The organism is Pseudomonas sp. fls2-241-R2A-110 (assembly GCF_030209165.1).
In the GTDB taxonomy this organism is placed as follows: Bacteria; Pseudomonadota; Gammaproteobacteria; order Pseudomonadales; family Pseudomonadaceae; genus Aquipseudomonas.
Genome location: NZ_JARVSN010000007.1, coordinates 1 through 57671, shown reverse-complemented (window position 1 = coordinate 57671; position 57671 = coordinate 1). Strand labels below are relative to the sequence as shown.

Here is a 57671-nt window from a genome sequence, read left to right as displayed (position 1 = left end):
CGGCATTGACGTCGAGAATGTCGATCGAATCAATGCTGTCGAAATATTCTTGCTTCGCCAAAGCTGCATAGGCATTGACCACGCCGGGGTCGAAGCCCACGCCAAGAATGGCGGTGATGTTTTTCTGCTGGCATTCCTCGAGGTGATTCCACTCGTAGTTGCCGTACCACGGTGGTGTCTCGCAGACCTTGCCCGGCTCTTCGTGAATAGCGGTGTCCAGGTAGGCTGCGCCGGTATCGATGCAGGCGCGCAGCACCGACATGTTGAGGAAGGCGGAACCGACGTTGATGACAATCTGCGATCCGGTTTCGAGGATCAGTGCCTTGGTCGCCTCGACATCCAGAGCGTTCAGCGCGAAGGCCTTGATGTCGGCGGGTACTTTGAGGCTACCCTTGGCCTTGACGCTGTCGATGATGGCCTGGCACTTGGAGATGTTGCGCGACGCGATAGCAATACGACCGAGTTCGTCGTTGTGCTGCGCGCACTTGTGGGCCACCACCTTAGCGACACCTCCTGCGCCAATGATAAGAACGTTCTTTTTCAATTGCGGTATCTCTCCTTTATATGTCCGCTTTACGAAAGGCTGGACAGGTAGTCTTCAAAACCAAATTCGCGAACCACTTCGACTGTACCGTCGAGTTGTTTCACCACGATGGATGGCATTTTCAGGCCGTTAAACCAGTTCTTCTTGACCATGGTGTAGCCCGCTGTATCGATGAATGAAAGCCGATCACCGATGGCCAGCGGACGATCAAATTGATACTCACCGAAGATGTCTCCGGCCAGGCACGACTTGCCGCACACCATGTAGGCGTGATCACCCTCGCTTGGTGCGAGCTTGGCGTTGAGGCGATAAATCAGCAGGTCAAGCAGATGCGCTTCGATGGAGCTGTCCACCACCGCCAGGTGCTTGCCGTTGTACAGAGTGTCGAGCACGGTCACTTCCAGCGAGGCGCTGTTGGTGATCGCCGCTTCGCCCGGCTCCAGGTAGACCTGCACGCCGTATTTTTGCGAGAACGCCTTGAGCCGCGCGCAGAACGCGTCCAGCGCATAGCCTTCACCGGTGAAGTGAATGCCGCCGCCCAGGCTGACCCAGTTGACCTTGTGCAGCAGCTCACCGAAGCGTTCTTCGATCGTGCAGAGCATTTTATCGAACAGGTCGAAGTCGCTGTTCTCGCAGTTGTTGTGGAACATGAAGCCGGAGATCTGGTCGATGACGCCTTCGATCTTCACCGGGTCCCACTCGCCCAGACGGCTGAACGGACGCGCCGGGTCGGCCAGCAGATAATCAGAGCTGCTTACTTGCGGGTTGACGCGCAGGCCGCGGACTTTGCCTTCGGAACGCTCGGCAAAGCGTTGCAGTTGGCTGATGGAGTTGAAGATGATCTTGTCGCTGTTGTCGAGCATCTCCTCGATCTCGTCGTCAGCCCAGGCCACGCTGTAGGCGTGGGTCTCGCCTTCGAACTTCTGCCGACCAAGCTTGAGTTCATAGAGCGACGACGACGTGGTGCCGTCCATGTATTGCTGCATCAAGTCGAACACCGACCAGGTGGCGAAGCACTTGAGCGCCAACAGGGCCTTGGCCCCAGACTGTTCGCGGACATACGCAATCGTCTGCATGTTCTTCAGCAGCTTTTGTTTGTCGATGAGGTAGTACGGCGTTTTGATCATTTCGAGGCCTCCGGCAAGGCCAGTCAAAAAAGGATGCGCATTGTGCCTTCACTGACTGCATATCGAAAGAGCAGAAGTAACGCCCGCAGAGTCAATACACTCACCTGAGGCTAGCGTTAAGGGCGTCACTTACTCGCTACGCCGCGTAATACACGGATAGGGTTCTGAACAGTCTGTACCAGATCCGTCGTTTTTACAGTAGCGTCCATCTGATAATTATCGCCAATGTTGCAGCGATCATCCCGCATAGTCGGTTAATCAACCTGTAAACCGGATGAAACACTAACGCTCGTCACCGCCTCGTCACAAATTCTGAATAGCATTTACGCGGCCACCCACGACGTGAGTTCTCACCATGCCTTCAACCCAGGACACCTTGATACAGCGCATCCACCGCGAGCTGCTCGATCACAGTGACGAAGAGCTGGAACTGGAATTATCCGAAGACGGACATGACCTGAATGCGCTGTTTGATGAACACGCCGAGGACGGAAGCGAGAAGGAAGCCCGACGACTCTACTTCAGCGAACTGTTCCGCCTGCAAGGCGAACTGGTGAAGTTGCAAAGCTGGGTGGTCAAGACCGGCCATAAAGTGGTGATCCTGTTCGAAGGGCGCGATGCAGCCGGCAAAGGTGGTGTCATCAAGCGCATCACCCAACGACTGAATCCTCGGGTATGCCGTGTCGCGGCCCTGCCTGCGCCCAATGATCGCGAACGCACTCAATGGTACTTCCAGCGCTACGTCTCGCACCTGCCGGCAGCGGGTGAAATCGTGCTATTCGACCGCAGCTGGTACAACCGCGCCGGGGTCGAAAAGGTCATGGGGTTTTGCAATGACGATCAGTACGAAGAGTTTTTCCGCACGGTGCCAGAGTTTGAGCGGATGCTCGCCCGTTCCGGTATTCAGCTGATCAAATACTGGTTCTCCATTTCCGACCAGGAACAGAACCTGCGCTTTCTCAGCCGCATCCACGACCCGCTCAAACAGTGGAAACTCAGCCCCATGGATCTGGAGTCCCGTCGACGCTGGGAGGCTTATACCAAGGCCAAGGAAATCATGCTCGAACGCACCCACATCGCCGAAGCGCCATGGTGGGTGGTGCAAGCCGACGATAAGAAAAAAGCCCGACTCAACTGCATCCATCATCTGCTCGGGCAAATGCCCTACGAAGAGGTGGAGCTACCGGTAATCGAACTGCCAAAACGCGTGCGACAGGAGGACTACTCCCGCAATCCGACGCCACCGGAACTCATCGTGCCTCAGCTCTATTAAGACGAATAAAATTCGACCTACCCGGCCCACCCGATACCCAGCAACAAAACCCGCCTAGTGTGGGTTTTGTTGTATCTGGGCTACCCGATATTACTGAAACCCGAAGTTGTCAGTCGCTAATAATACGCACTCTTAAAAGCATGATTTTTTTCAGAAGCCGAAGCGTTTTCGATGCTCCCTTGCGCGCCTGATATTCAAACTTGGCTATACCTGAGCAGAGGCACCGATTTTACTGTCGGGAGACGGAATTCAATGCGTTTGCCAATCCCGCAACACATCACCGTAATCTCCCCACATTTAGATGATGCCGTCTTCAGTTGCGGCTGTCTTTTGGCTGAAAGTCGAGACGCTCTTGTCATTACAGTATTCGCTGGCGTGCCTGATCCTGAAATAGCGACCCCGGCATGGGACAGAGCAACAGGCTTTAGTAGTGGATATCAGGCAGTGCTTGCGCGACGTGATGAAGATGCGGAGTCGATGCGCAGACTGGGTGCGAAAGGCACATGGCTCAGCTTCTGGGATGGCCAGTACGGTCGCGGCTATCAAACGACTGACCTCATCCCAGTGCTAAAAACAATCCTTGAGCAAAGGGGCGGAACCGTTCTCATGCCCATGGGCCTTTCCCACCCCGACCATCTGCTGACGAGCAATGCTTGCCTGGCGGTTCGCGAAGCCTTTCTGCTTGCGCAACAGCACGAAGAGGATGGAGCCACTGACCGCCCAATGAACTGGTTCGTCTATGAGGAGGCGATCTATCGGCAACTTCCGGGCCTGGTCCTGACTCGGCTCGCGGCCTGGAGGCAGGCTGGACTAAAAATGAGTGCCGTTCAATTTCCGACCTCAAGCGCAAAAAAGAAGGCCCACGCTGTAGGCGCCTATCGGAGTCAACTGCCGCTGTTCGGAGTCGCCAAACGCGCCGACATAGGCTCTCCTGAACGCTATTGGCGGCTTGATGCCGAGTAGCTGTTGCAGGGTATTTGAAGCATCTTTTAAACAACATATCTCGCACTGATCCTACAGACGCTCCGGTTTTCGGAGATGTTTCCGACAAGTCGCGGCGGTTGTTGGGTAGGAAGCGGAGTGGATAGGCTTTGTCGGTCGCTGCGCATCAGCGACCGGGCCTGGAAACCCGAGGTATTGAAGGCGTAATAGCTCGACAAATGGGATACTGCCGCGATTTTTTTGATCGCCGCTCCCCATATGGCGGCTGTACGTGGGAGACCTTCGGGTCTGCCGGGTTCCTTCTGCCTCGGTTTCCAGCCCGCGTATAGCTGCCACCCTTTCGCTTGGAACGAAAGATTGGTAGCTCCATCACGCAGAAGGAGTTACATCATGATAAAAGAAACACCAAACCCGCCTGCCGCGGACGACGTATCCCCCTACGAATCCGCCGACTCCAAAAAATTCAGCGACGCCGCCGAACGCGCGCTGGATCACTACCTCAACCCCGCCGCTCTCAAATTACCGGCTAACCGCAAACCCAGCACCATGTTCCTGGTTGCGCCAGATATCAAAGACGAAGACCTGCTGGCCCACACCTGCGAGTCGCTGGCCCAAGCCAGTGTTATGGCCAGTGACTTCGCCGGCTATCTGGACGGCCCACACCGACACACGGCAATGGCGATTCAGCAAATCGTCATGCTGGCCGAGCTGGCGGTGAACCGGATGCTGGATAACGTCGAATTGCCAAAACCCGCGCCACACTGCTAATCCCTGTGGGAGCGGGCTTGCTCGCGAAGGCGGCCTGACAGTCACCTTATTTATTGACTGAACTACCGCTATCGCGAGCAAGCTCACTCCCACACTGGATCGTCGCCGGACACAGCTTTGGTATTCACCGCCGATCACCTGTGGGAGCCAGCCTGCTGGCGATGGCGGCCTGACAGTCACCTTATTTATTGACTGAACTACAGCTATCGCGAGCAGGCTCACTCCCACACTGGATCATCGCTGGAAACAGCTTTGGTATTCACCGCCGATCACCTGTGGGAGCCAGCCTGCTGGCGATGGCGGCCTGACAGTCACCTTATTTATTGACTGAACTACAGCTATCGCGAGCAAGCCCGCTCCCACACTGGATCGTTGTCGGACACAGATTTTGTATTCACCGGCGATCACCTGTGGGAGCCAGCCTGCTGGCGATGGCGGCCTGACAGTCACCTTATTTATTGACTGAACTACAGCTATCGCGAGCAAGCCCGCTCCCACACTGGATCGTTGTCGGACACAGATTTTGTATTCACCGGCGATCACCGGTGGGAGCGGGCTTGCTCGCGAAGGCGGTGCATCAGGCAACATTTACATCGACTGACCCACCGCTATCGCGAGCAAGCTTGCTCCCACACTGGATCGTTGTCGGACACAGCTTTTGTATTCACCGGCGATCACCTGTGGGAGCGGGCTTGCTCGCGATGGCGGCCTGACAGTCACCTTATTTATTGACTGAACTACCGCTATCGCGAGCAAGCTCACTCCCACACTGGATCGTCGCCGGACACAGCTTTGGTATTCACCGCCGATCACCTGTGGGAGCCAGCCTGCTGGCGATGGCGGCCTGACAGTCACCTTATTTATTGACTGAACTACAGCTATCGCGAGCAGGCTCACTCCCACACTGGATCGTTGTCGGACACAGATTTTGTATTCACCGGCGATCACCTGTGGGAGCAGGCTCACTCCTACACTGGATCGTTGTCGGACACAGCATTTGTATTCACCGCCGATCACCTGTGGGAGCCAGCTTGCTCGCGATAGCGGTCTGCCAGTCACCTTATTTATTGACTGAACTGCAGCTATCGCGAGCAGGCTCACTCCCACACTGGATCGTTGTCGGACACAGCTTTTGTATTCACCGGCGATCACCTGTGGGAGCGGGCTTGCTCGCGATGGCGGTCTGACAGTCACCTTATCTATTGAATGAACTACAGCTTTCGCGAGCAAGCCCGCTCCCACACTGAATCGCTGTCGGACCCAGATTTTGTATTCACCGGCGATCACCGGTGGGAGCGGGCTTGCTCGCGAAGGCGGCCTGACAGTCACCTTATTTATTGACTGAACTACCGCTATCGCGAGCAGGCCACAGTCAAACAAAAAAAAAGGCACTGGACGATTTATCGCCAGTGCCTTTTTTCATGCCCGAAAATCCGTCAGCGCGACAGCATAAACGTGTCGTACTCCAGATCCTCCAGCGCCGTTGAAAGCCGGTGTAAACCCAGCAATACACAAATCAGCAACGACAGCGTAAACCCGTACCCGAAGAAGCTTGGGCCCAGGTACATGCTGAACAGCGTCAACATCGCGTTCAACACCGCGAACAGCACGCACAGTTCCAGCACCACGGTGCGCTTATCGAGGTAGAAGAACACGTTGAGCAAGGCCATGAACACCACCTGGATGCTCACACCGATCAGGTCGATGTAGAACAGCGGCAGGTAGTAACTGGAGATGCCCAGCCAGTCCAGAAGGCGAGGTGCGAACAGGAACAACAGCACCGCCGTCAGCCCTTGCACCTTGCAGATTTCCAGCAAGCCCTGACGGATCGACAAGGTCATTTCGGTTTTCAGCTGGCCGATGTGCTGCAGGGTTTCGCCTTCGCGGATGGCCCGGAACAGACGGTCATACCATTCGGCAAAATCGGTCTCGATGCGCACCAGGAACACCGCCATGCCGGGGATGATTGCCAGGTACGCGAGGAAGATCGGCAGGTCGTAAAGGATCGAAGCGCGCAGCGGGCCGACAATTTCATTGGAGGTGCCTGGGTTGAACCAGAACATGAATTTGTCGATCCAGATACCCAGGTTGTAGAAGAAACCGGTGGCCAGCAGGCTGAGGAAAACGTTGCGCCGGTCGAGGAAATCGAAGGCGATCAGTTTTTCGGCGCGGTACTCGCGCAGGATGTCGTAGAGGAACAGGAACAGAAGCGTGCTGTGCCCGATCAACAACGCCAGCAGCAAGCCCGGCATCTGCAGGAAGCTCAGCACGTAGGCACTCGCAACCATCAGCGTGTAGCCCACCAGCATCACCAGCAGGATGCGGTTATAGGCCTTCATCCCCGAGAGGAAGATGATCACCAGCCACAAGTTGCACAGCACCACGAAGTTGGCCAGCACCAGCACGCGGTAGATCAGCGGCTGATCGAACAACAGGCCCAGCACGATGATTCCCAGCACGCCGGCACCCAGGGTAACCATCAACAACACGCCCAACAGGTTGGGCAGGATCTGGTCATACTTGTGCTCGAACAAGCGGTCGGACACGAAGCGGGTGAAGAACAACTGCAAGCCGCCCGTCAGGATCAACGAGGTGGCCATCAGGTACGTCACCGTCACCAGGAATTGCCCGACCAACGCATTGGGCAGCAGCAAGCCGATGCTGATGATGCCCACCAGCATCACGCTGATGATCGACAACACCCACGGGCCGGAGCTGATCAGCCCGGCGTAGACGTAGGCGTGCAACGTTGCGGTGTAGGAATCGCGCGAAAGGATTTTTCGCAGTTCAAAGCCAATACCGGCCATTTAGCTGTTCTCCATGGCGGCTTGATACAGATCGCGGTAACGCTGCAGCATCAAGGCTTCGGTGTAATAACGGGTAACCCGCAACAAGCCGCTGGCCTGGGCGGCCTGCCAGCGTGACGGGCTGCGCAACAGTTCAAGGATGGCGGCGCTGGTGGCTTGTGGATCGGCAATCGCCACCACTTTGCCGGCGTGCCCCAGGTCACGGTCTTCGGCGCTGCCGCCTTCGATCAACTCACGGCACGAACCGACGTCGCTGCTGACCACCGGCGTACCGGCGGCCCAGGCTTCGAGGATCACCAGCGGCTGCGCTTCACTGATCGAGGTCAGGACCATCAACCCGAGCTTAGGCAGGATCTCCTGGATGCGCTGGAAGCCGAGGAAATGCACCTTGCCCTCCAGGCCCAGACTGGCCATCAGGCTGCGGCATTCGCTGACGTATTCCGGGTCTTCTTCTTCCGGGCCGACGATCCAGCCTTCGGCGTTCGGCATGGCGCTGATCACGCCGCGCATCGCTCGCAGAAAGGTTTTGACGTCCTTGATCGGCACCACACGGCCAATCAGGCCGACCACTGGCGCAATACCCTCGGCGCGCGATTCCAGGGCCGCGGTCCACACCGGCAGATCGATGCCGTTGGGAATGACTTGGGTACGGGCGGGGATGGCGCCGTCCTTGATTTGCCGCTGACGGTTGCCGTCGTAGAGCGCGATGATGTTGTCGGCGCTGTTGTACGTCAGCTGGCCAATGCGTTCGAAAAAACGCACCCACAAGGTTCGGATGTAACCCGAGCCGGCATCGAGGCTGCGGTTCAGCGCCTGGCCGGAACTCTCGGCGATCCAGCTGGCCTGGGCCAGGTCGATCTTGCGTTCCTTGGTGTAGATCCCGTGCTCGCTGAGCAAGTAAGTGCAGTTCCAGCGTTGCTTGAGGATGCAGCCGAGGAAGCCCGCATACCCGGTGGAAATCGAGTGCAGCACCCGCGCTTTCGGCATCCGTTGCGCGGCTTCGGCGAGCATCAGCAACGGCGACTGCATCGCGCGCAGGGTCCAGAAATAATTGACGAACGAAGGGTCGGCACAATGCTGGCGATAGCCTTCGCTCAAAGACTCCCAACTGGCGCGGCTGCGCAGCACGTCGTCGAGGGTCATGCGGCCCTGGGCGATGCAATCGAGCAAGCGTTCGCCCAGCGCCGGGTCTGGCGCGTCCGGGTGATGCAGGAAGCGATACAAATCCTGCAATTGCTGCGAGTCAGCCTCACGCGGATCGCCCAGTGTGTTGGTCGGATGCGTCGCATCTTCGAGGAACACTTCTTCGATGTGCAGCACGTTGGCCGGCACGTCGTAGCGACGGGACGGATACGCCTGGCGCTGGCCGCCGATGAACATCACCGAAAAGGTCAGTTCCGGCAGGCCGAGAATCATCTGGTGAATCCAGCTGGAAACACCGCCGCGCACGTAAGGCCAGGTGCCTTCGAGCAGCAGACAGATGTCGGCAACCGGTGCCTGTTCCTTGTGCATCATGTCCAGCTCCTGACCAATGCGGCGAACGGTGGCCGCTGACGGGTTTCCTCGGGAAGGCGTGCGAGCAAGCCGGGAATTTCGTGGTAACGACCGGACTCGAACGCCAGCTCCGCACGAAACGGCAGCACTTGTGCCGCGCCCATACCGTTTTCCTGGGCCAGGCTCAACAGCACTTCGGCGCGCTCGACGTCACCGCGCTCCAGCGCGATGCGCCCGGCCAGCAAGAACAACTCACCGCCCTCGCCCGCTGCCAGGCCAAGCTCGGCATGTTCGCTGGCCTGGGCAAGTACGTGGTCAAGCACGCTGCCTTGCGCCAGTCCCAGATACGCCAACTCCCAGTACCAGCGCGCCAGCCTGCCGTGCAGCGCGCCCGCTGCTTTGGCAGTGGCGTCGACCAGTTCGCCGAGGGCGATCTGGATGTGCAGGTTGATGTCGCTTTCCTGTTTGTCGAGCATTGAATAAGCCAGCAGGCGCACATCGTCGCTCGGGTCGGCCAGGGCCAGTTTGAGAATCGGCACGGCTTCTTTGCCAGGCATGCGACGAGTCGCCAACAGAGCGGACAGGCGCTGATCCGGATCGGGCGCATGACGCAGCACGTCCTGCAAACCGCCGTCGGCAAAAATCGGCGAGTGCAGTTGCAACTGAGCCCGGTACGGCAGTTTCGGGATGCCCACCGCTTGCCACGCTTGCTTGTCGCGTTTGCGCGGCAGGTACAACGCCGGGAAGATCGCCGCCACCACGCCGACCGCGCCGAGCACCGGCACGAAGAACGCCAGGCTGAAGATAAACAGCGGGCTCCACGGCAGCGGCGAACGATAACGCGCCGGCAGCAACAGCCACACGGCGGCGCACAACATGACGCACGCCAGGCCGTGACTGAGGGTGAACACCAGCAATTGTTGTAACTCGGGCGCCGCGAGCCACAAACTGGCCCAACTGCCCGCCTCTAACAACAAGGCTCCGCTAAACAGCCACTTGCTGATCATTCAGGCCACACTCGTTGAACAGGAAATTACGCAGCCCGTTGCGTTCACAGCCAGGCTCCAGGTTGAACGGCAGCACGCGTACGCCAAGGTTTTCCAGGCTGCTTTCGATACCAAAGTGTTCGTGCAGCATCAGGTTCATGCGCGCCAGATAGCCTTCGGTGCCTTGCGGACTGGTCAACGGCAGCAGCACCAGCAACAGCTGATGATCGCGGTTGTTGCGCAGTGGCAATTGCAGATCGAGGCCACGCTGGCTGCGTTCGAACAGACGCGACAGCTCTTCATTGGGACGGGTCATTTCAAAGGCAAACAGACCGGCCGCCAGTTTGTGCTGCTCGACATCGACCAGCGAACGCTTGAGCTGCAACGTGAACTGCTGCGCATCGGCGTCGGCCAGTTGCAGCACTTGCGGATCGCGGCGCAGCAGGTCGGCGATGTGCCCGGCGAGCAACGCCAACAGGCTCAACGTGCGATCCTGGAAGGCGAAGAACGGCATCTGCCGAACCGCCAGAATCGCCAGCAAACGACCTTCGGCATCGATCAGAGGAATACAGGCCTGCAACGACGAGAACTGTGCCGAGCTGCCGGCATCGATCAGTTCCTGACGCACGCTGACCAGTTCGCCACGTTCCAGGCACAGCTTGACCAGACCGTCTTCGGTGCCCAAAGGCCCCATGACGCCAATGGTCGCCAGTGCTTCGGGCAAGACGTTTTCTTCGCGCTCGTCCACGCGATACAACCCGGCCACGCGTAGCGCGCCGTATTGGCCCAGCATGGCGACGATCGGATCGGCCAGCGCGGCCAGTGCATCACCTTCGTCCGGCATCACCCGCAACTTCTCGCGCAAACCCAGCAAGGAGCTGCGCAAGCTTTGATCACTGCCCGCCACGCGCTGCTCCAGCAGGTCGTGAGAGACGCGCAAAATCTGGTGCGCGCGGGTGAACTCGTCGAGACGATACTGGCGGTAATCGTTGGCCATCTGTAGGCGTTGCAAGCGCCGTTCCCACAGATCGCGAACCTCGCCCACCAGCATGCCGCTGACCAGTACGCCGACAATGAAGGACGGATCAAGCTGCGCGTAGGCTTCGTGCCCGATGTAGCGCAGTGCGAACAACGCCATCACCAGCAGGCTGGCGCTGAGCAAGCCGCGCACAAATCCATAACGCACGCCCAACAGCAGCGGCGCCAGCACCGGCCAAGGGAAACCGCTGTGCATCTGCAGCGGGTCTTGCGGGGTCAGCCACAAGCCCAGGCCGATGGCGCCGCCCGTTACCAAAAGCGTTTCCAGCCAAGACACCGGGCCGCTGGCACGCGGCGCGAGGCTGTAATCCATGTGGGGAGAATTCATTGCATTCACTCGAACCGAAGGGCGCCAACAAGTTTGTCGAGCACCGTTTGCGCGGTGCCGGCGAGGCTTTCACGGGACCAGCCCGCACGGGCGCCGCTTTTGCTCCAGAGCACACGACCGCTGCTGGCTTCGAGCACGCGCAGGCTGATGCCCACCGCCGGTTCGCCGTCCAGGCCGTTCTTGTATTGCCACTCTTCGACGCTGCCCGCGACGACATAATCAAGCTTTTGGTCGCGCGCCCAATCGAGAGCGCCGGCCAGACGTTCGTTGTCGTCCATCAGCGCTTGTTCGCCTTGGGTGCTGACCGGGTAAACCCGTGGTTGCAGACCGTGGCTGCTGAGTACGCTGAGCAGGATTTGCTCGGCGCGTTCGCCAGCTTGCGGGGTTTGCGAATAGTTGATCATCGGCACGGTGCCCCACTTCGCATTACGCGGAAGATTCGGGCTGGTGTCGCCGGTGAAGCTGGCGCAACCGGCGACAAACAGGACTGCCAGAGCCAGGCTCAGATTACGAATCGCTTGCATCAGTTTTTCTCCTGTAAACATTTCATGATCAGCGTCCGAATCGCACGCCGTAGCTCACACCCAGTGTTCCGCCCGCCTGACCGTTCCCGCCTTGAGGCGCGGATTGGTAGCCGACGGTAAGGGCCAATTCGTCACCGCCCAACACTTCGACGCCGAGCCCGGTGTTGATGCCGTAGTTGAAGGTTTGATCCAGCCATTGCCAGCCTGCCGTCACGTCCACCAGCCAGGTGTATTGCGGGCGAGTGCGCACCAGTGCGCCCGGCAAACCGCGACGCCATGAACTACCGACGTACAGTTGGCCATAACGGCTTTGCAGCAGATCGTCAGCCGTCACGACGGTAGGATCGTCCGAGTTATCAACGCTTTTCACCGGGCCGCCGTTGGCGCTGGACAGGTAATCCAGGGTGCGGTCCTTGACGTTGTTGTGCTGATAATCGATACCGCTGCGCACGGTCCAGTTGGGCCCGGCGAATTCCAGCGTGTGGTTGTATTCCATCTTCAGTTCCTGGCCGTTGCCCAGGGAATCGCCCGCACGGGTGGAGAACGATTTCTGTGCCACTTCCCAACTGATCTGATCCCGCGCCGAGAGCCCGTGACGGCCGCCGACCCACACGCTGTCGTGCTGGCCGAAAGCGCGCATCAGGCCGCTGTCTTCGCTTTTGCGATGCCAGTCCAGACCGGTTTCGACCTGGTCGCTGGCGCTCAACTGCCAGGTCCGGGACAGGCCCAGGCCATTGCGGTCGTCGTCCTTGCGCTGACTGGTGTCGGCGAACAGTTTGTAGCTGCCATCCTCGACCGAACGTTGCAGGGTCAGCGCAGCGTTGTGCTCATCGCCCATGCGCGTTTCGATCAACTGGTTGCTGTTGTAAGTGCCGTTCTCCAGCTCAAGATCGGCGTACCACTGAGCACCCAGGTTGTGCGCAATCTGCAGACCCGGCGCGCTGTAATCCAGGCCACCGAAATCCTGTTGATGCCAGGACAGTTGCGCGCCTTGTGGCGTCAGTTCCTGAAGTTCAACAGCCTGACGGCGCAGTTGGTCACGCACGGCTGCCGGCTGATCGTCACCCAGCGCGGACTGGCTGAGGTCGAGGGCTTCGTCGAACCGACCGAGGCGACTCAGTGCCTGAGCGCGTTGCGCCGGATTCAGGTCGCTGCTGGCCAGCAGCGTTTCGACCTGTGCCTTGTTGCGGCTGCGCAGGGCTTGCTGAATCTCTTCGTAACGCTGGACTTTCAAGCCCTGGCTACGCGCCCACTCCAGCCATTGGTCTTTCTGCGATTCCTGGTTGGTCGCATCGAGACGCGCCAACAATCGCTCGAACCACAATTGCAGCATTGCCGGCGAGCCGTCTTTCCACTTCGCCACTTCCTGCTGTGCCTTGCCCGGCGAATAACTGCTGGCCATCAAGCGCAACCAGATTGCATAGCGTTGGGACGAAGGTTGAATGTTTTCGCCCTCGGGACTGCGCAGCAACTTGAGGCGCAACCGTTGTGCGGCATCCTGATAGCCGGCGTTTTCCAGCGCATCGGCATAGGCCGCGCGGACCAGCCAATCCTGCGGGGCGGTCTTGAGGTACATGCGATACCAGGCCAGGGCTTCGGTATCGCGACCCAGCATTTGACTGGCACTGGCGAACGGCAGCCAGAGGATTCGATCCTGACGCGCCTGCGGCTTCCATTCAGTCAGCAATGGCTTGAGCGCGGTGGTGTTGCCCTGATCGATGTAAAGCCACATCAGACGTTCGCGGAACAGGTTTTCATCCGGGAAACGTGACAAGCCCGAGAGGTACAAACGCTGCGCCTCGTCGACATTGCCCTGCTGCACCGCCAACGCACCGCGTACCGCCAGCACTTGCGCTTGCTCGTTGGCCTCCGGGTATTGCTCGGCGTCTTTGAGCAGCGCGACCACTTGCGGCCAGTCCTGCATTTCTTGCGCCTGCTGCAAGGCTTCGACCAGACGCAGCGGATCATGCGCACGGTTCCAGCTGCCGACCATCATGGTCAGGGCGCGCTTCGGATCGCTGGTGCGATACCGCGTGATCAGCTGACTCTCGTCGCCACTGTTGAGCGAACCCTTGATCGCGAGCAGTCTTTCCAGGGAGTCCTGCAGCTCGTTGTCGAGTTCCAGGTCCCAGGCCAGGGCTGCGCGCAAACGCCAGTAACTTTCATCGGCGATCTTGCTGTTATCGACCTGCAACACTTCCCACGCCGCCTGGTTATCAAACAGCTTCAGGTCGGTGTTGGCCCAATCGACGCGCTCGGTCGTGGTCAGTGCAAAACGTTTCGAGTAGTTCTTGTAGACCTCGACCTTTGCGGCGAACTGCCCGGTGCTTTCGAGGTTTTGCAGCAACCGCGTCCAGGCCAGGCGATGGGCCGGGTACTTGCGCAGGTAAGCGTGCAACCAGGTTTCAGCCTGGGCCGGTGTACCGCGCGATTCGTGGCCGTAGATCAGCGCATCGAGCTCGACGTCGGTCAGCGCTCGCTGGTCCATGATCTGGGCAAGCAAAGGGATCGATTGATCGAAGTCGTATTGTTGGCTCGCCAGTCGCCAGGCGTGCTCACGGGTTTGCGGGTCTTCGTGCAGCTTCAGCAAACGAATCCAGTAGGCCAGGGCGGCCGGGGTGTCACCGCGCCATTCGCCCAGGTGCGCCATTTGCTCAAGCAACGCCAGGTCATCCGGATGCTCAGCTACCAGCTTCTGACCGCTTTCCCAGGCGCCGGGCAGATCGCCGAGGGCCAGGCGCATGCTGAATTCCTTGCGCAGGATTTGCGGGTTATCCGGTTGCAAAACGCGCCACTGATCGAGAAAACGCTGGGCCAGATCGAAGCGTTTGCTGCCGACGGCAACGTCGACGCCCTGCTCCAGCCAAGCCGAATCAGTTTGCGGATCCTTGAGCTGATCGAGCTCCTCAGCCAGCACGCGCGCGGCCTGGTCGCCACGACCGGCGGCCAACAGACTGTTGAACGCCAGTTGCGCGTATTCACGACGCTCGGATGGCGCCTGGCTGTCTTGCTTGAGCAGCAGGTAAATGTCGGCGGCGCGCCCCGGTTGCTCACCGGCCAGATACCACTGCGCAGCAGACTTGAGCGAATCAGTACGCTGGGCCGGATCGCGATCGGCAATTTCTTCATAGACGCTGGCTGCGAACGCCGGGGCCTGCAGTGTCAGGGCCAACTTGGCCAGACTCTGCAGTTGTGGCAGTGCCAACATCCGGTGATCAAAGCTTTGCAGGCGTTCGACCAAGGCTTTCTGCGCGACCGGATCATTGGCTTTCGCCGCCTCCAGCGCATCCAGCTCCAGACGGTAATAGGCCTGCAACTCAGGTGCAGGTTTCGGCCAACTCTCAAGGTGCTGGCGTGCCTTGGCGTAGTCGCCAAGACGAATCAACAGATCGACCAGTTGCAAGCGCAGACGTTCGTCGTCCGGGTGCGCCGCCAGCAGCAGTTCGGCGTAGTTGGCCGAGACCGCATCCGGCTCGCGGCCGTCCGGCTGAAACACTTCTTCGCGCTGGAACGTCAGCCACAAAAGGCCGCCCACGGCCACCGCCACCACCGCCAATGCCCAAGGATTGAGCAGGCGGCTGCTTTTGGTTACTGAGGAGTTAGATGCAGAAGAGTTGACCATGACTCACCTGCTTCATTGGTAATTGAAAAGTCCACAGACCGGCGGATGCCTTGCCTGCAAAATGTTGCCCATCCACTTCAACCCGGCAGGTGCTCGACGAACGCACGGAGAAGGCCAGATCGACCTGCCCGGCGAACGAGAAGTTCACTTGCTTTGCATCCACATACGTCCAATCCAGCAACGGCAGATTGGCGTCCTCCAGCGCCGGTCTGTCATCCCGGTCGGGACGCAATACCAGCAATGCGTGATCGCTGCTTAGCGCCACATAGCGGCCTTGCGGCAAGTCACGAACACCCGCGACGCCTTGCGAACGCAGCAGGTCCGGCCAGCCCATTTGCGGGTCGAGGCGCAGGGTACGCAGCGCATCCATGCCGCGAACCTGCCAGTCGCCATCGGCGGTACGGGCCAGACTGGATTGATACAAACCGTGCAGACGATCGAGGTAGTCGCTCATCCACAGCGACATCGGTTGCTGGGTTTTCATGTAGCCGTAGATATCGCCCATGGCCTTGATCGAGGCCTGCTTGGTGCTCGAATAAAAGTGGTAATACAGGTGCAAGCCGCGCAAGCGCCGTGGGCTGTCGGTCAGTTCGAAGGTGTCGATCACATCGCGAAAGCCGTAGTACGGACCTTTCCACAAGTTGGTGTAGAGGTTCTCGTTGATGATCGGCGCGTAGTACTGCAAGCCACCTTCAGTGGGGCGCAGCAGCGGGTTCAAACCGGTCAGCGACGGGTTGGCCTTGGTCAACATGGTTTCGGCGCCGTTGACGTTTTTCAGTCCCGCGTCGTAAGCCAGCTTGATGGTGGCCGCCGACGGCAATGCATCACCCGGCCAGAACACCATCTTCACCGGTTTTTCCGGGGTGGTGAGCTGCTGGTTGATGTAGTCGCGCGAGCCAAAAATCTCGCGGCGAAAATCGATTTTGTCGTAGCCCGGAATCGCCATTTTCAAACCGTATTCCGGGTTGAAGTTTTCGCGTTTCTTGGCCTGTTCCGGCTGCATGAAAAATGGATGGCTGAAGGTGTGCGTCGCGACCTCGACTTTCGGGTCAGCGAACAGTTCGCGGGCAATCGGTTCCAGCTCGCGGGCGAGGAACGGGAACATCCCGCGCGGCGAAATCTCGCCTTCGATCACCGACACCGACGTCAGAAACGGGTTTGGCCGGATGAAATCGTCCAACACCTGCTTGCCGGCATAGGGCGTGCCGCGCACTTCGGCGCGCGACGGGAAGCCATCGCCATCGATGTGCACAGTGGCGATGCGGCGACCGTTTTCGGTGGTGGTGTCCGGACGCGGCTGCACCGGCAAACGCAAGCTGGCCTGGAGGAAAGCGAACGGGTCGAGAATCCAGCGGCTGCGTTCGTTGTTGGTTTCCAGAATGTACGGCGCAAGGGCGACACCGCCCCAATCGGCGACCGCCACCGGGGCGAATGTCTGGCCGTCTGCCGCGGTCAGTAACAACGCGGCTTTCGGACCTTTGGGCAGCAGGGAGATCGCGGTCAGGTCACGGGATCTGGGCTGCACCGGTGCTTCGAAGGCGCCGATCAGCGCCTTGTCTTGATAAGTAATGCTCAACGCTTGGGTGCCAATCGGCGCCGCGCGATTCAGGCCAAGTCGCTTGAGCAGCAACGAGTCTTGAATCGGCAAGCCGGAAAAGAACACCACAGGCACCTGTTCGTCCAGACGCTTGCCGATCCAGCTGTTAAAGGCCGATGCGTCCTGCGGCGGGCCGCTGGTCATCCAGGTGATGACACCGGCGTACAAACCACTGAAGCGATACGCTGGCAGCGTGTTGTCCACCGGCAGGTAATCGACCCGGTAGCCGAGGTATTCGAGCAGACCGCCGAGCAACGTGTGCCCGGCGTTGCGGATCAGGTCGCCTTCGCGCGGATCGTAAAGCAGCGCGATCCGGCGCGGCTGCACTTCGATGCTGCTGATGCCCATCGAGTCCAGCTCAGGCGTGCCGATGTAGGGAATGAAGCCCTCTTCGCGCAGACGCTTGGCCAGCTTGCGTGCTTCGTCACGACGCTCTGGTGGCAAGTAGTCGATGGCGACCAGCGGAATGCCTTTGGCGCGCAACGGTTGGATCTGGGTTTCCAGCCATTGGCGATCAGCTTCTGGCACTGGGCGATAGCGCTTGGCGCCAGCGTCCCAACCGGCATGAATGGACTCGATTGCCACCGCAGACGCCACACCGTCCAGGTCCGGCAACACTTCAAATCCACGGTTGAAAAACAGCTTCAGGCTCGGCTGACGCTGGTGCAGTTCGCGCAGGAAACTGGCGAGTGCCAGACGCTGTTTTTCTCGCGACGACTCGGGCATCAACTGGAAGCTGTCGAGGGTGTCGAGGAACAACCCGGCATAGCCCTCAGCCTGCAAAGACTTGGCGCGAGCGAACAAATGCTCCCGCCAGGCCGCCGCTGACAGGTCCATGACCTGACTGTCCCACGCGCCGTTGCGCACAGGACCGACTGCGCCGCCCAGGTGTGCTTTTTCGATGTCAGCCTTGCTGCCATTGAACTCGCCCACCGACAGATAGGCGAATGGCTGGCTGCCCAGTTTTCGCAGGGTTTTGACGTCGCCCACGGTCATATGACCAGGCTCAACCACGGACCAGTCGAACTGAGCCAGCTCGGAAATCGGCGGTTGATCGGCGTACCAAAAAGCCACGCTGGCGGGTGGCGGTAATGCGGCGGCCTGCACGGCGGGGCCGCTCACGAACAATGCTAATGCGGCTAGCAGCCGTTTAGCGGCCGCGCGGACACGCGTCCTGCGAAAAACGATTTCCATAACTCACTCTTGAATGGACTGAACCGATACTGCTTGGATGTCGGACAGCGAAACCGACCGGCTTACAGACTGCGGATAAGCTGAACCAGCCCTTTGCCGATGGTGGTCGGTTCCGGGAGCTTGAAACGCTCGAGCAGGCGGCTGTTGTTGGCGCGCGAATGGCGAATGTCGCCTTGACGTGGCGCGTGATGAATCACCTTCAACGGGTTGCCGGTGGCGGCACCCAATTCAGTGATCAGGTCGTTGAGGCTGGTGGAACGGCTGAGGCCGACATTGACTGGGCCCGGGCTTGGCTCGCTGACTTCCAGCGATTGCACGAGAATGCTCACCAGGTCCTGGACATAGACGAAATCGCGGGTTTGGCCGCCGTCGCCGAAAATCGCCACCGACTGCTCTGCCAAGGCCAGCTTGGTAAAAATGCTGATGACCCCGGAGTACGGCGATGACGGATCCTGGCGTGGGCCGAAGATGTTGAAGAACCGAAAAATCATCGGTTCCAGGCCATGCTCGCGGCGATAGAAATCCAGGTAGTACTCACTCGCCAGTTTGTCGCTGGCATACGGCGTGAGTGGGGATTTTGGCGTGTCTTCGTGAATTGCCGTGCCTTCGCCATTGTTGCCGTAGATGGCAGCGCTGGACGCGAATACCACGCGCTTGATCCCGGCCTTCACCATGCTTTCGCACACGTTGAGGGTGCCGACGAAGTTGCTTTGATGGGTGCTGACTGGATCATCCACCGACGCTTGCACCGAGGCGACCGCCGCCAGGTGAACCACAGCGCCGCAATCGCGCATGGCTTGTGCCACTACGGCACCGTCCGCGACATCACCGATAACCAGGTTCAGATTGGCATTGTCCATCGGCAGATTGCTGACCTTGCCGGTCGACAAGTTATCCAGCACGCGAACCTTGTAACCCTTGCCCAGCAACGCTTCTACGAGGTGCGATCCAATAAATCCAGCACCGCCAGTCACCAGTATTCGCTCAACAAACATGAAATCTCTCCCTGAACATTAGAGCGGATACGAGTGCTTGAATTCCGCTGACTTTATGGCGCAAGGCCATCAAAACGCCGCCGATAATGGGAGATCAGAAACAGGGTGTCAATACTTTGTCTGACTTGTCGCCGAACGGTAAGTACTGTCAATTTTCAGTCATTTATTTGGCGGCATTTATTAGCTACATCGTGTCATACAATTGCCACGCGAGTTCAACAGACTTGTCTGGCACGGAGCCTACGCCGTGCATCTCTCCCTTTTTATTATCTATGGCCAACTGCGCTTCGACCCGCCGCAATGGCTCGTCGATGGCATTGAGAGAATTATCAGTTGCAGGATGAACGTCATCTCCGACGAACGGCACGACAAATCCATGACGCTTTTTGAAAAACCACTCGAATACCCCCCCTTTCGGACGATCACGGCCTGATCCCGGCAGATCGCGTCTTGATTGAACATGGATACGGGTCGACCTTTGAGATCCTCGACTATTTGAAAAGCCTGAACGTTGATCGCATGTTGGTGTGCGCCTTAAAGGCGGAGAAATGCGGTCTGCAGCCGGGTTTGCGCTGTTTTATGCGGAATTGCAGCCGACATTGATTACGGATCTGACGGAGGTTCATCGCTGGAAAGAGCCGGGGCGTTGGGTATGCGGGTGTGGAAGCATCATTCCAAGCACACGGAGAGGTTGAGTGAGGTGTTCCGCTTTTAGGTTTGGCGCTGCCTGCTTCTCCCTCGCACAGAAAGCAGAATACTGTATTTACATACAGTATTCGAAGGATTAAGGTTACCGTCATGTCCGGCCAATTGACTTCACCCAAGTCAAGCGGATAATCAGCGACCGCGTAGTTTTCACTATGCTGTACCCGTTCATTCACGGGACTTTGACCAGGAGGTCATATGGCCAGCTCTATCGACGCAGCGAAATTTTTTCTCGCCCAAGCGAATGAAGATGCAGGCGATCTTGTGTCGAACCTGAAGCTTCAAAAACTTGTGTATTACGCACAAGGGTTTCATCTTGCGGTCTTCGACAAACCTCTTTTTGACGAACAAATCGAGGCATGGACTCATGGCCCGGTAGTTCCATCTGTTTATCATCACTACAAACAGCATGGCAGTGGCAGCATCCCCTTCCCGACCGACTTCGATGCAAACGTTTTCTCTGCGCAACAAACGGACCTGCTAAACGAAGTCCAGCAAATTTATGGTCAGTATTCTGCATGGCGTCTGCGAGAGTTGACACATGAAGAAGCACCATGGAAGAACAACTTCAAGCCTGGCGCTGTGAGCCTTGAGATTCCAGTGGAAGAGATGCGCACATTCTTCAAGGGATTAGTCAAATAAGGAGGTGGGCTGATGGGGCATCTCAAGGATAGAGCGCTAAAGCAAAGTCAGGTTTTGAAAAGTCGCTCAGAGCCTGCCGACAATCCAGACTTGAAGCCACCGGTTTTCTCGTTTGAGTATTTGCAGCAAGGCTATTGCGTCAGTGACTGCTCTGCTGAAGAGCGCGGCGGCGTGCTTGGCAAAATTCGCGTCCTAACCCAGCTCACTTGGCAGCAGCTCAGACAAGCGCCAAGACATGGTCTAGGCTACGAAATCATCGATCGATCATCCCTCAAGCCTGCCATTCCACTCGTCGTTACAGAGGATGTGCATCTGATAGCCTTCCGGGCAATTGGAATGGCGCCGATGGTGGGGTTTAGATTTGGTCGAATCTTCCATGTTCTTTGGGTAGATCGGGCATTTACGCTATACGATCACGGCTGATTAGCCTTTCACCGGCTCAAGTATTACGCGAAGGTCACTCGCTCCTATCTTTATGGGAGGACTCAATGAACGTCGGGATCGTAGCCGTCTTGATGGCCATATTTTTTACGCCTGCACGGCTGCCACCGAGGTCGCGCCTCGAGTCGTGCAAGTCCCGTTCGGCAAGGGAGCCGATACCGCCGGGTTGCCAGGAGCGCACTCATGATGTCGATCAAGCTAGGTTTTACTAAGGGCACCAAGAGCTCATTTGCTGACTTTATTCGTAATGCCAAATCAGAGCGGAAAAAGCGTATCTACAGCGAAGTGCTGGCGGAAGCTACCAAGCAGCAAAACCTCGTGATGATGGAAGTGGAAGCTAAACGAGGTTAATTGACGGTTCTGATAAGGAAGCCCGCCCAAGTGCCGGTTTTTTTTAATTCTCCCTCGAACAAAAGCCAAGGAAGCGTGTAGTCCGTCCTAGGACATTTCCCGCAACTCGTATCGCCTTTCATGAACTGGCGGGCGCTGCTCATCGACGATAGCCTTCAGTTGTCGCTGCAAATCAGCGAACGGCTTTGACAGGCTGACAACCAGAAACTTTCACTCTTCCCGATTAAACGGCATGCTTGCCCGCGTGCAGTTCTTTTCATGGCGGCTGTGCGTGGGGCATCTTCGGATGCACCGGTTTCTGGTTTGCCGGTCTGTCAACCCGCGTACGGCTGCCACCCTTCCCTGTTTGACAGCAGGGCATGGCAGCTCCTTTATCAAACCGGAGATGCACCATGAAAAAACACAGCCCCAATCCACCGGACTCGGCAACAGAATCTCCCGATTTATCGGATCTCTCCAGAGACATCGAACGCACCATCAGCGCCCGCCTCCGCAACCCAAATCACCCCAGCCCCATCAGCCACATCTTCACCATCCCCCCCGACGTCGACACACCTACCCTGCTCGCCCACGCTTGCGAAACCCTCGCCTCGCTCAACGTCATGACCACCGACCTGGCTTGTGATCTCGAAGGCTCGCGCCGCAACGTGGCACTGGCGATTCAGCAGTTGGCGGTGCTGGGCGAACTGTTGGTAAACCGAGCGCTGGACAACCTCGACCCGCCTGAAGGCGTGTCCGAAGCTCCGTCCGCCAGCCACCTCTAAGTGGTCGCACTCTTTTACCCAATGGAGGTTTTGTCATGGATCGATACATGCCCGTCACCGGCATCGACTGCACCATCGCGTCGTTGCTGATCGACACCGAAGCACCGCTGGACGTATTGCACGAAACCGCGGCGTACCGCATCCGCACCGCGACGCAATTGCTGGAAAGCTTCGCCGTCAGCGAGGGCGTTCACAGTGAACTGGCGCGGGTGCTGGTGACTTCGCTGCGCGATGGCTGCGATTTGATGGATGTCGTCGGGCGACGATTGCAGGCGCAGGTTTCGTCAATTTAATAATTAGCCCGTAGAAACTTCCCACAACAAAAATCGGCACCTGACGAGACTGTCGCAGGTGCCTTTTTGACTTTGACTCAACAGAAGGTTTCATAAACTGTAACTTTCTGTCGACTCAACTCCCCACCCTCAAACCGTCACAGCAGCGAATTACAGGACAGGTTCGTCGGAAATTTCCTGCAAGCCATATCGACGCTGAGCTGATTGTGCTGATCAACCTTTAAACCTACCCTGAACGAACAAAAACGGCTGTTCGTCCACGACCATTTGCTTGCGGTCCCCCTTACGACCAGAATCCCTTCGCTTAATTATCTGCCGACAAGGAGGCCAACATGCAAAAAACCATAGTGTCTAGCCGCCTTGTCGGTGTTGGCTTGTACACACCAGCGGAAGCCTCTCTCTACACTGGAATTCCTGCCGCCGATATTCGCCGCTGGCTATTCGGCTACACAGCGCATGGCGTTCAGCATCCGGGGCTTTGGAACTCGGAACTGGCTGATTTGGGTGAGGCCGTTCTAGGCTTTCATGATCTTCTGGAAATTCGCTTCGTCCATGCCTTCCGCAAGCACGGCGTAAGCCTGCAAGCCATCCGAAACGCCTCGCAACAAGCCAAAGAACTCTTTAATCAAACCTACCCGTTTACCTGCAAACGCTTTCAAACCGACGGTCGACGTATTTTTGCCACCGTCATGAGCGAAACGGGGGATGAGTCTCTTCTGGATCTGATCAAGCGACAATATGCGTTTGAGCAGGTCATTAAACCTTCTTTATATGAAGGCATCGACTACACGGAATCAGATGCCGCTCAGCGCTGGTATCCGGTAAAGCGCAGTAAAGCCATCGTTTTGGACCCTTCCCGGAACTTCGGCAAGCCGATACACGCGAGTACGGGAATCGATACCGCAGCGATTTTTAGCGCCTACAAGACAGAAGGAGAAAACACCAAACGAGTGGCACTTCTCTACGAGATTCCTACCGCAGCCGTTGAAGCAGCGGTCAATTTCGAGCAAAGGAATGCCGCTTGAATTTCCTACTGGACAACAACCTCCCCCCAGCCCTGGCTCGCGCGTTAAATGAGCTGACTAAAATAGAGGGCCATTCAGTATTGCCACTCAGAGATAAATTTCCGCAGGACACTTGCGACGCTCATTGGATTTCAGTCCTGAGTAACGAAGGTGGCTGGGCGGTCATTTCACAAGATAAATTTACAAAAGGCGATATTGAAAAACGGGCATTTCGTGAATGTGGACTACCGGTGTTTTGTTTAGCCAAGCACTGGGGGAACGAATCCTATTGGAACAAGGCCCATAATCTGGTGCGTTGGTGGCCCGCGATCACGATTCAAGCAAACCTGATAAGAGGTGGCGCAGCCTTCAGAGTGCCTTGGAAGCTTCCCGCACACGGGAAATTCGATCAGATAAAAATATAGCCCGGCCAACAGCCGGGCTTTTTTGTTTCATTGAATATTTCTCTGTTCGTTGGGCCTTCTACACTCAATCCCCACAAGCCCCATCCCCCAACAAAGAGCCCCCATGACCACCCTCAATGACCGCTTGAAGCAAGGTAAGGATGCTCGCAAGAAATGCCCCCGCAATGCTCAAGCCGAGCCAGGGAAAATCAATCGCGACCCACTACCGCTGATCAAGGCGTCCAGCGTAGGACGAATCAGCTCCCTGGTCGAATTACGCTACGGCCGCATGCTGGTCTCGCCGTTCACGTTCTATCGCGGCAATGCGTTGCTGCAAGCCCACGATCTGGGCGGGACCTCGAACATGGGCCTTGTATCGCCGATCTGCGGCGATTGCCACCTGATGAACTTCGGCGGCTTTGCCACGCCCGAACGCAATCTGTTGTTCAGCGTCAATGATTTCGACGAGGTGCATCCGGGCCCGTGGGAATGGGACCTCAAACGTTTGGTGGCGAGTTTTGTCGTGGCCGCGCGCGACCTGCGTCATGGCGAATCCGTTGAAGAAAGCGTCTGCCGCGAAGTGGTCGTCTCCTACCAGAGAACCATGCTCGAATGCGCCGAACAAAGCGCGCTGGAAAACTGGTACGAGTCCATCAGCTACGACGATCTGCGCAAACAGGCGAATAAAGCCACGCTGGAACATGTGGAGCGCGCCATCGAAAAAGCGGAACGGCGGACGCATGCCGAACTGCTGCCGAAAATCAGTGAGCGTGATGCGCAGGGTCGTCTGGTCATTCGCGATGACCTGCCGGAGATTTTCCACCTGCACAAAAACACCACGCTGCTGGATGCCGACGATGACTGGCTGCGCCTCTCGGACTGGCGGGCGCTCTATGACACGTTTATGCGCGACTATCCAGGCACGTTGCAGGCCGACCGTCGAGCATTGCTGTCACGTTTCCATGTCCATGACTTGGCGTTCAAAGTGGTCGGTGTTGGCAGCGTCGGCACGCGTTGCCTGGTGGCGCTGCTGACCGATGAACAGGAGTTCCCGCTGTTCCTGCAATTCAAGGAAGCGCGGCGCTCGGTGTTGGCCGATTACGTGAAAGCCCGTTCAAAGGTGCGGCATGACGGTCAGCGAGTAGTCGAAGGTCAACGGTTGATGCAATCGGCCAGCGATCTGTTCCTCGGCTGGACCACCGGACCCAACGGTCGGCATTTCTATGTGCGCCAGTTGCGCGACATGAAAATTTCGGCCGAACTGGAGACTTTCGACGCACCAACGTTTGTCGCCTACGCTCGCGTCTGTGGCCGCGCCCTCGCCCGTGCGCATGCCAAAGCGTCAGGGCTGGCCGCACAGATCAGCGGTTACATCGGCAAGAGCGATGCATTGGCCGATGCGCTCTTCAAGTACGCCAAAAGCTACGCCAAGCAGAACGAAAAGGACTTTGAGCGATTCCAGCAGGCCTGCCGCAAGGGCCGGTTACAGGCTCGCTCGGAGGCCGATTTCGCCGCCGACCACCTGCCGTAGAGGTGCTGGCACGGGGGCGTTCATGTGCATAAATTTTTCTTCACCCCCGCGCGCCTCTTCAACCGGTACATTGCCCTCGCTCATTCAAGAAACTACGGTTTGCCCGCCCTCCCGCGGGCTTTTTTTTTGCCTTTTGATTGATAAGCTGTTGTTTGTCATCCGAGATGCGCGGCCAGCCAAGTTGACTGATTCATCGGGCAACAAAAAACCGCCATTCCTTCGCAGGATTGGCGGTTTTTTCACACAGGTGGAGCCGTTTACGTTGCGACGTGCGGCTGTGCACGCTGCGCGAGCCGCTCATGCTTTTGCAGCACCGGCATCTCCAGCCGCGCTCGCCCGTAGAACGCCAGCGCCGTCAGCAAGCACGCCAACCACACGAAGATCCCGGCCCAGAAGGTGTGGGACATGTAGTGCCAGCCTTGCAGGACCCGCGTTGTGCCGTAGACGAATCCGAGCAGCAACGCGCCATACATCAGCGCCTTGGAATAGTGCCAGCGGTAGCGGCGCGCGACGAAGTACAGCGCGAGCATGGTGAAGCCGCCTGAAGCATGGCCGCCCGGCCAGCAACGACCATCACCGGCTTCCCTGAACAGCTGGAAGTTGTTGTACCACTCCATGTGGGCAATTTTCCCACCGTAGATAGTCGTTTCAATCGGGCAGTACACACTGGTGTGCGACTTGAGGAAGTGAATCACGCCGGTGCAGATGGCAAACGCGAAGACCACAAACAGGAAGTCGCGACGATGGTTGTAGGCAAACCGCAGCACAGGGGCCGCTTTGCAGCGCTCCAGGAAGCTGACGAAACGCGGATATTTCTGCGTGTTGATCAGCGGCCAGACAAACGACAGGATCGCGCCGATCAAGGCAATCTCGGCAGTCCAGTTCGGAATGATCCGCGCCCATTTATGGGTCAGCTTTTCGAAGAAGCGAACCTGGTCCAGCGGGAAGGTCTGGGTGACCGGATCAAACAGAAGGTTGCTGAAAGCGATGTCGATTTTGGTCATGTCGAACATCAGGAAAACCACGGCCGCGCAGAGCAACGGGATACCAAAGTTCGCCCAATAAAAGCGTTGGCGGGAAGAAGTCAGCATTGTGTGTCCTGGTTCAGAGAAAAAGACTCATTCGGTGCTTACCGAGCGCCAATCGGAGGCTTCAATGAAACCCAGCATGCGCGGTGCCTGCTGTGATTGGGCGGAGATAAACAAAGAAGCGCCATAGCCTAACGTAGAAGTTGGTAACTTGAGGTCTTTTTCGAGCTGATCCATGCATTCGCTATGGGTCACAAGAATCAGATTGCGGCCCGCCACCTTGTGCGAAAGGGCATCGCGCAACATTGTGCCTTTGCAACTGACCAACCAGTCTTCGCCCACACCAACCTTGTTGAACATGTAGGTGGCCGTCTGCGCGGTACGAGTCATGGGGCTGTTGTAAATATCAGCCTTGCTCAACCCCATCTGTTGGAACTGTGCACCGACACTCACCGCGACGCTGCGTGAGCGCTCGGTGATGCCGTCATTACCGCTCAGGCACGCGGCTGTCGAGTGATCGCAGCGCTCGACGTGGCGCACCAGCACGATCACGTCACCTTTGGCCCAATCGGCGGCCAACGCACGCGCGCCCGCGACATTACCGTGCGCCAGATCCGGCACAGCAGCAGGCTGCAACAGCCAAATCGTCAATGGAATCACCAGCAGCGCGGAGGCAAGCACCACGATGGCATTTCGATAACGGCTTAAACGACCCAGTTTTATTGAGCGTTTTATCCCAGCCAGACTCAGTCTCAATTCCACATCAGGCCGCCTCGCCGGCATGCATTACTGTCATTCAAAGCGACAAGGCTAAATAAACGAGCGTCGGCGAACAGTGAAAGCTATGTGAAAAAAAGCTTAAGACTGAAAAAACGAGTCACCGAATCCGCCCACAAAAACCTTTCAGCTCTCGCGATTGCTGCCGATACAGTCCTGCTACCCCCTTGCTGGCACCTAAAAACAACAATCTTCCAGCCAACCGACGATCAAAAGCGCAACGTTCCTGGAGGAATTTGATGAATAGCTGGTTCGGCAACATCAGCGTGAACATGAAACTGGGCCTGGGATTTGGCCTGGTTTTGGCATTGACCTGCGTGCTGGCCCTGACCGGCTGGACGAGCCTGGGCGGGCTGATTGACCGCAGCAACTGGATGAGCGACATCACCCAGCTCAACGCAGGCCTGACCAAGCTTCGAGTGGTTCGCCTGCAATACATGCTGACCAACGGCGATGAAACCGCCGCTCAGACCGTTCAGACCACCCTTGACGCCTTTTCCGCTCAGCAACAATCGCTGCTGTCGTCCTTCAAGAGCCCGGAAAACCTCAAGCTGCTCAAAGAGCAAGGCACCTACATCGACGCTTACAAGACGTCGCTTAATAAAATGCGCAGCGCCTACCGCACCGGCAACAGCGCCCGCGACGCCATGGGCGCCAACGCAGCAACCGCCGGCACGCTGATCGAAGCCATCAACACGGCTGTGCAGCAGATGCCCCTGAGTGATCAGCGCTTCGAACAATTCCAGGCCATCACCGCCGCCAAGGAAGCGTTCATCCTGGCCCGCTACGAGGTTCGCGGCTACACCGCCAGCTCCAACGCCGAGACCGAACAAAAAGCCATCAACCAGCTGGACGCGGCCATTGCCAGCCTCAAACCGCTCAACGTGCATTTTGCCGACACCCAGCAAGATGCGCTGCGTCAGCTGGAAACCGCACTGAGCAACTACCGCAGCGCGTTGCAGGCTTATAAAGCGGCCAATTCCGATGCCGTGCAGGCACGCAAGGAAATGACTGATCAGGGGGCCGCTATCGTGACCCTGAGCGATCAGCTGTATCAGATCCAGCTCGATCGCCGCGACGCCGAAAGCGCCCAGGCGCGCACGTTGCAACTGATCAGCACGTTGCTGGCGCTGCTGGTGGGCATCATTGCGGCGGTGATCATTACCCGTCAGATCACCGGCCCGCTGCGCGACACCCTGGCCGTGGTCGAACGCATCGCCAGTGGCGATCTGTCCCACGACGTCAAAGTGACTCGCCGCGACGAACTCGGCGTATTGCAGCAAGGTATCGCGCGCATGGGCGTGACCTTGCGTGACTTGATCAGCGGCATCCGCGACGGCGTCACCCAGATCGCCAGCGCCGCCGAAGAATTGTCCGCTGTGACCGAGCAAACCAGCGCCGGGGTCAACAGCCAGAAGATCGAGACCGATCAAGTGGCCACGGCCATGCACGAGATGACCGCCACCGTGCAGGAAGTCGCGCGCAACGCCGAACAAGCGTCCCAGGCCGCAGCCGCCGCTGACGGCGAAGCTCGCGAAGGCGACAAGGTTGTCAATGAAGCCATCGCCCAGATCGAACGTCTGGCCACCGAAGTAGCGCGATCGACCGAAGCCATGAGCGTGCTGCAACAGGAAAGCGACAAGATCGGCAGCGTCATGGACGTCATCAAAGCCGTGGCCGAACAGACCAATCTGCTGGCCCTCAACGCCGCGATCGAAGCGGCGCGTGCCGGTGAAGCCGGTCGTGGTTTTGCGGTAGTGGCCGACGAAGTCCGGGGCCTGGCGCAGCGCACCCAAAAATCCACAGAAGAAATCGAAGGTTTGGTGGCCGGCCTGCAGAACGGCACTCAACAAGTATCGACAGTGATGAACAACAGCCGCGCCCTCACCGACAGCAGCGTCGCCCTGACCCGCAAGGCCGGTGTGTCACTGGAAAACATCACCCGCACGGTGTCCAACATCCAGTCGATGAACCAGCAGATCGCCGCCGCTGCCGAACAGCAAAGTGCCGTGGCCGAAGAAATCAGCCGCAGCATCATCAACGTGCGCGACGTGTCGGAACAGACCGCCGCCGCCAGCGACGAAACCGCTGCGTCCAGTGTTGAACTGGCGCGGCTGGGTAGCCAGTTGCAGCAGATGGTGAGTCACTTCCGGGTTTGATGTTCAGTCAGCGGTGAACGACAGATCCCATCGCGGGCAAGCCCGCTCCCACAGGTTCAATTAGCAACTTGTGGGAGCGGGCTTGCCCGCGATTGCTACTGGACGAAAAACTGCAACTTCGGGTCAGCCCTGATCGCACATGCGGCGTCCACCCTTAAACACTGATCGCATTGGTAAACACCAACCGATTGCCGAACGGGTCGACAATGGTCATGTCCTGGCTGCCCCACGGCATGGCCTGAATCTGCGGGTGCGAGAACGTGTATTCCTTGGCCAGCAGTTGCTGCTGGAACGCCTCAAGTTCATCCGTCTCAATGCGCAGCGCTGAGCCTGGCGTGCTGTCGCCGTGATGTTCGGACAGGTGCAGAACGCATTCGCCACGTGACACTTGCAGGTACAACGGCAAATCCGGTTCGAAACGGTGCTGCCAGTCAACCGAGAAACCCAGGAAGTCGACGTAGAACTCCAATGCCTTGGTTTCATCGAAGATCCGCAGGATCGGGGTGGTTTTGCCGAAGCTCATGAAATTGCTCCCAGACTGGAAAGGCCCAGAGTGTAGCTGGGCAAGTATCAGCGCTTCGGCTTGGCGATGGCTTTCTTTAATTGCAATGTGCCACCATCGTGACTCATTTCAAAAAACCGTCACGCAAATCCCCTTCCCGAGCCAGAAACCGCCCTTCCCTTCTACCGTTTGCCTGCCCCTCGCTGTAACTCAACACGCCGTTGATCCATACGCCATCAATCCCTTCCGCCGCCCGTTGCGGATCATTGAAGTCCGCCACATCGCGAATGGTCACCGGGTCAAACAACACCAGATCGGCCCAATGCCCTTCACGGATTTCACCTCGCCCCTTCAAGCCAAATCGCGCCGCCGACAATCCGGTCATTTTGTGCACAGCGGTGTGCAGCGGAAACAGCCCGACATCGCGACTGAAATGTCCGAGGACGCGTGGGAATGCACCCCATAAGCGTGGATGCGGAAACGGGTCTTCCGGTAATCCGTCAGACCCGACCATCGACAGCGGATGCGCGAGGATTCTTCGTACATCGGCCTCGTCCATCCCGTAATACACCGCACCGGCCGGTTGCAGTCGGCGAGAGGCTTCGAGCAACGGCACGCCCCATTCCGCGGCGATGTCCATCAAGTCGCGGCCGCCCAGTTCCGGGTGTGGCGTGGACCAGGTAATGGTGATGCGGTGGGCATCGGTGACTTGCTTGAGGTCCAAAGTCGAAGAGCTCGCCGCATAGGGGTAGCAATCGCAGCCCACCGGATGGGTTTTCGCGGCGTGTTCAAGGGACGCCAACAGTTGCGGGCTGCGTCCCCAGTTACCGGCGCCGGCGCATTTGAGATGGGAAATGATCACCGGGGATTTGGCATGACGGCCAATCTGGAACGCTTCGTCCATGGCTTCCAGCACCGGTTCGAATTCGCTGCGCAAATGGGTGGTGTAGACCGCGCCGAACGCGCTCAGCTCTTCGGTCAGTTGCATCACTTCATCCGTGGACGCCGAAAAGGCGTTGGCATAGGCCAGGCCGGTGGACAAGCCCAGCGCGCCGGCCTCGAGGCTTTCGCGCAGCTGCTCGCGCATCGCTGCAATTTCATCCGGCGTGGCAGTGCGCATCAGGTCGTCAAGATGATTGCTGCGCAGCGCCGTATGCCCGACCAGTGCAGCGACGTTCAGCGTGGTGTTCGCCGCCTCGACTGCCGCGCGGTAGTCGCTGAACCTCGGATAAACAAAGGCCGCCGAGGTGCCCAGCAAGTTCATCGGGTCCGGCGGATCACCGCGCAAACTCACGGGCGAAGCACTGATCCCGCAATTGCCGACAATCACCGTCGTCACGCCTTGGCTGAGCTTGGGCAGCATCTGTGGCTGGCGGATCACTACGGTGTCGTCGTGGGTGTGCACATCAATGAAACCCGGCGCCAGCACCCGTCCGGCGGCATCGATTTCTTCGGTGGCGGTGGCATTGTGCAAGTCGCCGATGCGCTCGATGCGACCGTTCAGAATCGCCACGTCGGCGGGATATCCGGGGGCGTTGCTGCCGTCGATGATCAGGGCGTTGCGAATCAGCGTGTCGTAAATCATGTCAGTCTCCCAACGGCAAGTGATCGTCGCCGCCGCGGTAATCGTCCAGGGCGAGTTTGATCCGCCGCAGACGTTCTTGATTGTCTTCAGGATTGGACAGCGCCAGCTCGGTGGCGAGCACGTCGATGGCCAGCAGCATGCCGTAGCGCGCCGCCGTGGGTTTGTAGATAAACGAGGTTTCGACGCCTTGCAGCGGCAGCAGCACATCGGCCAATTGCGCCAGTGGCGAATCGGCGCGGGTGATGGCGACAATGCGGGCACCGTAGTTGCGGGCCAGCTCGACGGCCTCGATCAGCTCGGGGGTGATGCCGGTCAGCGAGCAGGCAATCACCGCGCGTTCGGCATCGAGGCTGGCGGCGGTGACGCGCATCATCACCGGGTCGTGGCACGCCGCAATCGGGTAGCCGAATCGCACCAGCCGCACTTGCAGCTCGTCGCTGCACAAGGTCGAGCAACCGCCCATGCCGAACGCATGAATCATCCGCGCCTTGCCCAACAGTTTCACTGCATCGGCGAAACGCGACTCGTCGAATGCCGACAAATGCTGACGCAACGTCGATTCGATATCGCCGACGATCTGCCCATAAAACGCCGACTGCTCGGGCTTGCCCGCCGGGTCGAGAAAACGACTGCCAACGCCGCTGGCCTGAGCCAGTTGCAGGCGCAGGTCACGCAAGTCGCGGCAGCCCACGGTGCGGGCAAAACGCGACAGCGTGGCGGTGCTGACTTCCGCCCTCAGCGCCAGCTCATCGAGGCTGGCGGCGGAGGCAAATCCCACGTCGTCGAGCATCAGCCGAGCGATGCGTCCTTCGCCGGCGCTGAAGGAATCCTGACGGGCGCGTATCTGGTAGAGGATGTCCATGGCGAGCGGCTCCGACTAAATCAGGTAAGAAAGACCCACGGTCAGCGCGAACGCCACCACTGAAATGATGGTTTCGAGCACGGTCCAGGTCTTGAAGGTCTGGGCAACGGTCATGTTGAAGTATTCCTTGATCAACCAGAAACCGCCGTCGTTGACGTGGGAAAAGATAACCGACCCCGCGCCTGTCGCCAGCACCAACAGCTCCGGGTGCGGATAACCCAGACCAATGGCCACCGGCGCAACAATCCCCGAGGCCGTGGTCATCGCGACCGTGGCCGAACCGGTGGCGATGCGCATCAGCGCGGCGAACAGCCAGCCCATGATCAGCGGCGACAGGTGGAATTCATGGGCCAGGCTGACGATCTGGTCGGTGACCCCGGCGTCCACCAAAATCCGGTTCAAGCCGCCGCCGGCACCGACCAGCAAGGTGATGCTGGCGGTGGGTGCCAGGCATTCGTTGGTGAACTTGAGGATCGATTCGCGGTTGAAGCCCTGGGCGATGCCCAGGGTCCAGAAGCTCAGCAAGGTCGCCAGCAGCAGCGCGATCACCGAGTTGCCGATGAACAGCAGGAACTGGTTGAAACCGCTGCCCGGCGTGGAGATCAGGTTGGCCCAGCCGCCGATCAGCATCAGCACCACCGGCAACAAAATGGTCGCCATGGTGATGCCGAAGCCCGGCAGGCTGTCGCGTGGTTCGCGGTCGAGGAACTGGCGCTCCAGCGGGTTTTCCGCCGGCAGTTGAATACGCGGCACAATGAATTTGGCGTACAGCGGCCCGGCGATGATCGCCGTGGGAATGCCGATCAGAATCGCGTACATCAACGTCTGCCCCACCGACGCCCCATAGACCTGCACCGCCAGCATCGCCGCCGGGTGCGGCGGCACCAGCGCATGCACCACCGAAAGCCCGGCGACCATCGGCAAACCGACCATCAGGATCGACACGCCGACGCGCCGCGCCACGGTGAACGCAATCGGCACCAGCAGTACAAAACCGACCTCGAAGAACAACGGCAGACCGACCAGGAAGGCGATGCAGACCATCGCCCAGTGCGCGTTCTTCTCGCCGAAACGGTCGATCAAGGTGCGCGCCACCTGCTCGGCGCCGCCGGACTCAGCCATCATTTTGCCGAGCATGGTGCCGAGCGCCACCACCAGCGCGATGTGCCCCAGGGTCTTGCCGACCCCCGCCTCGTAGGCGCCGACCACGCCGGACGCGGGCATCCCTGCCAGCAAGGCCAGGCCGATGGACACCAGGGTGATGACAATGAACGGATTGAGTCGGTAACGGGCGATCAGAACGATCAGCGCAATGATGGCAATGGCGGCATATACCAGCAGCCAATAGCCGAAGGACAGGGTCATGCGGTACTCCTCGAAAGGGTCACGTCGAAAGATTGTGAAAGTCATAAAACATTTCGAGAGGTGATTTTCAAACGAGGTGAAACTAATTTTCGTGCAAGGGTAAGGGTTGTCGCTTAGAGATATGCGCGGTCGGTAGATATGAAAATCGAATAGGAGAATTTACATGCCGATCGTTGCAGATCGTTCCCACGCTCTGCGTGGGAACGATCATCAAATTCAGTCGTGATTCACCCGGGCGCGTTTGAGCAGTTTCTTGCAGCGCTCGGACAAGTGCAGCACGCGCAGGTGTTTGCCGGCCTTGTCGTAGCGCTCACGCAGCGTCTTTAGCGCGGCGATGGCCGAGTAGTCGACAAAGCTCAGGTGCCGGCAATCGATCGTCACGACGGGTGGATCGTTGGCAGGATCGAATTGATTGAGAAAAGGCGTGGTCGAGGCAAAGAACAGCGTGCCATGCAGGTGATAAAGCTTGCTGCCGTCGGCTTCAAGATGACTGTCGGCATAGAGCTCGCGGGCCTGCTGCCAGGCGAAGTTGAGCGCGGCAATGATGATCCCGCAGAGCACGGCGGTGGCCAGGTCGGTGAACACGGTAATGACCGTGACAGCGATGATGACCAATACGTCGTTCAGCGGCACCTTGTTCAGCACCCGCAACGACGCCCAGGCGAAGGTCTGTTGCGACACCACAAACATCACGCCGACCAGCGCCGCCAAGGGAATGCGCTCGATCAGCGGCGAAAGAAACAGAATGAACAACAGAATCAGCACCCCGGCCACCACCCCGGACAATCGTCCGCGACCGCCGGAACTGAGGTTGATCACCGTCTGGCCGATCATCGCGCAACCACCCATGCCGCCCAATACTCCGGAGACCATATTGGCCGCGCCCAGCGCCACGCATTCGCGATCCGGAAAGCCACGGCTCTCGGTGATCTCGTCGGTGAGGTTCAGGGTCAGCAGGGTTTCGAGCAGGCCAACCAGCGCCATCAAAATCGCGTAGGGCGCGATGATCCGCAGGGTGTCCAGGTTCCACGGAATGTCTGGCAGCGCAAATGTCGGCAAGCCGCCAGCGATGTGCGCCATGTCGCCGAGCGTGCGCGTCGGCAAGCCAAGCACAAACACCGCCAGCCCAACGCCCAGAATCGCCACCAGTGCCGGTGGCACCGCACGCGTCAGGCGCGGCAGCAGGTAAACGATCGCCATGGTCAACGCCACCAGCCCGGTCATCAGGTAGAGCGGCGCGCCACTGAGCCAGACGTCACCACTCTTGAAATGCTCAAGCTGAGCCAGCGCAATGATGATTGCCAGGCCGTTGACGAAGCCGAGCATCACTGGGTGCGGCACCATCCGCACCAGTTTGCCAAGCTTGAGCAGCCCGAACGCCAGCATGATCAAACCGCCGAGCAACACCGTGGCCAGCAAATATTGCACGCCGTGCTGCACCACCAAGGCAACGATGACCACCGCCATCGATCCGGCCGCACCGGAGACCATGCCCGGACGTCCGCCGAAAAGCGCGGTCAGGGTGCAAATGATGAAAGCGCCGTAAAGCCCCATCAACGGGTTGAGGTGGGCTACCAGCGCGAAGGCGATGCATTCGGGAAGCAGGGCGAAAGAGGTGGTGAGTCCGGCCAGGACATCGGCGCGCAGACTTTTTGATTTCATGGCTTACCCAACAATACGGGCCGCAAGACGTGGCCGAAAAAGAGGGAGCGGATGTTACGGAATCGAAGACGAACCGGCCAGTTGTCCGGACGCCTGAAATGCAATCGCGAGCAGGCTCGCTCCCACATTTGTCCTGCGTCGTTCCCATTTTTTTGGATCGACACAAGTCCCCTGTGGGAGCGAGCCTGCTCGCGATGAACGATGACGCGGTTTAAGGCGAACTCACACCATCTCGTCACGAATCCAGTCAACCACCGACGTCCGCTTCGGCACCCAACCCAACAATTCACGGGCATTTTTGCCACGTACCCGGCTGTTGGAGCCCAAACCATAGTTGGCCATTTCATAACCCCACTCGGCTTCGGCGTCCTTGAGCGGCCAATCCTGTGGCGCGTCCAGTTTCAAGGCCTGCGCCATGGCGGTGGTCATGTCGATGAACGACGCCTCACCGCTTTCGACGAAGTAGAACGTGCCCGGTACGTTCTTGGTCAGCGCCAGCAGGTACAGAGCCACTACATCTTCAATGTGGACGTTGGACCAGATGTTCTGGCCAGTGCCGACATGCCGCACCACGCCACTTTTGCGCGCTTGTTTCAACAGGCGTGGCAATTGCACGCTGTCGCGATTGACCCCCAGGCTGTGGCCATAGATCAGGGTGTTGCAGATCACCGCCGAGTTCACGCCGTCTTTCGCGGCAGCGAGAATCAGGTTGTCGATGGCCACACGGGCGGCCTTGTCGACGGTCGGTTCCGGCAGGTTGTCCTCAACGTAGATGACGTCGCTGGATTTGCCGCCCGACGCATCGCCGACGATGCTCGAACCGCTGGTGTGCAGGAACACTTTGTTGGAACCGCGCAAGGCATTGAGCAAGGCTTCCACTGCGCCGCGATGGTCGCTGCTGGCGGCATTGATGACAGCGTCGGCCGCCCGGGCCTGTTCGGCCAACAGCGCGCTGTCGTCAAGTGTACCGATCACCGACGTGATGCCCAATGCGCTCAGTTCATTGGCTTGTGCTTCGCTGCGGACCAGGCCGGTGACCTTGTGGCCAGCCCGGACCAGACCGGTGGCGATGGAGCCACCGATGAAACCAGCAGCGCCGGTAACGAATACGTTCATGGAGAAACTCCCTGCGTTAATAAGTGATGCAGCGAGTATCAGGGACTGATCGCAGGCGAAAAATCCCTGTTGACCCAATTCACTCTTGCGCAGGAATCACGAATCAGCCCTTGAAGTCCGAATTCGCGTACACCGCCAACTTGCCCTGGATGAAGTCCAGGAAACACTGAATCCGCAAGGCCAGTTGCGAGTTTCGGTAGTACACCGCGTTGATCGGTTGGCGATAGCCGCTGTTGAACTCGGCCAGCAGCACTTTCAAGCGCCCGGCACGAATGTCCTCGATGGTCATGAAATGCGACAGGCTGGCAATGCCTTGGCCTTCCAGCGCCAGTTGCCGGATCGTCTCACCGCTGGACGCGCCAATCGCCGCCTGAATCGGCCAGCGATCACCGTGCACATAGCGCAACGGCCACTGGTTGAGCCCTTCGTTGTGGGTAAAGCCCAGCAATGAGTGCCCGCTCAATTCCTCGACAGTCTTGGGCGTGCCGTGTTGCTCAAGGTAAGCCGGGCTGGCAACGATGTGCAGCGGACTGCAACCCAGGGAGCGTGCGTGCAAGGTCGAGTCGGCCAGCGTGCCGATGCGGATGGCGATGTCGGTGCTTTGTTCGAGCAAGTCGATGATCAAGTCGTTGCTGTTGAGTTCAAGCTGGATGTCGGGGTAAAGCCGGCGAAACTCATCGATGTACGGCACGATGGCATGCAGCATGAACGGTGATGCCGCGTTGATCCGCAGGCGCCCGGACGGGGTTTGCTGACGGGAATTGAGGCGCTCTTCGAGTTCATCCATCTGATCGAGAATCAGCTTGGCGTGCTCGAAGAAATACTTGCCCTCCTCGGTCAGGTCCATGCGCCGCGTGGTGCGGTTGATCAGCGTGGTATCCAGCTTGGCCTCCAGCCGCGACAGCGTGCGGCTGACCGCCGAAGGCGTTTGCCCGACCTGTTCGGCCGCAGCGGAAATCGACCCGCACTCAATCACGCAGACGAAAATCTGCAATTCATCGGATCTGGCTTTCACGGATGCCCCTCATTCAAAAACTGGCTTGATAGTAGCTGGATGCGGGGCAAAAGGAACCTTACGCCGGCAGGCCGAACACCTCGGTCAAATGCTGTTCGTAGCGTGCGACATCGGCTTCGATGTTCGGGCGTTTCATGACATCGACACACAGGAACGTCGGCAAACCGGTCATGCCGAGAAACTCGTTGGCCTTGTGGAACGGGAAGTACACCGCGTCCACGCCCTTGGCTTCGAAGAAGTCGGTCGGGTCGTCGAAGGCTTGTTGTGGCGCGTTCCAGGTCAGCGACAACATGTATTGCTTGCCGTGCACCAGACCACCGCTGCCGTATTTTTGCGAGGCGTCGGAACGGGTGCGGCCGTCACTGGCATAGAGGCTGCCGTGACCTTCGGTGAAGACTTCGTCGATGTACTTCTTGACGGTCCACGGCGCGCCCATCCACCAACCGGGCATCTGATAAATGATCACGTCGGCCCAGAGGAATTTGGCGACTTCTTCGGCGACGTCGTAACCCTCGTCGATGAACGTGGTTTTCACGTCCAGACCACCGCGATCCAGCACGCTCAGCGCGGTGTCGTGCAGGGTGGTGTTATAGCGGCCATCGGAGTGGGCGAATTTTTTGCCGCCATTGAGCAACAGGACTTTTTTCATGAAAGGTCTCATAAAGGTCAGAAATTGGATGGCGGCAGGTTAGTGGTCAGCCTCGCGCGGAGTAAGCACCAACCGGGCAAAATTCATTTGACCCACACGCACGAATCGACCTTGAATTGTTGCCGTAGACTTGCGGCCGATTCTGACTTCTTGAGATTTTTTGATGAGTGATTTGCAGGGCTTCATCCTGCACGCCAAGACCCGCCCGGAAAAATCCGACGCCTTCGAAGTGTTTTTCAGCGGTTATGTAGAGGCAAGTCGTGCCGAGCCCGGCTGCATCGAGTACCACATGCTGCGCGACAAACAGGACCCGACGCTGTTTATCTTCTACGAGATCTGGCAGTCCCAGGCCCACCTCGACGTGCACTCGAACCTGCCGCACATGCAGCAGTTCCGCGACATGCGCATGGAGTACCTGGAACGGGATTTCGATATCCGCGCCATCGAGATGCTCAGCCCGTCGTCCGCTACCCGTTGATCAGCAAGTGGCCGCCGAGCACGCCGAGGCCTACGAAAAACACACGCTTGAACACCACGGCACTGATCCGCTGACGCAGCCACTGGCCCAGTAACATGCCGAGGACTGCGGGGATCAGCGCCAGCAATGACGCGCTCAATTCGCCGCCCCCCAAAGACCCGCGCCAAAACAAACCGGCGGCCAGTGCGAGTGTCGAGATGGTGAACGACAGGCCCAGCGCCTGCACCAGTTCATCCCTGTTTAAGTCGAGAGCTTGCAAATAAGGCACCGCCGGAATCACGAAGACCCCGGTGGCCGAGGTGATCATGCCGGTCAACAGGCCGCACAGCGGGCCAAGCCAGCGCTCGCCTGGGCCATCGATGCGCAAGGTCGGCAGGAACAACCCGCTCAACGCGTAGAGCAACAACGCAGCGCCCAAACCCCGCACCACCCAATGACCACCCGCCATGCCAATCCACAGCGTACCGACGCCGGTGCCGATGAAGATCGTCAGCAGCATCGGCCACAGCCGTTGGACCAGCCCACTCAAGTGCCCGCCGAATGCCAGCTGCCAGACATTGGTGAGAGTCGCCGGGATGATCAACAGTGCAGCAGCCTGTGACGGCGCCATAGCCAGACCAAGTAACCCCATGGCGATGGTGGGTAAGCCGAGCCCGATGATGCCCTTGATCATGCCGGCCAACAGGAAGGTGGCGATGACCAATAACGAAAGGGCCAGGCCGAGGTTTTGGTAGAACGCAGCGAGAGTATTCATGGGGCTATGGTGAGCCTCGACTGGCCGCTTGAAAATCTGCCATATACTGAGGCTGCCTCTTGTATTGCAAGAGGCTGATACCTACGTCGCGTTGACGAGCGCTATCGCGAGCCTGCTCGCGATAGCGAACTCTCAGACAACACCTATTCAGAGCCTGCTGCGATGCACTTCGACCTGACCGACCTGCGCCTCTACCTGAACATTCTCGACAGCGGCAACATCACCGCTGGCGCCGCCTGCAGTCATTTGTCGCTGGCTGCAGCCAGTGCGCGAATCCGCGCCATGGAGTCTTCGCTCGGTATCGAGTTTCTGCAACGCGGTCGTCGCGGCGTCGCGCCCACACCTGCTGGCAAGGCGTTGGCCAAACACGCCCGAACCTTGCTGCAACAGGCCGAACGCATGCAACAGGATTTGGCCGAATACGCCAAGGGCGTCAAAGGGCAGGTGCGCCTTCTGTGCAACACCACGGCGATCACCGAATACCTGCCGGAGTTGCTCGCCGACTTTCTGCGCGAGCATCCCAATCTCGACATCGACCTTCAAGAGCTGCCCAGCGCCCGCATCACCCACGCGTTGCGTCAGGGTGCGGCCGACTTGGGTATCGTGTCCGACGCCGTCGACACCGCTGACCTGCAGACCCGCGCCTTTCGCGATGACCCACTGGTCCTGATTGTGCCGCCCGAGCACCCTCTGGCCGATAGCGAATCCTTGAGTTTCAGCGACACCCTGCACCACGATTTCGTAGGCCTGAACGCCAACAGCGCCTTGGCCGTGTACCTCGAAGAACAGGCATTACACATCGGTTCGCGCTTGAAGATCCGCGTGCGCGCCGATGGTTTCGACGGGGTGATGCGCATGGTCGCTCGCGGTGCCGGGCTGGCGATCGTGCCGCTCGCGGCCGTCGAACGCTGGCCTGGGGATCCGCCCTTCAAGAGCATCGCGCTGCAAGAATCATGGGCTCAGCGCAAACTCCTGATCGGCGCCCGGGACTTCGCGGCGCTGCCCGGCTATGCAAAGGCGCTGCTGGAGGCCTTGACCCTCCCCTGAAGGGCAGACTTTACCCTTGAGTTTTCATCTTCAAGGGCAGAGACGATGGGCAAACGAATTCTGGTGATTCTCGGCCATCCCTCGAGCAACAGCTTCTGCGCCGCACTGGCGCAGCGCTACGTACAGTCGGCGTTGCGCGCCGGGCACGAGGTGCGCCAGCTGTTTCTGGGTCGAATGAATTTCGATCCGGTGCTGCGTGAAGGTTATCGACAGGTCCAGCCACTGGAACGTGACTTGCGCCACGCCCAGGCTGATATTCTGTGGGCCGAGCAACTGACGCTGGTCTATCCGATCTGGTGGGGCGGGGTTCCGGCCTTGCTCAAGGGCTTTTTCGATCGGGTGTTCCTGCCCGGCTTCGCCTTCAAGTACCGCGAAGGCAAAGCCTTTCCCGACAAACTCCTGCGCGGTCGCAGCGCGCATTTACTGGTGACCATGGACACGCCACCCTGGTATTACCGCTGGATCTATCGCATGCCCGGGCTGCACCAGATCCGCAAGACCACCCTCGCCTTCTGCGGTATCGAACCGCGGCGCACGTTGACGTTCGGCCCGATTCTTGGTGCAAGCGACGGTCAGCGTGAAACCTGGCTGCGACAAGCCGAGGCTATCGCCCGCCGCTGAGTGTTCCGATAATGCGTCGGGCGTCACCACCGAGAAAAAGGACTTTTCATGTACATCGGCCAAGCCGCGCAACGTTCCGGAGCGACGATCAAGAGCATCCGCCATTACGAGTCGATCGGCCTGCTGCCTCCCGCTCAGCGGCAAGGCAAATACCGCGTCTATGACCAGTCAAGCATCGACCTGCTGATCTTGATCAAATGCGCTCAACAACTGGGTTTCCGGCTCAAGGAGATGCAGGCGATTTTTGCCGGGCATCAAGGACAGGCGATGCCATGGGTATTGGTGCGGCAAGCCATCGATGCCAAGAAGCACGAAATCAGCGAGCGGATCGCTGCGCTTAGCCTTCAACACGAGCAACTGGTCGAGTTTGAAGTCAACCTTGAACAGGCCCGGGCAGATTGCCCATTGGAAAATCTTTGAGGGCAATGCGCGTTTCTGGACAGCTCAATGTCGAGCACAGACAACTGACCAGTGCATGGGCGCTATAGGGTGCAACTTCAGTTCTCTAGTCCACTGTCCCGGAGTCCACATGACCGCACCGATTACCGTCCTTCGCGATACCCACCCACTGCCGGTGCTCGACGCCTGCAAATGGGAAAAACTCGAAGGCGACCCGCACACCGTCAACCTCAATGCCTACACCAGTGAAGACGGCAGCAAGATCATGGGCACCTGGATCTGCACGCCGGGCAAGTGGTACGTGGAATACGTGAAGTGGGAATACTGCGATTTCCGCGAAGGCTATTGCATCATCACCCCGGAAGGGAAAGAGCCGATCCACTTGCGTGCCGGTGATATTTTTGTCATCGAGCCAGGCATGAAAGGCACCTGGGAAGTGGTTGAAACCGTACGTAAGTATTTCGTGTTTGCCTGATTCAAAAAACCGGGGGACCACCCGACGTGGTCTCCCGGCAAATAGTGTTGCACGATCTTGTGGCGAGCCCCCTCGCCACAATCCCGGAAGTCCCCTTATTGGGGTTTGCGATAGCTGTTGATAATCGCCGAGAAGTCTTTACCACCCTCCCCACGCTGGCTCATCGCCTGATACAACTGCTGTGCCACCGCGCCGAGCATCACCGGTTGGTGCGCCTGACGTGCCGCTTCCGTGGCCAGCCCCAGATCCTTGAGCATCAGTTCAGCACCGAAACCGCCGGTATATCCGCGCGACGCGGGCGCTGTTTCGACGATGCCCGGCCATGGGTTGTACATCTCCGAACTCCAGCAACGCCCGGTGGAACTGTTGATGATCCCGGCCAGCACCTTGGTGTCGATCCCGAGGGCATCGCCCAGCGCCATGGCTTCGCTGACGCCGACCATGGAAATCCCCAGCAACAGGTTGTTGCAGATCTTGGCGATTTGCCCAGTGCCGACTTCGCCGCAATGAACAATGTTTCGGCCCATTTGCGCCAGCACCGGTTGAAGGGTGGCGAACAGTTCAGGCGTGGCGCCGACCATGAAGGTCAGTGTGCCGGCCGCCGCTCCGCCCGTCCCGCCAGACACCGGCGCATCCGCCATCGCCACGCCTTGCTTGGCGGCAGCTGCGGCGACATCGCGCGCGGTCTGCGGATCGATGGTGCTGCAATCCACCGCAGGCACACCTTTGCCGATACCGGCGAGCACGCCGTCTTCACCCAGCCACACGCTGCGCACATGCACAGCGGCAGGCAGCATGGTGATCACCATTTCTGCGTCTTGAGCCGCTTCACGCGCCGAAGCGCTGATGTTGCCGCCAAGTTGCTCAAGCTCAGCCAGAACGGTCTTGTTCAGATCGACCAGCCGCAGCGAGTGGCCAGCCTTGATCAGGTTGCGCGCCATCGGCGCGCCCATGTTGCCGAGACCGATAAAAGCGATTTTCATGTCCGGCTCCTTAACGCAAGTTGATGGTGGTGTTCACACCGTCGTTGACGCTGTTGTCATCGAACCAGCGACTGGTGACGGTCTTGGTCTGAGTGTAGAACTGCACCACTTGCTTGCCATACGGACCGAGGTCGCCAAGCTTGGAGCCGCGCGAACCGGTAAAGCTGAAGAACGGGACTGGCACCGGAATCGGAATGTTGATGCCGACCTGACCGACGTCGATTTCGCTCTGGAACTTGCGCGCTGCCGCACCGCTTTGGGTGAACAGGCCCGTGCCGTTGCCGAACGGGTTGGCGTTGACCAGGGCGATGGCCTCATCGAGGGTCGCGACTTCCAGCACGACAAGCACCGGGCCGAAGATTTCCTGGGTGTAGATCTGCATGTCGGGGGTTACGCCAGAGAACAGGGTCGGGCCGACAAAGTTGCCCTGCTCGAAGCCTGGAACCGTGATGTCGCGACCGTCCAGCTCAAGCTTGGCGCCTTCCTTGATGCCGCTCTCGATCAGCTCGAGAATTCGTGCCTTGGCCCGCTTGGAAATCACCGGCCCCACATCAGTGCCCGGCTCGCTGCCTGCGTTCACTTTGAGTTTCTGTGCCAACGCCTTCAGGTCTGGCAGCCATTGCTTGGCCGCACCCACCAGCACCACTACCGAGGTGGCCATGCAACGTTGACCGGCCGCACCGAAACCGGCGCCGACCAAAGCATTCAGCGCTTGTTCGCGATTGGCGTCCGGCAGCACAACGGCGTGGTTCTTCGCGCCCATCATCGATTGCACGCGCTTGCCGTGTTTGCCGGCTAGGTCATAGACGTGAGTGCCGACCGCGGTCGAACCGACGAAGGACACAGCCTTGATGTCCTTGTGAGTGCAGAGCGCATCCACCACGTCTTTACCGCCATGAACAACGTTGAGCACGCCGGCCGGAACGCCGGCCTCGATCGCCAGTTCAACCAGCAGCATGGTCGACATCGGGTCCTGTTCGGACGGCTTGAGGACAAAGGTGTTGCCGCAAGCGATGGCCATCGGGAACATCCACAGCGGAATCATCGCCGGGAAGTTGAACGGGGTAATGCCGGCGCACACGCCGATTGGCTGACGCAGGGTGTAGGTATCGACGCCGCCCGCGACGTTCTCGGCGAATTCGCCCATTTGCAGGCTGCCGATGGAGCACGCGTGCTCGACCACTTCCAGGCCACGGAAGATGTCGCCTTCCGCGTCGGCGATGGTTTTGCCTTGCTCGTTGCTGAGCACCACGGCGATGCGTTTGGAGTGTTCACGAATCAACGCCTGGAGCTTGAGCATGATGCGCATCCGCGCGCCGATCGGCGTCAGCTTCCAGGTCTGGAAGGCGCGATGGGCGGCGCTGATCGCGGCGTCGACTTCTTGCGCGGTGGCAAACGGAACCTTGGCCAGCACTTGCTGGGTCGCCGGGTTGACGATGTCGTGCCACTCGGTGGTCTGCGACTCGACCCACTCGCCGTCGATCAACAACTTGACCTTCTGCACAGTGGTTTCGTTTGGCGTGAGCGTTGCGTTCATATTGGGTCTCCGGGAAATTGTTCTTATGTAGAGAGCTATCTGGGGAGAAGGCGAAGAGTCGCCTTGCAATGAAGCGGTTGCCGCGAATTGATTATCCGGCTGTTCCTGGAGTATAGATGTGCAAACTTCTGATAAGAACGCACATAAAAGCCGGTCCATCATGCAAAAAAACATCACGTCTTTAGGCTCGTTGAACTGGGATGACCTCAAGTTTTTCCTCGAGGTCTCCCGTACCCGCAAGGCTAGCACCGCAGCCAAGCGCCTGGCGGTGGACTACACCACGGTCTCGCGGCGCATCAGTTCACTGGAAGCCGCGCTGGGTACCTTGCTGTTCGAGAAATCCCGGACCAGCGGTTTTGTCCTGACCGCCGAAGGTCAGCGATTACTCGGTTATGCCGAATCGATTGAAAGCACGCTGCACATGGCCTGCGAACAGGTTTCAGGTTCCGGCGTGGCATTGTCCGGGCATGTGCGCATGGGCTGCACCGAAGGTTTCGGCAGCTTTTTCATCACCCCGCAGCTGAGCCATTTCGTCGATGCCTACCCGGCGATCTCGGTCGACATCCTGCCGCTACCGCACTTCATCAGCCTGTCCAAGCGTGAGGCGGATATCGTCATCGCCCTGGAGCGTCCGGAGCACGGTCCTTACGTCTGCTGCAAGCTCTGCGACTACAAACTGCAGCTCTACGCGACTCAGGACTATCTGGACAAACACCCGCCGATTCGCCGGCCCGCAGACTTGAGCAAACATCAATTCATCAGTTATGTGGACGACCTGGCCTTCAGCTCGGAGCTGCTGTACCTGGCGAACGTTTTGCCTGGCGCCAGCGCCAATCTGCGCAGCACCAGCGTGATCGCCCAATTCGTCGCAGCACAACAAGGGCGCTCACTGGCAATTCTGCCGTGCTTCCTGGCGGCTCAAGACCCGCGCTTGCTGCCGGTGTTACCGGAGGAGATCCACATTACCCGGCAGTTCTGGATGTACTGCCGGGAGGATCTGAGGAAGCTCAAGCGGATCACGTTGTTGTGGGATTACATCCGCGAGGTGACTGAGCAGAATCAGAGCCTGTTGATGGGCGAAAGCCGGGAGATGCTGTTCGCCGACTAACCGGCGCTCACCACGATCGACACTCGACGGTTTTCGGTGCGGCCTGCGGCGGTGTTGTTGGAGGCCACCGGTTCATTGCTGCCCAGACCACGCAACTGGATGTTTTCTTCTTTCATGCCGACCGTTGTCAGGACTTTGCCGACACTTTTCGCGCGGCGCAGGGACAGCGTCTGGTTATAGGATTCTTTGCCCGATGCATCGGTATGACCATCGACCCGCACGCGCTCGATGCCGACCGCGAGCAAGGCCTTGCCGATGCGTTCGACGATCTCGGTGCTGGCGGCGTTCAGGCCATCGTCGTCGCTGCCAAACAGCACTTTGCCGGACAAGCCAAACGCCCAGCCCTCATCGGTCAGTTCGAAGCCCTGTTGTTTGAGCACGGAAATTTGGCCCGGGGTCAGGCCCTTTTGGGGTGCCGTCTGGCAACCGGCCAATGCCAGCAAGGCCATGAACAGGCTGATTGTGAAAAAACGCAGGGAATGTCGAGTGATCGAAAACAAAGCTGTCAGCTCCTGGATTGAACATGGGCGACAGGGTGCTCCGACCCTGCCGTGTGTTGCGCGCCTCGGGAAACACGCTTGGCTTGGTACATGGCCGCGTCGGCGGCATTGAGCAGAGCGCCCGGTGTGGAACCATGATCTGGATACACGGCGATGCCGATACTCAGAGAGGTCAACACATGGGTGCTGCCCGGCAGCAGGATCGGCATTTCCATGCTGGCCAGGATCTTGTCGGCAATCCGTTCCGCGTCTTCGATTTTGTGCAGCGGTGTCAGTAACACGGCAAACTCATCGCCGCCCAGACGCGCGACCAGGTCCTCTTCGCGCAACTGCGCACGAACCCTGTTGGCGACGGCAATCAACACGGCGTCACCGGCGGCATGACCGAAGCCATCATTGATTTCCTTGAAGCGGTCGCTGTCGAGAAACAGCACGGCCACCCGCTCGTTGAGCTTGTTGGCATTACGCAACGCACGGATCAGACGACCTTCGAAAAACGCCCGATTCGGCAATCCGGTGAGGCTGTCGTGGCTGGCCTGGTGCGCCAGGGTTTCGTTTTCGCTTTGCAGGTGGGTCTGCCAGGATTCGAGTTCACCGAGCAACGCATTGAAGTCATTGCCCAGGTTATCGAGTTCAGCGATCTCGGCGGGTGGCACACGCCGGTCGAAGGCTCGGTCGCTGCGGGCGGCGTGCGCGACGGTAGCGAGACGGCGCAGCGGACCGGTAATTGAGCGAAGTTGTCGGCGGGCCAGATAGAGTGCGACCCAGGCACTGATGGCCGTGCACAGCACGATACCCACCAGACCGCTGAGCAAGAAACGCAGCAGGCTGCCGCCGTGACCGGTGAGCTGGATGCTACCGACTTCCCGACCTTGATGAACGATCGGCATGACGATGGGTTTTTCCAGAAACGTTTTCGCGATCTGCAATTCCAGGTCGGAGAACAAGCCGCTGTCCGGTCGCTGCCAGCGCGCCAGTAGCCGACCCTTTTCATCCAGCACCTGAGCGTCGGCGACTTCTTCCGTGGAGGCGATCAACGCCAGCGCCTCAGTGGCCGCCGCTTTGTCGTTGAACACCACTGCAGCCTCCACCGTGTAATTGATCGAACGCGCGATCAGGTGCAGGTTGTGGTCGGCATACACCCGCAAGGCCAGCACACCTAACAATGTCAGGGAAATGCTCGCCATGGCCACGCCGACCAGCGCGACGATCAAGTGCCCGCGGCCGATGACCGAGCGCAAGGTGGGGCGATCACCCGGCGTGAATAGAATCATGGCGCCGCCGGCTTGCGGCGGGACAATTGCAGCACACTGGGGTGAATGCGTACGCCGCTGCGGGCGACGGAGTCGAGGTTGACCTCGAAAGACACCTGATCATCACTGACCCGCAGGCAAAACAGGCTGCCGACAGTGCACTGATCGTCGCTTTCGCTGATGCTCAGCACTGGGCGTTCTGTCAACGAGGCAAAGAGTCGACTGCGCTCATCACTGGTGAGCTTGCCGATGTACACCGCATCGCACGCATCGACAATCGATGGGTTGTCGGCCAAATACCGTTGTACGGTGACGGGTCGGCCAGTGGCCTGGGTCGTGCCTTTGACCAGGTCGTCGGTGTACTCGGTGGGGCCGACCACGCACAGGCGTAATTGGGCGGGCTCAACTGGCCAGCGCGCATAACTGAGAATCCCGAGGACGACCTGAGTAACCGATTTGGCGCGTTGATCGGCCATGCTCCCCAGGGTTTGCGCCTGAGCGAAAACCACGCCGGTCAGCAAGCAGAGAACACCTGCAAGCAGCATTTGCTTGCAGCCAACGACGCGTCCTGTCGTCCGGACAGCCACCTTCATGCAGGATTCTCTTTGAGACAGTAACGAAATGATGCCGCAACGATAGCATAGGGTCGGGACACCAGCGAGGACGCGTGCGGCACCGATTTAGCCTGTTCCGTCGTCCTGCGCTGCCCCTTCAATGACTCGGCTCGACGCCCTCTTCCCATTCCAGCATCAACCCGCTCAAGCGCTTGACCTTGCGTCGCACGGCCTCTTCAAACACCCCGGCTCGCGGCTCGATCAGAGTGAACCAGTGCTTGGCCCGGGTGATCCCGGTGTAGATCAGTTCCTTGGTCAGCACAGGGTTGAGCGCATCCGGCAGAATCAACGCCGTGTGGGCAAACTCCGAACCCTGGGATTTGTGCACGGTCATCGCGTACACGGTTTCAACGTCATTGAGTCGGCTCGGCAGGACGAAGCGCACACCGCCCTGACCATCGTTGCGCGGGAACGCTACACGCAGCACATGTTTCCCTGGCTCCAGTCCATCGCGCTCCGGCAGTTTGAGGGCAATGCCGATGTCACCGTTCATCAATCCCAGGCCATAGTCATTGCGAGTCATGAGCACCGGCCGACCTTCGTACCATTGCTGATCGCTGTCGATCAGTCGAGCCTTAAGCAGCGCGGCAGTAACTCGCTGATTCAAACCCTCCACGCCCCATGGCCCCTTGCGTACGGCGCACAACAACTGGAAGGCGTCGAAAGCCTGCAACACCTGACGCGCCCAGTCGGTCCAGCGTGGATCATCGAGCGGGCTGTCGAGCGGCGGGCGCTGGCTGCGCAGCAGGTGCAGGTAATGACGATAGCCTTGCGGCCCTTCGCCATGGCCTTCAAGCAGCAAGCGCTCAAGCGCCCGATCATGCTCGCCTTTGAGGGGCAGAGAAAACACATCTTCGTGGCTTCGAGCCTCCAGCAGTTTGCGGGCTTCTTCCGGTTGCTGCTGGTTGACCCAACGGGCCAACTGACCAATCCCGCTGCCCTCACCGAATCGGCGCGAGTGACGGAGCATCACAACTTGCTGGGCAAGGGGATGAGCACCGTCGGTGTCCTCCCGCAAACCGCTGGCGCTCAGACTTTCGCCACTGATGGACTCAAGCCACTGCCGAGTTTGCGGGCTGTACCAGCCAGCCTCGGCGTCGCGACATAGATCGCCCAGCACCGCGCCCGCCTCCACCGAGGCGAGTTGATCCTTGTCACCGAGCAACACCAGCCGGGCATGGGCCGGCATCGCGTCGAGCAGGTTGGCCATCATTTCCAGGTCGATCATCGAGGCTTCGTCCACCACCAGGACATCCAGCGGCAAGCGATTACCGGCGTGGTGACGGAAGTGTCGGGTGCCGGGGCGACTGCCAAGCAAGCGGTGCACGGTGGTGACGTCAGACGGGATTTTGTCTCTTACGGAGTCTGCAACTTCCAGTGTCCGGACTTGCTGGCTGATGGATTCCGTCAGCCGCGCCGCCGCTTTGCCGGTAGGCGCCGCCAGACGAATGCGTAGCGGCTTGCCCGCCGCCACTGCTGGCGCCTGGAGCAACGCCAGCAACCGCACGACCGTGGTTGTCTTGCCGGTGCCCGGGCCGCCGGTGACGATGCTGAACGCGCTGCGGGTGGCCAAGGCGCAGGCAAGTTTCTGCCAGTCGATCACTTCACCGGGCTTAGCCGGACCGAACAGACCCGTGAGGCGTTCGAACAGGTCATTCGGCGTAGCTTCATGCTCAGTCAGGCGCAAGCGCAGGGCATTGTCGATGCGCCTTTCGTACGCCCAGTAGCGGCGCAGGTACAAGCGCTTGCCTGACAGCACCAAGGGCCGTGATTGCGCCTCCTCGCGACCATCGACGGCCAGCGCAACCAGGCGACTGGACGCCAGGACCTTGCACCAATGCGCGCCGTCCAGAGCTTCAAGCAGTTGCGATGGCAACAACATCGCACCACTTTGCACATCGCCTTCCGGCGGTAGCGACAACGCGAAGTCCGGCTCTTTCAGCGTTTCGAACAGATCCAGGCAGACATGGCCGTGCCCCAGTTGGTGACTGGTCAACGCAGCGGCGAGCAGCACCAACGGATCATCGTCGGGCGCGAGCTCGTGGAGGAAGGCGACAAAGGCCTTGTCCAGCGCCCGCAGCCAGCCACGTTCCACCCAGCGAGTCAGCAATAGCAGCAAGTCATCTGCGCGAGTCAGGGGCGACAGGTCCGCCAGGCTTTCGGCTGCCAATGGCGTGGGCAGCAAATCGGCGAAGGTGCGACTCATAACAGTTCTCCCTGTTCCCAGGCGGGCTCGGCCTTGGGTTCCGGCTTGCCTTGGAACAGCCGGTCAAGGCGCTCGATCAGCTCTCTGGGTGGGCGGGCGAAAAACGCCCCTTGGGTGGGTGCCCGCGTGCCACGCAGGAACAGGTACAGCGCACCACCGACATGCCGGTCGTAATCGTAATCCGGCAACCGCGCCTTCAGCTGGCGGTGCAGGGCCAACAGGTACAGCACGTATTGCAGGTCGTAACGATTGTCGAGAATCGACTGCTCCATGGCCTGCTCGGTATAGGACGCGTCATCGGGCCCCAGCCAATTGGATTTGTAGTCGGCGACGTAGTAGCGGCCTTCGTGTTCGAATGTCAGGTCGATGAAGCCCTTGAACATGCCATTGAGCAATACCGGTTCGGCCGCCACCCGAGCGACGCCGTTATGGGTGTATTGGCGCACCAGTTCATCGAGCTTGAGCACATCGACTTTATGACTGGCGAACCAGAATTCCATCTCGACGCGGTACTGAGTGAGCTGCTCGAAAACGACCGGCGGCTGCCCACCGCCAATGGGCAATGCAGACTTGAGCAAGTGCTGCAGCCAATCGCTCAGCGTGGTGATCCAGCCTTCCCAGCCTCGGCGATTGCAGCGACGGGCAACGGCGTCTTCCACAACTTGCGGAGCCGCGCAGAACCCTTCATCGCCGGCCCACTCCAGCAAACCATGGAGAAAGGTCCCGGGGTTCGGGCCACGGGGGAAGCGATGAATATCAGCGCCACCGGCAACAACTTCTCGCGGCGCTTGCGGATCGAGGCGCTCGTCGTCAAAGAGCTTTTGCGCTTGCGGATTCTCCGGGGCTTCGTCACTGCCCACGCTCAGAATGTCGCCGATACGCAAGGCGCTGTAGGAGGCGATCCACCAGTTTTCGCTCGCTTTGCGCTTGGGTATCAGCGGCGCAAGCAACCTCGCTTCATTGCGTGGCGGATGATAATGGTCGGCTGTCGTCTCCGGCATTTCTCCACAGTTCAGTGCCGGGCAGCCTTGCTGAAGGTCTTCCAGCCAGCGTTTCAAGCCTGCGGATTCGGTCAGTGGAGCACCGCCACCCAGCAAATAACCCAATGCAGAAAGGTGCAGCACCGAGCTGTTGTTATTGCCGCGCTTGAGATCGGTCACGCCGAGCCAGCAGGCATGTTGTGCACGGGTCAGGGCGACATAGAGCAACCGCAGGTCTTCGGCCAGACGCTCATCGTCGGCGAGAGCAATCAACTCGGCAGTCGGCTTCAAGGTCACTTGAGCCTTGCCGTTTGCGTCGTGGAAATGCAGCGGTAAACGGCTGCCATCCACCGGTTTTGCCGAGCAGATGAACGGCAGGAACACCAACGGATATTCCAGCCCCTTGGACTTGTGAATGGTCACGACCTTGACCAGTTGCTCATCGCTTTCCAGGCGCAGGATCTGTTCTTCACCGGCCTGACCGGACAATGCCAAATGCTCGGACAGATGACGAATCAGCGCTTGCTCCCCATCGAGTTCGGCAGAGGCCTGCTGCAACAACTCCGACAAGTGCAACAAATTGGTCAAGACACGTTCGCCGTCATGGCGCGCGATCAACGCCTCGGGTAACTGAAAGTCATGTAGCAGGCGCCGCAACATGGGCAACACACCTTGCTTACGCCACAGTTCGCGATATCCGCGAAACTGCATGACTCGTGCCTCCCAGGCCAGCTCGTCTTGATTCAGACGTTCCAGTTCAGCCAGGGAAAGGTTCAGCGTAATGCAAGCCAGGGCGGCTCGAAGTGGCCGCTCGACATCCGGCTCGGCGCAAGCCTTGAGCCAGGTCAGCAGGTCGTGGGCTTCCTGCGCGGCGAATACCGAATCCTTGTCCGAAAGGTAAACGCTGCGCACGCCGCGCGCAGAGAGTTCGCCACGCACGGCCTGGGCCTCTTTGCCGTCACGAACCAGAATCGCGATGTCGGCAGGCAAGAGGCGTCTGAAATCCTTGCCGTCCTCGATGAAGCCCGCTCGACCTGCTTCGCCCCCATTGAGCAACGCGGTGATTTCACTGGCACAGGCGGCGGCGAGCTGTTGTCGATACACCACACCTGACAATGGCTGCTCGGCGGACAGGTGCCAGATGTTCAAGGCGGGGACGACTTCACCGTCAACCTGCAGAACTTCTTTGCGACCTTGGGATTCGACAGGCAGGAACGGCACTGGATTCTCGCCGTTCTTTTCACGAAACAGGAACGCGCCGCGCCCCAGCTCACGAGACTCGGCACGCTCGAATACATGGTTTACCGCACTGACCATGCCGTGGCTGGAACGGAAATTCGTTCCCAGGGTATGCAAGCGGCCGGCAGTGGCCTGGCGCGCCCGCAGGTAGGTATAAATGTCGGCACCGCGGAACGCGTAAATCGCTTGTTTGGGGTCGCCAATCAGAAACAGGCCGCATTCGGGATTGTTGTCTTCGATGCGATAGATGCTTTCGAAAATCCGGTACTGCACCGGGTCGGTGTCCTGAAATTCATCGATCAGTGCCACAGGAAACTGCTCACGAATCAGGGTCGCGAGGCGCTCGCCGCCATCGGACTGCAATGCCGCATCGAGGCGCAGCAGCATGTCATCGAACCCCATCTCCGCGCGGCGACGCTTTTCTTCCTCGAACCGTGCACTCACCCATTGAGCGGCGTGTTGCAGGACAGCCGCGTCAGGGGTGGGCAACCCATCGAGGCTGGCCTTGAGACCGGGCATGGCGTCCAGCCCTGGGTGAGTAGGGGCGCTCCCCTTCCAGGCTTCGGCCATGCCATCCGGGGTCAGACGAGTGAAGCCAGTGCCGATATCCAGCTGCTCCAGGGACTCGTCTTCGGCCCAGGCCTTTATTTTTTCGAACCAGGGTTCGAAATAACGTGCCTGCATCTTTCGACCGTCGACGCTCTTGCTCGCAACGCCTTGGTGACAGAGAGCAAGCAGCTCGTCCGCCCATTGGCGCCACGGCATCTTGAGTTCGAGCAAAGCAGTTCGTCGCTCCTGCAGGCACTCGGCGATGAGTTCCGCAGGCTCTTTACCTTCGACACTGTCCCGTTCGCTGGCGAATAAACCACGCACACGAGGCAATAACGCCGCCGGGCCACCCCAATTATTTCGCACCCAGTTCAGTGCATCGCCTTGCATCGGATAGCAGAACAGCCGCCAGTAATCGCGCAGCACTTCGCCCAGCAAATCGCTGTGATCGGTTTCAAGGGTTTGGGTAAACAGGCTGCCACTGTCGAATGCGTGCTCGCGCAACATGCGCTGGCACCAACTGTGGATGGTCGATACGGCGGCTTCATCCATCCACTGTGCGGCGATGTCCAGGCGGTTTGCGCAGCCTGACCACTGTTCCGGCAGATATTCATCACGCAGTTCAGCGATGAGGCTGTCGGGGGCCTTGATCTCCTCACGGAAGTACCGCGCGGCTTCAGCCAGACGTGTGCGAATACGTTCGCGCAACTCTTTGGTCGCGGCATCGGTGAATGTCACAACGAGGATTTGTGGCGGCAACAATTCACGCCCAAATCCACCCGATTCGCCACCGTGCCCGAGGACCAGACGCAGGTACAACGCGGAAATGGTGAAGGTCTTGCCAGTACCGGCGCTGGCTTCGATCAGTTGGCTGCCACTCAGGGGGAATGCCAGGGCCAGCGGAGTCTTCGTGGTCATGCGCGCGCCTCCTCGCTGTTCAACGAACGCCAGGGGGCTTCGAGCATCGGCTTATACAAAGTGTTGCACCAGTGGTGGAAAGTGTTCGCGGCAATCAGAGCATCGTAATCGGCGAATTGCCGAGCGAGTGCCGGGCTTTCACGGCGCTCGCCATCAGTGGTTTGACCGTCGCCTTCATAGACTTTTCGAGCGGCGTCGTCGGCTTTGACCGGGTCTGTCTGGGAGAGCCAGGCAAAAGCTGTTTTCACCGCGATCGGCAGCGGTTGGCACATGCCTTTTTTCCATGCTTGTAACAGTTGGCCCAAGGTGCGCAATGCTACGTCCTTCTCCAACGGAGCCAGCAGCAAACTATCGTCACTGGCGACCAACGCCGTGGTCATCGACATGCCGCTGGCACAGGCAACCAAGTGATTGACCCACGGTCGCGTCAGGCGATGCCACTTGCGGGTCTTGATCGATCCAATGCTGTTGGGAATCGTGGTAACCGATAGCAAGCCGCCGTCTGCACGCTGATACAAGCCACTGAGCCAGCCCTCCAGACGCAGACCTTCCAGTTCCAGGCTCACTGGTAACGCACTGGTGAGCGCTGTTGGCCACAACGTCAGCAGTTGTTGGTAGCGTTGCAACAGATCCGGCAAGGGTTCGATCAACTCTCGCTGTAGCGATTCGCCGAACCCGGCCATCGGCAGGAGACCACTGTTTTGCAGACGCTTTGCCTGCGTCTCAAGCGCCGAATCGACATGCGCCAATTGCCCCAGCGCCGCGCCAAGTAAACTGTCACTGAGGCTATAGCGCTGGAGTGCATCGAGCACGAACGGCTCTTCATCGGCCAAGGGTGCTTCAGCCGCTTCGAAAAACACCTTCAACCGCTGACTGAAAAAATGTCGCACCGGGTTACGCAGGAAGTCCTGCAATTGACCGAGGCTCAGCGGTTCCTCTTGAATGTAGTCATCGAGCGTTTGAACATCATTCGTCAGTTCACCGGTTTGATGCAGCACCTGCCACTCACTGGCGTAGCTGAACAGGTCATCGCCCTCATGAAAGTAGCGCGCGCTGAAGGGTTGCAGTGGGTGCTCTTGAGTCATGGCTTCAAGCAGGTCACTGCCGTTTGCTAATCGCCAGCCACTGGCGAGGTGGTCGCGAAGTTGGCCAATCAATACCGAAGCCGGGCGCTCACTGTTGTCCCGGATGCTGCGACCGACCCAGCTGATATACAGCTGGTTGCGAGCCGACAACAGCGCCTCCAGCAACAGATAGCGATCATCCTCGCGTCGGGAACGATCACCCGGGCGGTAATCGCTACCCATCAGATCGAAGTCCAGCGGTGGTTGCGCTCGGGGGTAGTCGCCATCATTCATGCCGAGCAGGCAGACGAGTTTGAACGGGATCGCCCGCATCGGCATCAACGTGCAGAAATTGACTGCCCCAGCCAAAAAACGCTGAGACAGGCGCCCTTGGTCGAGTCCTGCCAGCCACGCTTCACGGACCACGGTCAACGGCAGGTCATCATGCAAGCCTACTGACTCGCAGGTCTCAAGCCAGGTTTCACGCAATTCTTCGAGTTGGGCCAGCAAGTAATCGTCATGCTCATTGCTGGCCTGGAAAAACAACTGCACCAACGCCTGCATCCTGACGCCCCATTGCTTGGGTGGCGCCGGTTGCGTGAGTTCCTGATGGGCAACCTCCAACGCGTCCAGCAACGCAACCAAAGGACCGATGAGTGCGGCGTCGAGACCGCCAATCTCATCGTAAGGCTCAATTCCTTCGCAGGCACTGGCGCTGCCAACGGCGTAGCCGAGCAGCATCCGACGCAGGCCGAAACGCCAACTGTTTTGCTCCAGCGCTTCAGGTAATCCCAAACCCGCGCGTTGCTCGGCATTCATGCCCCAGCGAATGCCGGCGCCTTCGATCCAGCGGTGCAGGGTCGGCAGATCACGCTCTTCTACACCGAAGCGAGCACGCAGCGCGGGAACGTCCAGCAGGTCGAGGATCTCGCTGACCGGGAAGCGGCTGTCAGGAAGCTTCAACAGATGTTCGACTGCAATGAGCAGCGGATCACGACCGCGCTGGCCTTGGTCCGCGAGCGTGAACGGTATGAAGCGCGGATCGAAGCGGTCGAGCTGACCGAACACTGCGCGGATATGCGGTGCGTAGCTGTCGATATCCGGAACCATCACAATCACGTCGCGCGGCTTCAACTCGGGATCAGCACTGAAGCGTGCAAGTAACTGGTCGTGGAGGATCTCCACTTCGCGCTGCGCGCTATGGGCGACGTGGAATCGGATCGACTCGTCATGACTCAGATCGACGGCTGGCCACTGCTCGCGAGTCTCGTTCAGGGGACGTAGCTCAAGGATGTCGTCTTGCAGTTGGTTGAGCATGCTCTGTGGCTGGCTATCGCTGAACAAGTCGATGCGCCCATCACGAAATGCCGAACGATAGCTATTGGGGTCGTCGTAGCTATCGAGCAGATTAATGTAGTCCCGCCCCTGCTTGCCCCAGGCCGCCAATAGCGGATGGGCATGCTGGTGAAGGGTTTGTGGATCGAGCACGACAGGCATGCCGCTCTTTCGGGCCTGGCGCTTGTATTGATGCCGTAACAGGTCTTTATCGGCGACGATGTCGGCCCAATGGTGACGACATGGGTTGTGTACGCAAAGCAAGACCTGGCTGAATCTGGCAAGTCCGGCCAGGGCTTCCAGGGCTTGAGCGGGGAGAGAGGAGATCCCGAAAACGATCACACGGGAAGGCAATCCTTTGGGCGCCACGTCGAGGCTGTTGATACGCTCAATAAATCTCTGATGCACTCCGGCACGACTTTGAGCCATGCCTTGCTCACCGACATCCAGCAACAACGCACGCCATAGTTCTGCCTGCCAACAATTGGCCGGGGTGAGCGGCTTGGCTTCACCTCTGACATTTCGCAGCTGGTGACGACCTTCCGCCCAGTCCTCTAGCCAGTCGGCCCGGTACACCTGATATTGGTCGAACAGATCTGCCAGTCGCTCTGACAACTGGTAGCGCTTGCGTAGATCGGTGTCGTTGGTGAGGAAGCGTTGCAGCGGTTCGAAGTGTGGTTGATTGATCAGCTGCGGAAGCAGTCGCATCAGACGCCAGGTCAGTGGCGCTTTATCGAGCAGGGATTTGACCGGAATTTCATCACGCCCCAGAACCATGCGATAAAGCTGCCACATGAAGCTGCCCGGTAATTGAACATCGATGGCCGCTGCAATTCCGCAGCCGCCCATATCGTCATCTTCCGGGTCTTCGGCCAACGCCAGCTTCAGCCACTGGGCGATGCCATTACTCTGAACCAGGGCGATTTCATTTTCCAAGGGAGCTAGCGGGTAGTTCCGCATTACGCTGATCACCAGGCTACGCAGTTCATCCAGACTGTTGCTTTGAACCACCATAAAACCGGCATTGAGGGACGCGGCGTCCGGCATAAAAGCTTCCTTGGGAAATTACAAAATCTAGGGCCGAACCTTAGCACTGTCGGGAGACTGTGACAGCCGGAAGCCGTCTGAAGATGCCGTACGAACTTTCCTGCGGGCAAAACAAAACCCCTACCTGCATACGCAGATAGGGGTTTCGGAATTTAATCTTGACGATGACCTACTCTCACATGGGGAAACCCCACACTACCATCGGCGATGCATCGTTTCACTGCTGAGTTCGGGATGGGATCAGGTGGTTCCAATGCTCTATGGTCGTCAAGAAATTCGGTAGCCAGGTCGTGTTCTCTTGCGAGGTCACGCTCCAGCGAATGGGTATGTGATAGTTTTCGGTGTTTTGCGAGTCTTCTCGAACTTTCGGTTCGTTTCGTCTTCACACACCGCAATCTGGCGTCCTCTCGGATCAGCAAATTGCTTGGGTGTTATATGGTCAAGCCTCACGGGCAATTAGTATTGGTTAG

Annotated in this window: 48 protein-coding genes, 1 rRNA gene and 1 pseudogene (1 of these 50 running past the window's edge); 20 read left to right on the top strand and 30 right to left on the bottom strand. The window is 59.0% G+C overall.

Features of this window, described 5'->3' with window-relative positions; genetic code table 11:
- Both QRN31_RS05685 and nspC read right to left on the bottom strand, forming a co-directional pair.
- On the bottom strand, positions 1-544 hold the 5' portion of the coding sequence (locus QRN31_RS05685; RefSeq protein WP_285430732.1) for a saccharopine dehydrogenase family protein. 701 nt of this gene lie to the left of the window's left edge; the window shows 544 of its 1245 coding nt (coding positions 1-544); its start codon is at positions 542-544; its stop codon lies beyond the left edge, outside the window.
- 29 nt (positions 545-573) lie between these two features.
- Complete coding sequence (gene nspC, locus QRN31_RS05680) at positions 574-1671, bottom strand: carboxynorspermidine decarboxylase (protein ID WP_285430730.1); 1098 nt, start codon at positions 1669-1671, stop codon at positions 574-576.
- Positions 1672-2026: 355 nt separating this feature from the next.
- Here nspC and ppk2 point away from each other — a divergent pair, with 355 nt between their 5' ends.
- The 3 genes from ppk2 to QRN31_RS05665 all read left to right on the top strand — a co-directional run bounded on the left by ppk2 (position 2027) and on the right by QRN31_RS05665 (position 4654).
- A complete protein-coding gene (ppk2, locus tag QRN31_RS05675) occupies positions 2027-2944 on the top strand; it encodes a polyphosphate kinase 2 (protein WP_222589699.1) in 918 nt (305 codons plus the stop codon).
- A gap of 252 nt (positions 2945-3196) precedes the next feature.
- Positions 3197-3907 carry a PIG-L family deacetylase gene (locus QRN31_RS05670; RefSeq protein WP_285430728.1) on the top strand — a complete coding sequence of 237 codons (711 nt, stop codon included), beginning with the start codon at positions 3197-3199 and terminating at the stop codon, positions 3905-3907.
- Positions 3908-4276: 369 nt separating this feature from the next.
- Positions 4277-4654 (top strand): DUF6124 family protein, encoded by a 378-nt coding sequence (locus QRN31_RS05665; protein WP_285430726.1) that lies wholly within the window; start codon positions 4277-4279, stop codon positions 4652-4654.
- 1436 nt (positions 4655-6090) lie between these two features.
- Here the strand turns inward: QRN31_RS05665 and pelG are convergent.
- The 8 genes from pelG to QRN31_RS05625 form a co-directional block, all read right to left on the bottom strand.
- A complete protein-coding gene (gene pelG / locus QRN31_RS05660) occupies positions 6091-7461 on the bottom strand; it encodes an exopolysaccharide Pel transporter PelG (protein WP_285430725.1) in 1371 nt (456 codons plus the stop codon).
- A complete protein-coding gene (pelF, locus tag QRN31_RS05655) occupies positions 7462-8976 on the bottom strand; it encodes a GT4 family glycosyltransferase PelF (protein WP_285430724.1) in 1515 nt (504 codons plus the stop codon). It lies immediately after the preceding gene.
- Positions 8973-9962 (bottom strand): HEAT repeat domain-containing protein, encoded by a 990-nt coding sequence (locus QRN31_RS05650; RefSeq protein ID WP_222589694.1) that lies wholly within the window; start codon positions 9960-9962, stop codon positions 8973-8975. Before QRN31_RS05650 ends, pelF begins: the two co-directional genes overlap by 4 nt.
- Positions 9940-11307 (bottom strand): PelD GGDEF domain-containing protein, encoded by a 1368-nt coding sequence (locus QRN31_RS05645; protein ID WP_285430723.1) that lies wholly within the window; start codon positions 11305-11307, stop codon positions 9940-9942. Before QRN31_RS05645 ends, QRN31_RS05650 begins: the two co-directional genes overlap by 23 nt.
- A 5-nt stretch (positions 11308-11312) precedes the next feature.
- Positions 11313-11831, bottom strand: coding sequence for a penicillin-binding protein activator LpoB (locus tag QRN31_RS05640; RefSeq protein ID WP_222589693.1), 519 nt, complete (start codon positions 11829-11831; stop codon positions 11313-11315).
- 28 nt (positions 11832-11859) lie between these two features.
- Positions 11860-15453 (bottom strand): tetratricopeptide repeat protein, encoded by a 3594-nt coding sequence (locus QRN31_RS05635; protein ID WP_285430721.1) that lies wholly within the window; start codon positions 15451-15453, stop codon positions 11860-11862.
- The gene (locus QRN31_RS05630; protein ID WP_285430719.1) at positions 15431-18244 is read right to left on the bottom strand and encodes a bifunctional glycoside hydrolase/polysaccharide deacetylase family protein; all 2814 of its coding nucleotides are present in this window, start codon (positions 18242-18244) and stop codon (positions 15431-15433) included. The genes QRN31_RS05635 and QRN31_RS05630 overlap by 23 nt, the downstream gene beginning before the upstream one ends.
- Before the next feature lie 62 nt (positions 18245-18306).
- A complete protein-coding gene (locus QRN31_RS05625) occupies positions 18307-19239 on the bottom strand; it encodes an NAD-dependent epimerase/dehydratase family protein (protein ID WP_090175770.1) in 933 nt (310 codons plus the stop codon).
- A 247-nt stretch (positions 19240-19486) separates the two neighbouring features.
- On the opposite strand from QRN31_RS05625, the gene QRN31_RS31530 reads away from it, so the two are divergent.
- The 9 genes from QRN31_RS31530 (at position 19487) to QRN31_RS05580 (ending at position 25374) form a co-directional block, all read left to right on the top strand.
- Entirely contained in the window at positions 19487-19672 is a 186-nt protein-coding gene (locus QRN31_RS31530; RefSeq protein ID WP_502942449.1) for a hypothetical protein, read from the top strand.
- Between the two features lie 470 nt (positions 19673-20142).
- Positions 20143-20586 (top strand): Panacea domain-containing protein, encoded by a 444-nt coding sequence (locus QRN31_RS05615; protein WP_285430716.1) that lies wholly within the window; start codon positions 20143-20145, stop codon positions 20584-20586.
- Between the two features lie 12 nt (positions 20587-20598).
- The gene (locus QRN31_RS05610) at positions 20599-21009 is read left to right on the top strand and encodes a hypothetical protein (protein ID WP_285430715.1); all 411 of its coding nucleotides are present in this window, start codon (positions 20599-20601) and stop codon (positions 21007-21009) included.
- A 201-nt stretch (positions 21010-21210) separates the two neighbouring features.
- Positions 21211-21378: a hypothetical protein gene (locus QRN31_RS05605; RefSeq protein WP_259155493.1), complete on the top strand. Its 168-nt coding sequence runs from the start codon at positions 21211-21213 to the stop codon at positions 21376-21378.
- A gap of 392 nt (positions 21379-21770) precedes the next feature.
- Positions 21771-22142 carry a DUF6124 family protein gene (locus QRN31_RS05600; RefSeq protein ID WP_285430711.1) on the top strand — a complete coding sequence of 124 codons (372 nt, stop codon included), beginning with the start codon at positions 21771-21773 and terminating at the stop codon, positions 22140-22142.
- A gap of 35 nt (positions 22143-22177) precedes the next feature.
- On the top strand, positions 22178-22435 hold the full coding sequence (locus tag QRN31_RS05595) for a hypothetical protein (RefSeq protein ID WP_222589687.1): 258 nt from the start codon (positions 22178-22180) through the stop codon (positions 22433-22435).
- 332 nt (positions 22436-22767) lie between these two features.
- Positions 22768-23460 carry a MerR family transcriptional regulator gene (locus tag QRN31_RS05590; protein ID WP_285430710.1) on the top strand — a complete coding sequence of 231 codons (693 nt, stop codon included), beginning with the start codon at positions 22768-22770 and terminating at the stop codon, positions 23458-23460.
- Positions 23457-23864 carry a PIN-like domain-containing protein gene (locus QRN31_RS05585; protein WP_285430708.1) on the top strand — a complete coding sequence of 136 codons (408 nt, stop codon included), beginning with the start codon at positions 23457-23459 and terminating at the stop codon, positions 23862-23864. The genes QRN31_RS05590 and QRN31_RS05585 overlap by 4 nt, the downstream gene beginning before the upstream one ends.
- Positions 23865-23967: 103 nt before the next feature.
- Entirely contained in the window at positions 23968-25374 is a 1407-nt protein-coding gene (locus tag QRN31_RS05580) for a DUF2252 domain-containing protein (protein WP_285430706.1), read from the top strand.
- Between the two features lie 257 nt (positions 25375-25631).
- Here the strand turns inward: QRN31_RS05580 and QRN31_RS05575 are convergent, their stop codons facing one another.
- Positions 25632-26465, bottom strand: a complete 834-nt coding sequence (locus QRN31_RS05575; RefSeq protein WP_285430704.1) for a phosphatase PAP2 family protein — start codon at positions 26463-26465, stop codon at positions 25632-25634.
- A 27-nt stretch (positions 26466-26492) separates the two neighbouring features.
- Positions 26493-27164 carry a lipopolysaccharide core heptose(II)-phosphate phosphatase PmrG gene (gene pmrG / locus QRN31_RS05570; protein ID WP_285430702.1) on the bottom strand — a complete coding sequence of 224 codons (672 nt, stop codon included), beginning with the start codon at positions 27162-27164 and terminating at the stop codon, positions 26493-26495.
- 254 nt (positions 27165-27418) lie between these two features.
- Here pmrG and QRN31_RS31525 point away from each other — a divergent pair.
- A pseudogene (locus tag QRN31_RS31525) lies at positions 27419-28432 on the top strand (methyl-accepting chemotaxis protein); the annotation flags it as partial.
- A 42-nt stretch (positions 28433-28474) separates the two neighbouring features.
- Positions 28475-29338, top strand: coding sequence for a methyl-accepting chemotaxis protein (locus QRN31_RS31520; RefSeq protein ID WP_409999727.1), 864 nt, complete (start codon positions 28475-28477; stop codon positions 29336-29338).
- A gap of 154 nt (positions 29339-29492) precedes the next feature.
- Here QRN31_RS31520 and QRN31_RS05560 read toward each other — a convergent pair whose 3' ends face one another.
- The 8 genes from QRN31_RS05560 to mdaB form a co-directional block, all read right to left on the bottom strand.
- Complete coding sequence (locus QRN31_RS05560) at positions 29493-29861, bottom strand: glyoxalase superfamily protein (RefSeq protein WP_285430699.1); 369 nt, start codon at positions 29859-29861, stop codon at positions 29493-29495.
- 103 nt (positions 29862-29964) lie between these two features.
- Positions 29965-31425, bottom strand: coding sequence for an N-acyl-D-amino-acid deacylase family protein (locus tag QRN31_RS05555; RefSeq protein ID WP_285430697.1), 1461 nt, complete (start codon positions 31423-31425; stop codon positions 29965-29967).
- Between the two features lies 1 nt (position 31426).
- Positions 31427-32287 carry a MurR/RpiR family transcriptional regulator gene (locus tag QRN31_RS05550; RefSeq protein WP_285430695.1) on the bottom strand — a complete coding sequence of 287 codons (861 nt, stop codon included), beginning with the start codon at positions 32285-32287 and terminating at the stop codon, positions 31427-31429.
- Positions 32288-32302: 15 nt separating this feature from the next.
- Positions 32303-33652 carry a GntT/GntP/DsdX family permease gene (locus QRN31_RS05545; protein ID WP_285429394.1) on the bottom strand — a complete coding sequence of 450 codons (1350 nt, stop codon included), beginning with the start codon at positions 33650-33652 and terminating at the stop codon, positions 32303-32305.
- Between the two features lie 216 nt (positions 33653-33868).
- On the bottom strand, positions 33869-35314 hold the full coding sequence (locus tag QRN31_RS05540; protein ID WP_285430693.1) for a SulP family inorganic anion transporter: 1446 nt from the start codon (positions 35312-35314) through the stop codon (positions 33869-33871).
- 222 nt (positions 35315-35536) lie between these two features.
- Positions 35537-36430, bottom strand: a complete 894-nt coding sequence (locus QRN31_RS05535) for an NAD-dependent epimerase/dehydratase family protein (RefSeq protein WP_285430691.1) — start codon at positions 36428-36430, stop codon at positions 35537-35539.
- A 103-nt stretch (positions 36431-36533) separates the two neighbouring features.
- Complete coding sequence (locus QRN31_RS05530; RefSeq protein ID WP_222589669.1) at positions 36534-37445, bottom strand: LysR family transcriptional regulator; 912 nt, start codon at positions 37443-37445, stop codon at positions 36534-36536.
- 58 nt (positions 37446-37503) lie between these two features.
- A complete protein-coding gene (gene mdaB / locus QRN31_RS05525) occupies positions 37504-38094 on the bottom strand; it encodes an NADPH:quinone oxidoreductase MdaB (RefSeq protein ID WP_090175823.1) in 591 nt (196 codons plus the stop codon).
- A 163-nt stretch (positions 38095-38257) separates the two neighbouring features.
- Between mdaB and QRN31_RS05520 the strand changes: the two genes are divergently transcribed.
- Complete coding sequence (locus tag QRN31_RS05520; RefSeq protein WP_285430689.1) at positions 38258-38572, top strand: putative quinol monooxygenase; 315 nt, start codon at positions 38258-38260, stop codon at positions 38570-38572.
- Here the strand turns inward: QRN31_RS05520 and QRN31_RS05515 are convergent.
- Positions 38562-39326: a sulfite exporter TauE/SafE family protein gene (locus QRN31_RS05515; protein ID WP_285430688.1), complete on the bottom strand. Its 765-nt coding sequence runs from the start codon at positions 39324-39326 to the stop codon at positions 38562-38564. The genes QRN31_RS05520 and QRN31_RS05515 overlap by 11 nt on opposite strands.
- 162 nt (positions 39327-39488) lie before the next feature.
- Here QRN31_RS05515 and QRN31_RS05510 point away from each other — a divergent pair, with 162 nt between their 5' ends.
- From QRN31_RS05510 to QRN31_RS05495, 4 genes are all read left to right on the top strand, one after another.
- Positions 39489-40373 (top strand): LysR substrate-binding domain-containing protein, encoded by an 885-nt coding sequence (locus tag QRN31_RS05510; protein ID WP_285430687.1) that lies wholly within the window; start codon positions 39489-39491, stop codon positions 40371-40373.
- Between the two features lie 45 nt (positions 40374-40418).
- A complete protein-coding gene (locus QRN31_RS05505) occupies positions 40419-40994 on the top strand; it encodes an NAD(P)H-dependent oxidoreductase (protein ID WP_285430686.1) in 576 nt (191 codons plus the stop codon).
- Positions 40995-41042: 48 nt separating this feature from the next.
- Positions 41043-41414, top strand: coding sequence for a MerR family transcriptional regulator (locus QRN31_RS05500; protein WP_285430685.1), 372 nt, complete (start codon positions 41043-41045; stop codon positions 41412-41414).
- Positions 41415-41523: 109 nt separating this feature from the next.
- The gene (locus tag QRN31_RS05495; RefSeq protein ID WP_007946320.1) at positions 41524-41868 is read left to right on the top strand and encodes a cupin domain-containing protein; all 345 of its coding nucleotides are present in this window, start codon (positions 41524-41526) and stop codon (positions 41866-41868) included.
- Between the two features lie 95 nt (positions 41869-41963).
- On the opposite strand, the gene mmsB is transcribed toward QRN31_RS05495, so the two are convergent.
- Both mmsB and QRN31_RS05485 read right to left on the bottom strand, forming a co-directional pair.
- On the bottom strand, positions 41964-42851 hold the full coding sequence (gene mmsB, locus QRN31_RS05490; protein ID WP_285430682.1) for a 3-hydroxyisobutyrate dehydrogenase: 888 nt from the start codon (positions 42849-42851) through the stop codon (positions 41964-41966).
- A gap of 10 nt (positions 42852-42861) precedes the next feature.
- The gene (locus QRN31_RS05485; RefSeq protein WP_285430680.1) at positions 42862-44388 is read right to left on the bottom strand and encodes a CoA-acylating methylmalonate-semialdehyde dehydrogenase; all 1527 of its coding nucleotides are present in this window, start codon (positions 44386-44388) and stop codon (positions 42862-42864) included.
- A 160-nt stretch (positions 44389-44548) separates the two neighbouring features.
- Between QRN31_RS05485 and QRN31_RS05480 the strand changes: the two genes are divergently transcribed.
- A complete protein-coding gene (locus QRN31_RS05480) occupies positions 44549-45496 on the top strand; it encodes a LysR family transcriptional regulator (protein ID WP_285430678.1) in 948 nt (315 codons plus the stop codon).
- On the opposite strand, the gene yfiB is transcribed toward QRN31_RS05480, so the two are convergent.
- The 7 genes from yfiB to rrf form a co-directional block, all read right to left on the bottom strand.
- Positions 45493-45996 carry an outer membrane lipoprotein YfiB gene (gene yfiB, locus QRN31_RS05475; RefSeq protein ID WP_502942448.1) on the bottom strand — a complete coding sequence of 168 codons (504 nt, stop codon included), beginning with the start codon at positions 45994-45996 and terminating at the stop codon, positions 45493-45495. The genes QRN31_RS05480 and yfiB overlap by 4 nt on opposite strands.
- 5 nt (positions 45997-46001) lie before the next feature.
- On the bottom strand, positions 46002-47270 hold the full coding sequence (gene dgcN / locus QRN31_RS05470; RefSeq protein ID WP_285430676.1) for a diguanylate cyclase DgcN/YfiN: 1269 nt from the start codon (positions 47268-47270) through the stop codon (positions 46002-46004).
- Positions 47267-47842, bottom strand: a complete 576-nt coding sequence (gene yfiR, locus QRN31_RS05465; protein WP_285430674.1) for a regulatory sequestration protein YfiR — start codon at positions 47840-47842, stop codon at positions 47267-47269. The genes dgcN and yfiR overlap by 4 nt, the downstream gene beginning before the upstream one ends.
- A 118-nt stretch (positions 47843-47960) precedes the next feature.
- The gene (gene recD / locus QRN31_RS05460) at positions 47961-50069 is read right to left on the bottom strand and encodes an exodeoxyribonuclease V subunit alpha (RefSeq protein WP_285430672.1); all 2109 of its coding nucleotides are present in this window, start codon (positions 50067-50069) and stop codon (positions 47961-47963) included.
- Positions 50066-53755 (bottom strand): exodeoxyribonuclease V subunit beta, encoded by a 3690-nt coding sequence (recB, locus tag QRN31_RS05455; RefSeq protein ID WP_285430670.1) that lies wholly within the window; start codon positions 53753-53755, stop codon positions 50066-50068. Before recB ends, recD begins: the two co-directional genes overlap by 4 nt.
- Positions 53752-57201, bottom strand: a complete 3450-nt coding sequence (recC, locus tag QRN31_RS05450) for an exodeoxyribonuclease V subunit gamma (protein WP_285430668.1) — start codon at positions 57199-57201, stop codon at positions 53752-53754. The genes recB and recC overlap by 4 nt, the downstream gene beginning before the upstream one ends.
- 156 nt (positions 57202-57357) lie before the next feature.
- Positions 57358-57473, bottom strand: a 5S ribosomal RNA gene (gene rrf, locus QRN31_RS05445).
- Positions 57474-57671: the final 198 nt, after the last annotated feature.

Bases quoted from the DNA above. Each gene is read 5' to 3' on its own strand.
- QRN31_RS05590 (WP_285430710.1), top strand. From the start codon at position 22,768: ATGCAAAAAACCATAGTGTCTAGCCGCCTTGTCGGTGTTGGCTTGTAC.
- QRN31_RS05480 (WP_285430678.1), top strand. From the start codon at position 44,549: ATGCAAAAAAACATCACGTCTTTAGGCTCGTTGAACTGGGATGACCTC.
- QRN31_RS05485 (WP_285430680.1), bottom strand. From the start codon at position 44,388: ATGAACGCAACGCTCACGCCAAACGAAACCACTGTGCAGAAGGTCAAG.
- ppk2 (WP_222589699.1), top strand. From the start codon at position 2,027: ATGCCTTCAACCCAGGACACCTTGATACAGCGCATCCACCGCGAGCTG.
- recD (WP_285430672.1), bottom strand. From the start codon at position 50,069: ATGAGTCGCACCTTCGCCGATTTGCTGCCCACGCCATTGGCAGCCGAA.
- QRN31_RS05595 (WP_222589687.1), top strand. From the start codon at position 22,178: ATGGATCGATACATGCCCGTCACCGGCATCGACTGCACCATCGCGTCG.
- pelG (WP_285430725.1), bottom strand. From the start codon at position 7,461: ATGGCCGGTATTGGCTTTGAACTGCGAAAAATCCTTTCGCGCGATTCC.
- QRN31_RS05555 (WP_285430697.1), bottom strand. From the start codon at position 31,425: ATGATTTACGACACGCTGATTCGCAACGCCCTGATCATCGACGGCAGC.
- QRN31_RS05640 (WP_222589693.1), bottom strand. From the start codon at position 11,831: ATGCAAGCGATTCGTAATCTGAGCCTGGCTCTGGCAGTCCTGTTTGTC.
- QRN31_RS05635 (WP_285430721.1), bottom strand. From the start codon at position 15,453: ATGGTCAACTCTTCTGCATCTAACTCCTCAGTAACCAAAAGCAGCCGC.
- yfiR (WP_285430674.1), bottom strand. From the start codon at position 47,842: ATGAAGGTGGCTGTCCGGACGACAGGACGCGTCGTTGGCTGCAAGCAA.
- QRN31_RS05645 (WP_285430723.1), bottom strand. From the start codon at position 11,307: ATGAATTCTCCCCACATGGATTACAGCCTCGCGCCGCGTGCCAGCGGC.
- QRN31_RS05650 (WP_222589694.1), bottom strand. From the start codon at position 9,962: ATGATCAGCAAGTGGCTGTTTAGCGGAGCCTTGTTGTTAGAGGCGGGC.
- QRN31_RS05615 (WP_285430716.1), top strand. From the start codon at position 20,143: ATGGCCAGCTCTATCGACGCAGCGAAATTTTTTCTCGCCCAAGCGAAT.
- QRN31_RS05625 (WP_090175770.1), bottom strand. From the start codon at position 19,239: ATGTTTGTTGAGCGAATACTGGTGACTGGCGGTGCTGGATTTATTGGA.
- QRN31_RS05610 (WP_285430715.1), top strand. From the start codon at position 20,599: ATGGGGCATCTCAAGGATAGAGCGCTAAAGCAAAGTCAGGTTTTGAAA.
- recC (WP_285430668.1), bottom strand. From the start codon at position 57,201: ATGCCGGACGCCGCGTCCCTCAATGCCGGTTTTATGGTGGTTCAAAGC.
- QRN31_RS05535 (WP_285430691.1), bottom strand. From the start codon at position 36,430: ATGAACGTATTCGTTACCGGCGCTGCTGGTTTCATCGGTGGCTCCATC.
- QRN31_RS05500 (WP_285430685.1), top strand. From the start codon at position 41,043: ATGTACATCGGCCAAGCCGCGCAACGTTCCGGAGCGACGATCAAGAGC.
- QRN31_RS31520 (WP_409999727.1), top strand. From the start codon at position 28,475: ATGGGCGTGACCTTGCGTGACTTGATCAGCGGCATCCGCGACGGCGTC.
- QRN31_RS05520 (WP_285430689.1), top strand. From the start codon at position 38,258: ATGAGTGATTTGCAGGGCTTCATCCTGCACGCCAAGACCCGCCCGGAA.
- dgcN (WP_285430676.1), bottom strand. From the start codon at position 47,270: ATGATTCTATTCACGCCGGGTGATCGCCCCACCTTGCGCTCGGTCATC.
- QRN31_RS05560 (WP_285430699.1), bottom strand. From the start codon at position 29,861: ATGAGCTTCGGCAAAACCACCCCGATCCTGCGGATCTTCGATGAAACC.
- QRN31_RS05600 (WP_285430711.1), top strand. From the start codon at position 21,771: ATGAAAAAACACAGCCCCAATCCACCGGACTCGGCAACAGAATCTCCC.
- mdaB (WP_090175823.1), bottom strand. From the start codon at position 38,094: ATGAAAAAAGTCCTGTTGCTCAATGGCGGCAAAAAATTCGCCCACTCC.
- QRN31_RS05495 (WP_007946320.1), top strand. From the start codon at position 41,524: ATGACCGCACCGATTACCGTCCTTCGCGATACCCACCCACTGCCGGTG.
- mmsB (WP_285430682.1), bottom strand. From the start codon at position 42,851: ATGAAAATCGCTTTTATCGGTCTCGGCAACATGGGCGCGCCGATGGCG.
- recB (WP_285430670.1), bottom strand. From the start codon at position 53,755: ATGACCACGAAGACTCCGCTGGCCCTGGCATTCCCCCTGAGTGGCAGC.
- pelF (WP_285430724.1), bottom strand. From the start codon at position 8,976: ATGATGCACAAGGAACAGGCACCGGTTGCCGACATCTGTCTGCTGCTC.
- QRN31_RS05550 (WP_285430695.1), bottom strand. From the start codon at position 32,287: ATGGACATCCTCTACCAGATACGCGCCCGTCAGGATTCCTTCAGCGCC.
- QRN31_RS05665 (WP_285430726.1), top strand. From the start codon at position 4,277: ATGATAAAAGAAACACCAAACCCGCCTGCCGCGGACGACGTATCCCCC.
- QRN31_RS05670 (WP_285430728.1), top strand. From the start codon at position 3,197: ATGCGTTTGCCAATCCCGCAACACATCACCGTAATCTCCCCACATTTA.
- QRN31_RS05545 (WP_285429394.1), bottom strand. From the start codon at position 33,652: ATGACCCTGTCCTTCGGCTATTGGCTGCTGGTATATGCCGCCATTGCC.
- QRN31_RS05515 (WP_285430688.1), bottom strand. From the start codon at position 39,326: ATGAATACTCTCGCTGCGTTCTACCAAAACCTCGGCCTGGCCCTTTCG.
- QRN31_RS05505 (WP_285430686.1), top strand. From the start codon at position 40,419: ATGGGCAAACGAATTCTGGTGATTCTCGGCCATCCCTCGAGCAACAGC.
- QRN31_RS05580 (WP_285430706.1), top strand. From the start codon at position 23,968: ATGACCACCCTCAATGACCGCTTGAAGCAAGGTAAGGATGCTCGCAAG.
- QRN31_RS05510 (WP_285430687.1), top strand. From the start codon at position 39,489: ATGCACTTCGACCTGACCGACCTGCGCCTCTACCTGAACATTCTCGAC.
- nspC (WP_285430730.1), bottom strand. From the start codon at position 1,671: ATGATCAAAACGCCGTACTACCTCATCGACAAACAAAAGCTGCTGAAG.
- QRN31_RS05575 (WP_285430704.1), bottom strand. From the start codon at position 26,465: ATGCTGACTTCTTCCCGCCAACGCTTTTATTGGGCGAACTTTGGTATC.
- QRN31_RS05540 (WP_285430693.1), bottom strand. From the start codon at position 35,314: ATGAAATCAAAAAGTCTGCGCGCCGATGTCCTGGCCGGACTCACCACC.
- QRN31_RS05630 (WP_285430719.1), bottom strand. From the start codon at position 18,244: ATGGAAATCGTTTTTCGCAGGACGCGTGTCCGCGCGGCCGCTAAACGG.
- QRN31_RS05605 (WP_259155493.1), top strand. From the start codon at position 21,211: ATGATGTCGATCAAGCTAGGTTTTACTAAGGGCACCAAGAGCTCATTT.